Here is a 53,618-nt window from a genome sequence, read left to right on the forward strand (position 1 = left end):
CGATCTGGTTCATCCTGGCGGCCATGACCGCGGCGGCCGTGCTCGGCCTGCTCTGGCCGATGTCGCGCCGCGCCGCCGTGCCGACCGGTGAGGCGGGCGGGAGCGGGCTCGCCACCGAGACGGCGTTCTACGAGGATCAGATCGCCGAGATCGAGCGCGACCTCGAGCGCGGCTTGATCGCCCCCGACGAGGCCGAGACCGCCAAGGCCGAGGCGGGCCGCCGCCTGCTCCGGTCGAGCCGCGAGGCGCAGCGCGAGGCCGAGGATGCCGGCATCGCCGAGGCCGCGCGCCCGGCCGAGCCGCGCCTGCGCCGCCGGCGCGCCGCCTCGGCCTTCGCGCTCTCCACCATCCCCCTCGTGGCGCTGATCGCCTACGGGCTCTACGGCTCGCCCGAGGTGCCGGCACAGACCGAGGCCGACCGGCAGGCCGCCCGTGGCGGCGCCGACGAGCTGATGAAGGCGGTCAGCCAGATCGAGGCGCGCCTCGCCCGGGACCCGAACGACGCCCGCGGCTGGGCGGTGCTCGCCCCGGTCTACATGCGCACCGGCCGCTTCGACGACGCCGCCCGCGCCTACGCCAACATCGCGCGGATCAAGGGTGAGACCGCCGATCTGCTGGCCGACCAGGGCGAGGCCCTCACGGCGGCGGGCAACGGCACGGTCTCGCCCGAGGCCAGGGCGCTGTTCGAGAAGGCGCAGGCCAAGGAGCCGAACGCGCCCAAGCCCCGATTCTACCTGGCCCGCGCGGCCGAGCAGGCCGGCGACACCGGCGAGGCGATCCGCCAGCTCACCGAGCTCGAGGCGTCGAGCCCGCCGAATGCCCCCTGGCTCGGGATCGTCAAGCAGAGCCTCGCCCGGCTCAAGGGCGAGCCGCCGCCGCCCGCAGCTCCGCAGACCGCCCCGCAGATCCCCGCGGAGCAGCAGGCGGCGATCCGCGGCATGGTCGACGGGCTCGACGCCCGGCTCAAGACCGGCGGCGGCACCCCCGACGAGTGGCTGCGGCTGGTCCGGTCCCGGGCGGTCCTCGGCGAGCGCGAGCAGGCGGCCGACGCCCTGGCCCGGGCGCGCGCGGCCCTGGCGGGCGACCCGCAGGGGCTCGCCCAGGTCGAGCAGGGCGCCCGCGCCGTGGGGCTCGGCGCGGAGGGCGAGGCGCCCGCGCCGGCCGGATCCGGCCAGCCGGGATCGGGCGCCCAATCCGAGAAGGAGGCCGCGATGGCGGCCGTGCGCGCCATGCCGCAGGCTGAGCAGCAGGCGGCGATTCGCGGGATGGTCGAGGGGCTGGACCGGCGCCTCGCCGCGCGGGGCGGCACGCCGGACGAGTGGATGCGCCTCGTGCGCTCCTACAGCGCGCTGGGCGAGCGGGACCAAGCGGTGAAGGCCCTCGACCGCGCCCGGATGGCGCTGGCCGCCAACAGCGAGGCGGTGACGCGGCTCGACGGCCTCGCCCGGGAGCTGGACCTGCCCGCCAAGCCCAATCCCTGACTGGCCGGACTCCCCGCCAGGCCCAGCCCCGGCACCACGAAATCGCGAGGCCCCCTCCGCCGAGCGGTCCGTACGACAATCGGTCCCGACGCCCGCCCTTGACCCGCGGGCGCCTGGAGCCGACACCCTCAAGGCTAGAATGAGAACGGTTCCGGTCGGGGCGGGTCTCCGCGCGCCGGACCGCGGGGTGGAAGTATCGTGACGCGTAAGAAACGCCGCCTGATCCTGATCGCCGCCTGCGGCAGCGTCTTGGCGCTCGCCGTGGGGCTGATCCTGTACGCCATGAGCGGCTCGATCGTGTTCTTCCGCTCGCCCACCGACATCGCCAAGCAGGCCATCGCCCCGGGCACGCGCCTGCGGCTCGGCGGTCTGGTGAAGGACGGCTCGCTCAGGCGCGGTCCCGACCAGACGGTCGACTTCGCCGTCACCGACACGAACGAGACCGTCGAGGTCCACTACAAGGGGTTGCTGCCGGACCTGTTCCGCGAAGGGCAGGGCGTGGTCGCCGAGGGCGTGCTGGAGCCGGGCGGGCAGTTCCGCGCCGACACGGTGCTCGCCAAGCACGACGAATCCTACATGCCCCGCGAGGTGGCCGACGCGCTGAAGGCGCAGGGGCGCTGGCAGGAGGGCGGCCCGAACAGGGGCGGCCCGGCGCCGAAGCCCGCCACCGCGGCGGCGGACAGCACCCTCGGTCCCCGCAGCGAGCGGTGAGGGAACCCGCATGATCGTCGAGACCGGCCACTTCGCCCTCGCGCTCGCGCTGGCGATCTCCCTCGTCCAGGTGGTGATGCCGATCTGGGCCGCCCGCTCGGGCGATCCGGCGCTCCGCCAGATCGCCTCGCAGGCGGCGCTCGGCGCGTTCGCCTGCGTGCTGTTCGCCTTCGCGGCGCTGACCTACGCGCACGTCACCTCGGACTTCTCGGTCCAGAACGTCGTCGAGAACTCGCACACGCAGAAGCCGCTGATCTACAAGATCTCGGGCGTCTGGGGGAACCACGAGGGCTCGATGCTCCTCTGGGTGCTGATCCTCACCCTGTTCGGCGCCTGCGTGGCGGCCGCGAAGAACTCGGTGCCGCCGCGGCTGCGGGCCAGCACGCTGGGCGTGCAGGGGCTGATCACCTTCGTGTTCGTGCTGTTCATCATCACGACCTCGAACCCGTTCACCCGGGTGATCCCGGCGCCGCTCGAGGGCAACGACCTCAACCCGCTGTTGCAGGATCCCGGTCTCGCGATCCACCCGCCGCTCCTCTACGTCGGCTATGTCGGCTTCTCGATCAGCTTCGCCTTCGCGGTGGCCGCGCTGATCGACGGGCGGATCGACGCCGTCTGGGCGCGGGCGGTGCGGCCCTGGACGCTGGCCGCGTGGTGCTTCCTGACGCTCGGGATCGCGATGGGTTCCTACTGGGCCTATTACGAGCTCGGCTGGGGCGGCTGGTGGTTCTGGGACCCGGTGGAGAACGCCTCCCTGATGCCGTGGATCGCCGGCACGGCGCTGCTGCACTCCACCGTGGTGATGGAGAAGCGCGACGCCCTGAAGGTCTGGACGGTGCTGCTCGCCATCCTGACCTTCTCGCTGTCGCTGATCGGCACCTTCCTGGTCCGCTCGGGCGTGATCACCTCGGTCCATTCCTTCGCCACGGACCCGACCCGCGGCGTCTTCATCCTGGCGATCCTGGTGCTGTTCATCGGCGGCTCGCTGACGCTGTTCGCGTGGCGGGCGCCGCTGCTGCGGCAGGGCGGCCTGTTCGCGCCGATCTCTCGCGAGGGGTCGCTCGTCCTGAACAACCTGTTCCTGGTGGCCGCCTGCGCCACCGTGCTGGTCGGCACCCTGTACCCGCTCGTGCTGGAGATGCTGACGGGCGAGAAGATCACGGTCGGGCCGCCCTTCTTCAACTCCACCTTCGTCCCGCTGGCGATCCCGCTCCTGCTGATCGTGCCCATGGGGCAGTCGCTCGCCTGGAAGCGCGGCGACGTGCTCGCCGCCGCCCAGCGCCTGTTCGCCGCGCTGGCGGTCGCCCTCGTCGTCGGCTTCGGGGTGCTGGCGCTGACCTGGGGCGGGCCGGTCATGGCGCCGGTCGGGATCGGCCTCGGCGCCTACCTGCTGATCGGCTCCGCCCTGGAGATCGTCACCCGCGCCCGGGGCTACGGGGCGAGCCGCGCCCGCTCCCTCGGCCAGATCGGCCGCCGCGCCGTCGGCCTGCCGCGCTCGGCCTGGGGCACCGCCATCGCCCATGCCGGGGTCGGCGTCGTGGTGCTGGGCATCGCCGCGCAGGGCTGGGCGACCGAGGGGCTGGCGACCCTCAAGGCCGGCCAGAGCCTGGCGACGGGACCCTACGTGGCGACCCTCGATCGCGTCGCGCCGCGCAAGGGACCGAACTACGAGGAGGCCGCCGCCTACCTGACCATCCGCACCCGCGGCGGCGACGAGGTCGGGCAGGTCGAGACCGGCAAGCGGTTCTACCCGAGCCGCAAGATGGCGGTGACGGAATCGGGCCTGCTGACCGTCGGCGCCAGCCAGGTCTACGCGAGTCTCGGGGAGATCGGGCAGGACGGCGGCGTCGGCCTGCGCCTCTACTACAAGCCGCTGGTCCTGCTGATCTGGCTCGGGGCGGTGGTGATGGCCGTGGGCGGCGGCCTGTCGCTCACGGACCGGCGGATGCGCGTAGGCGTCCCCGCCAAGGCGAAGGCGCGGCCGCTCCCGGTCGCGGTGCCGGCCGAGTGATGGCGCGCCGCTCGCTCCGGCCCGCGCTGGCGGCGCTCGCCCTGCTGGCGTCGCTGCCGGCCCTCGCGGTGCAGCCCGACGAGGTGCTGAAGGATCCCGTCCTGGAGCATCGCGCGCGGGAGATCTCGGCCGAACTGCGCTGCCTCGTCTGCCAGAACCAGTCGATCGACGATTCCGACGCGCCGCTCGCCAAGGACCTGCGCCTGATCGTCCGCGAGCGGCTGGAGAAGGGCGACAGCGACACGGCGGTGCTCGACTACGTCGTGGCCCGCTACGGCGAGTTCGTGCTGCTGCGCCCGGTCTTCGCGCTGCACACCCTGCTGCTGTGGCTCACCCCGGTGCTCGCGGTCCTGCTCGGCGGGCTGGGAATCTGGCGCCTCGCCCGCCGCCGCCCGCCCGCGCCGGCCCGGAACCTGTCGGCGGCCGAGGAGGCGGAGGTCGCGGCGCTGCTGCGACGGGAGTAGAATCGCGGGCGGAAGCGATTCGCCCGCCCCGTTCGGCACGAGTCTTGGATCGGGCCTCGCAGACCGCACGATCGGCGACGCGCCCGGGGCAGGACGATGACGGCCGCTACGCTCACCATCTCGAGCCGCAACTACTCCTCGTGGTCCCTGCGGGGCTGGCTCATCTGCCGGATGGCGGGTCTCGATTTCGAGACCGAGGTCCTGTCCGGCGCCGACGCCACCACTCGGGCAGAGCTGCTTCACCTCTCGCCGTCCTTCCTGGTGCCGCGCCTGCGCCACGGCGACGTGGTCGTCTGGGACACCCTGGCCATCGCCGAGTACCTCGCCGAGACCTTCCCGGAGGCCGGCTTCCTGCCCGGCAACGTGGCGGAGCGCGCCCATTGCCGGTCCATCTCCGGCGAGATGCATTCCGGCTTCGTCAATCTGCGCTCGGCGCTGCCGATGAACCTGCGCGCCTTCCACCCCGACTTCCGGGTGTTCAACGGGGCGAAGGCCGATATCGAGCGCATCGTCACGATCTTCGACGATTGCCTGGACCGCTACGAGGGTCCGTACCTGTTCGGCGCGCGGCCGTGCCTGGCCGACGCCATGTACGCTCCGGTCTGCACGCGCTTCCGCACCTACGACGTCGCGCTGCCGCCCCGGGCCGCCGCCTACCGCGACACGATCCTGCACTGGCCGCTGATGGTCGAGTGGGCTGAGGCCGCCGCCGACGAGCCGGACGAGATCGAGGAGCTCGAGATGGAGTTCTGAGGCGGCCGAGGCTCCGGTCTCGGAGCCCGCCGCCGTCCTTGCGAGCGGAGCGAAGCGATCCAGTCGCGCCACGCTTGCCGAGGTCGCGCTGCCCTGGATCGCTTCGCTCCGCTCGCAAGGACGGAGGGCTCTGAGCCGACGTTCCGGACCCGACGTGACAGGATGCAGTTTCTTGCATGGCACAAATTTATGTTGCGATGCACGCGACACATTCTGACCGCGTACAGGATCTGAAAAATCGCGCTGTGGCAACAGGTTAACGAAGTGTCTCCGCTCGTCTGGCCTGCGCGTTACAGCTCGACAAACGTCCTTTGTCGCCCGACCGGACAGCGCGATTGATGCCATTCGGCATTTCTGTTCCTCTTCGCATTAGAACAGGAACAGACTGGGCTGGAAACCATGGCGCGTCACGAGCCCTGGAGCGCGGAGCGCGCGTCCGGGATCATCGCCGAGCACACCCATCTCGAAGGGGCCACGCTGCCGATCCTGCACGCGCTGCAGGAAACCTTCGGCTACGTGGATTCCGGCGCCGTGCCGCTGATCGCGGACGCGCTGAACCTGTCGCGCGCCGAGGTGCATGGCTGCATCACCTTCTACCACGACTTCCGCGCCCACCCCGCCGGCCGCCACGAGGTGAAGCTGTGCCGGGCCGAGGCCTGCCAGGCCATGGGCTCCGACAAGCTGCACCGCGAGATCCTCGGCCGCCTCGGCTGCGGCTGGCACGAGACCACCGCCGACGGCAGCGCCACGGTCGAGCCGGTCTACTGCCTCGGCCTCTGCGCCAACGGTCCCGCCGCGCTGGTGGACGGTGAGCCGGTCGCGCACCTGACCGCCGACGCCCTCGAAGCTGCCCTGACGGAGGTGCGCCAGTGAGCGTCACCCTCTACGTTCCGCGCGACGCCGTCGCCCTCGGCCTCGGCGCCAACAAGGTCGCCCGCGCCCTGTTCGCGGGCGCCGAGCGCCGCGGCCTCGACGTCACCGTCGTCCGCACCGGCTCCCGCGGCCTGTTCTGGCTGGAGCCGATGGTCGAAATCGGCACGCCCGAGGGGCGCGTCGCCTACGGACCGGTGACGGTCAAGGATGTCGACGCCCTGCTGGATGCCGGCCTGACCACGGGCGGCGACCACGCCCTGCGCCTCGGCGATCCTGAAAAAATCCCCTACCTCGCCCGGCAGCAGCGCCTGACCTTCCACCGCTGCGGCGTGATCGACCCGGTCTCCGTGGACGATTACCGGGCCCATGGCGGCTACCGCGGCCTCGAGGCCGCCCTGAAGCTCGATGCCGAGGGCATCGTCGCGGCGGTGCGCGAGTCCGGCCTGCGCGGCCGGGGCGGTGCCGGCTTCCCCGCCGGCATCAAGTGGAACACCGTGATGCTCGCCGAGGCGGACCAGAAATACGTGGTCTGCAACGCCGACGAGGGCGATTCCGGCACCTTCGCCGACCGGATGATGATGGAGGGCGATCCCTTCAACCTCATCGAGGGCATGACCATCGCGGGCGTCGCCACCGGCGCCACCCGCGGCTACATCTACCTGCGCTCCGAGTACCCGCAGGCCTTCGCGACCCTGAAGGAGGCGATCGCCAACGGCGTGACGGCGGGCGTGCTCGGCGACAACATCCTGGGCTCGGGCAAGAGCTTCCACCTGGACGTGCGCCTCGGCGCCGGGGCCTATATCTGCGGCGAGGAGACCTCGCTGCTGGAGAGCCTGGAGGGCAAGCGCGGCATCGTGCGGGCCAAGCCGCCGATCCCGGCGCTGAAGGGCTTCCTCGGCAAGCCGACGCTGGTCAACAACGTCATGACCTTCACGGCCGTGCCGTGGATCCTGGAGAACGGCGCCAGGGCCTACGCCGATTACGGCATGGGCCGCTCGCTCGGCACCCTGCCGATCCAGCTCGCCGGCAATATCAAGCACGGCGGCCTGATCGAGATGGCCTTCGGCATCACCCTCCGTCAGGTGATCGAGGATTTCGGCGGCGGCACCCGCTCCGGTCGGCCGGTCCGGGCCGTGCAGGTCGGCGGGCCGCTCGGGGCCTACTTCCCCGACCATCTCCTCGACACGCCCCTCGACTACGAGGCGATGGCGGCCAAGAAGGGCCTCGTCGGCCACGGCGGCATCGTGGTGTTCGACGATACGGTCGATATGGCCGCCCAGGCCCGCTTCGCCTTCGAGTTCTGCGCCACCGAGTCGTGCGGCAAGTGCACCCCCTGCCGCATCGGCGCGACCCGCGGCGTCGAGACCATGGACAAGGTGATCGCCGGCATCCGGCCGGACGCGAACCTGAAGCTGGTCGAGGACCTCTGCGAGGTCATGACCGACGGGTCGCTCTGCGCCATGGGCGGGCTCACCCCGATGCCCGTCATGAGCGCGATCACCCATTTCCCCGAAGATTTTCGCCGTGCGGGCTCGCTGCCTGCGGCGGCTGAGTGAGGCGGCGCGCATGGCCCTCATCAAAGAAATCGACTACGGCACGCCGATCCGCGTCAGCGCGCAGACGGTGACGCTGACGATCGACGGCATGTCGGTGACGGTGCCCGCCGGCACCTCGGTAATGGCGGCGGCGATGCAGGCCGGGACGCAGATCCCGAAGCTCTGCGCCACCGACTCGCTGGAGCCGTTCGGCTCCTGCCGCCTCTGCCTCGTTGAGATCGAGGGCCGGCGCGGCACGCCCGCCTCGTGCACGACGCCGGCCGAGAACGGCATGGTGGTCCACACCCAGAACGAGAAGCTCGCCAGGCTCCGCAAGGGCGTGATGGAGCTCTACATCTCCGACCACCCCCTCGACTGCCTGACCTGCGCGGCGAACGGCGACTGCGAGCTGCAGACCCAGGCGGGCGTCGTGGGCCTGCGCGACGTGCGCTACGGCTACGAGGGCGACAACCACGTCCGGCCGAGCTCCGAGAAGTACCTGCCGAAGGACGAGTCGAACCCGTACTTCACCTACGACCCGTCGAAGTGCATCGTCTGCAACCGCTGCGTCCGCGCCTGTGAGGAGGTGCAGGGCACCTTCGCGCTGACCATCGCGGGTCGCGGCTTCGACAGCCGCGTGGCGGCCGGCCCGACCAACTTCTTCGAGTCCGAGTGCGTGTCCTGCGGCGCCTGCGTGCAGGCCTGCCCGACCGCGACCCTGCAGGAGAAGTCGATCCACGAGTACGGCCAGCCGGAGCACGCCGAGGTCACGACCTGCGCGTATTGCGGCGTCGGCTGCTCGTTCAAGGCCGAGATGCAGGGCGAGCGCGTCGTCCGCATGGTCCCGTACAAGGGCGGCAAGGCCAACGAGGGCCATAGCTGCGTCAAGGGCCGCTTCGCCTACGGCTACGCCACCCATAAGGACCGCATCACCAAGCCGATGATCCGCGAGAAGATCACGGATCCGTGGCGCGAGGTCTCCTGGGAGGAGGCCATCGATCGGGCGGCCTCCGAGTTCAAGCGGATCCAGGCCCAGTACGGCAAGGATTCGGTCGGCGGCATCACGTCGTCGCGCTGCACCAACGAGGAAGCCTACCTCGTCCAGAAGCTGGTGCGCGCCGCCTTCGGCAACAACAACGTCGATACCTGCGCCCGCGTCTGCCACTCGCCGACCGGCTACGGCCTGATGTCGACGCTCGGCACCTCGGCCGGCACCCAGGACTTCAAGTCGGTCGAGCATTCCGACGTGATCCTGGTGATCGGCGCCAATCCGACCGACGGCCACCCGGTCTTCGGCTCGCGGATGAAGAAGCGCCTCCGGCAGGGCGCGAAACTGATCGTCGCCGATCCGCGCAGGATCGACCTCGTCAAGTCGCCCCACATCAAGGCCGACTATCACCTGCCGCTGAAGCCCGGCTCCAACGTCGCCTTCATCAACTCGCTGGCGCACGTGATCGTCACCGAGGGGCTGATCGACGAGGCCTATGTCCGCGAGCGCTGCGACCTCGCCGAGTTCGAGTCCTGGGCGCGGTTCATCGCCGACGAGCGACACTCCCCGGAGAACCAGCAGTCCTTCACCGGCCTCGACCCTGAGCAGGTCCGCGGAGCGGCCCGGCTCTACGCCAAGGGCGGCGCGGCCGGCATCTACTACGGGCTCGGCGTCACCGAGCACAGCCAGGGCTCGACCATGGTCATGGGCATGGCGAACATCGCCATGGCCACCGGCAATATCGGCAAGCTCGGCGCCGGCGTGAACCCGCTGCGCGGCCAGAACAACGTCCAGGGCTCCTGCGACATGGGCTCGTTCCCGCACGAGCTCACCGGCTACCGCCACGTCTCGGACGACGCCACCCGCGAGAGCTTCGAGGCCCTCTGGGGCGCCAAGCTCGACAACGCGCCGGGCCTGCGCATCACCAACATGCTGGACGAGGCCGTCGAGGGCTCGTTCAAGGGCATGTACATCCAGGGCGAGGACATCGCGCAGTCGGACCCGGACACGCACCACGTGACGTCGGGCCTGATGGCGATGGAGTGCATCGTCGTCCAGGACCTGTTCCTGAACGAGACCGCCAAATACGCCCACGTCTTCCTGCCGGGCGCCTCGTTCCTCGAGAAGGACGGGACCTTCACCAACGCCGAGCGCCGCATCTCGCGGGTCCGCAAGGTCATGGCCCCGATGGGCGGCTACGGCGACTGGGAGGGCACGGTGCTGCTCGCCAACGCGCTCGGCTACCCGATGACCTACAGCCACCCGTCCGAGATTATGGACGAGATCGCCTCGCTCACCCCGAGCTTCACCGGCGTGTCCTACGCCAAGCTCGACGAGCTCGGCTCGGTGCAGTGGCCCTGCAACGAGAAGGCGCCGCTCGGCACGCCGATGATGCACGTGGACCGGTTCGTCCGCGGCAAGGGCCGGTTCATGATCACCGAGTTCGTGGCCACCGAGGAGCGGACGGGGGCGAAGTTCCCGCTGATCCTCACCACGGGCCGGATCCTCTCCCAGTACAATGTCGGCGCGCAGACCCGGCGCACCGAGAACTCGCGCTGGCACGAGGAGGACGTGCTGGAGATCCACCCGTTCGACGCGGAACTGCGCGGCATCGTGGACGGCGACCTCGTCGCCCTGGAGAGCCGCTCCGGCGACATCGCCCTGAAGGCCAAGATCTCCGAGCGGATGCAGCCGGGCGTGGTCTACACGACGTTCCACCACGCCAAGACCGGCGCCAACGTCATCACCACCGACTACTCGGACTGGGCGACGAACTGCCCCGAGTACAAGGTGACGGCGGTGCAGGTCCGGCGGACCAACCGGCCCTCCGACTGGCAGGCGAAGTTCTACGAGGAGGACTTCTCCCTGACCCGGATCGCCCAGACCCTGGACGCGGCAGAGTAAGAGTACCCGATGAGCGCCGTGACGCAGGCGGACAAGCTCGTCCGCATGGCCAACCAGATCGCCACCTTCTTCCGGTCCTACCCGGAGGAGGAGGCGGTGGCCGGGATCCAGAAGCACATCAAGGCGTTCTGGACGCCCAAGATGATCGCCCATCTCGAGGCTGCCCTGCCGGAGCAGGGCGACCGGGTCGACGGCTACGTCCGGCGGGCGCTGCACGGCGCGGAGCCGGCGGCCGACAGCCCGGTGCGCCCGGCGACCCGGGACCCGCAGCTCGCGGGTGCGGGCGCCAGCGACGCGGGCTGACACGGCCGCGGCCGGACGGACTCACGGGACCGAGCCCCGCGGCCGGGCCTGCACTGACCGCGCGAAACACCTCCTATTCCGAACGTGGCAGGGGGTGTTTCGCGTCCGAGTCGAGGCGTGAGGGGCGCGTCGGCCGCGTCCGCGGGACCGTTCGACGATCGGTCGTCCGACCCCGGTAACGCGTCCCGCGACGGGCCCGGCGACGTCGGCCGCCGGGCCCAGGGGCGTCAGTTCTTCAGGACGACCGTGAAGTCGGCCTCGGTCTTCCCGCGGATCTCGTCCTCGGTGACGCCGTCGGCGAGCTCGATCAGCCTCATGCCGCCGTCGCCCTTCTTGTCGATCTCGAACACGCCGAGATCGGTGATCACCAGGTCGACCACGCGGGTGCCGGTCAGCGGCAGGTCGCAGGCCTTGAGCAGCTTCGGGCTCTCGGTGCCGTCCTTGTTCTTGGCAACGTGCTCCATCACCACGACGACGCGCTTCACGCCCGCCACGAGGTCCATGGCGCCGCCCATCCCCTTCACCATCTTGCCGGGGATCATCCAGTTCGCGAGGTCGCCGTTGCCGGCCACCTGCATGGCGCCGAGGATCGACAGGTTGATGTGCCCGCCGCGGATCATCCCGAAGGAATCGGCCGAGGAGAAGTAGCTGGTCGTCGGCAGCGCCGTGATCGTCTGCTTGCCGGCGTTGATCAGGTCCGGGTCCTCCTCGCCCTCGTACGGGAAGGGGCCCATGCCCAGCATGCCGTTCTCCGACTGGAGCTGCACCGACATGCCCTCGGGGATGTAGTTCGACACCAGCGTCGGGATGCCGATGCCGAGGTTCACGTAGAAGCCGTCCTCCAGCTCCTTGGCGGCGCGCGCCGCCATCTGCTCGCGGGTCCAGGCCATCGTTCTCGCTCCCTTCCCGTCCGATCAGTGCGTGCCGCCGCCGGCCGCCGCGGCCGGGGTGCTGTCGCCGCGCTTGCGCGTGGTGCGCTGCTCGATGCGCTTGTCGCGCTGCCCGACGTCGATGATCCGCTTCACGAAGATGCCGGGCGTGTGGATCGTGTCCGGGTCGATCTCGCCGGGCTTCACGAGGTGCTCGACCTGCGCCACCGTCATCTTGGCGGCGGTGGCCATCATCGGGTTGAAGTTGCGGGCGGTCATCCGGTAGCGCAGGTTCCCCTCGGTGTCGCCGGTGTGGGCGTGGACCAGGGCGAGGTCGGCGAACAGGCCGCGCTCCATCACGTACTGCTCGCCGTCGAACTCGCGGACTTCCTTGCCCTCGGCGACCTTGGTGCCGACGCCGGTCTTGGTGAAGAAGGCCGGGATGCCCGCGCCGCCGGCGCGGATCCGCTCCGCCAGCGTGCCCTGCGGGTTGAACTCGATCTCCAGCTCGCCGCCGAGATACTGGCGGGCGAACTCCTTGTTCTCGCCCACGTAGGACGAGATCATCTTGGCGACCTGGCGGGTATCCAGGAGCTTGCCGAGGCCGACCCCGTCGATGCCGGCATTGTTCGACACGACCGTGAGGCCCTTGACGCCCGAGAGGCGCACCGCCTCGATCAGCTCGTCGGGGATGCCGCAGAGGCCGAAGCCGCCGCACATCACCATCATGTCGTCGTGCAGGAGGCCGGCCAGGGCGGCGGCGGCATCCGTGTAGACCTTCTTCATCGAACCGTCCTTTTCCCGCCGGATCCGACCGGCCGAAACCTTGGGAAGCGCGTGTCCTCGCGCCTGCTCTCCCCGATTCCGCGCGCGAAATCCAGTGGTGCGCCGCACCGGTCCGTGCGGTCCCGGGCGATCCGTAACCGGCACTGCGTTGGGGAGGGCAGGGCGGCCCTGCGCGGGCGCGGCAGACAAAGCCGGCCGGGGACGCTAAGTTGCCCCCTCGACGTGCAGACCCTGCCGGGCCGTGGCAGCCCGAGGGGCCGGCGCGGCGCCCGGCTTCCGGCCACAGCCGCCGCCCCTTCGGAGCATGATGTCGCTGCGCCGCCCGATCTTCGTCCTCGCTCTCGGGAGCCTGATCGCTGCCGGCCTCGGCCTGCGCGACTGGCCCGTGGAGGACGGCCGGGTCACCGCGTTCGCCCGCCGCGCCTTCGATGCCTACGGCCTCGGTCTGACGCTGGAGGGGCCGGCGCGCCTCGCGGTGCTGCCCTGGCCGCGCCTGACCTTCGACCGCGTCCGGCTCGCCGCCGGTTCCGCCGGCCCGGTCCTGGCGGAGGAGGGCCGCCTGACCATCGACCTCGACCCGCTGAGCCTCCTCGGGGGGCGCGCGGCCGTCAGCGGCCTCCGCCTGGAGGGCGCGCGGCTGTCGGACGATCCCGTCGGCTGGGACGCAGCCCTCGCGCGCCTCGCCGAGCAGGCCCGGTCCGGCGAGACGGCCCGGCCGCGCCGGATCGTCCTGCGCGACGCGCGCCTCGCCGCCGGCGACGCGGCCCGGGATATCGACCTCGACATCGCGTGGCCGCTCTGGGGCAGGGCCGCCGAGGGCCGGGCCAGCCTGATCTGGCGGGGCGTACCGACCCGGATCGCCCTGACTCACCTGCGTCCGGCCGCGTTGGCCCAGCGCCGCGGCAGCCCCTTCACCGCGGAGATCACGTGGCCGAACGGCAGCCTCGCGGCGGACGGAACGCTGGCGCCGCCCGCGGAGGGGGGCGCGCTGCCCGTCATGTCCGGGCAGGTCCGGTTCGAGACGCGATCCCTGCCGGAGAGCCTGGCCTGGATCGGCCGTGACGTGCCGCTGGCGCCGCTCGCCGGGGCCTTCTCGGTCGACGGCCGGTTCGAGACGGCCGAGCGGTCCGTCTCGTGGCCGAGCCTGCGCATCGGCCTGGGCCAGAACGTGCTCGAGGGGGCCGGCGCCGTCGCACTCGGGCCCGGCAAGGCGCCGCGCCTCTCGGTGCAGGCGACCCTGGCGGCCGAGACACTCGATCTCACGCCGCTCGTCGCGGATCTGTCGCGACTCCTCGACCCCGCGCCCGTGTCGATCGCCCTGGCGCCCTTCACGCGGGGCGACCTCGACTTGCGCCTGTCGGCGGCCGAGGGACGCGCCGGCGCGGTCCGGGTGCAGGATCTGGCGGCGAGCGTCCTGGTGCGGGAGGCCGCCCTGGAAGTGGCGGTGAACCGGGCCCGGATCCAGGATGGCACGTTCAAGGGGCGCGTGAACCTGACGAGCGGCGCCGACCCGGCCGCGACCGAGTTGCGCACGCAGGGGAGCCTCGATCGCGTCGATCTCGGCGCGCTCCTCGGCGAGATCGGTGCGGCGCGGTGGGTCATCGGGCCCGTGCAGGGGCATTTCGCCCTCGATTCCAGGGCCCGCGACACGGCCGGGCTGCTGGCGCATCTGAATGGTCGGGCCACGCTCGCCATGGACGGCGGTGCCATCGCCGGCCTCGACCTCGCCGACGTCGTCCACCGCAACGGTGCGGTGGCGTCCGGAGCCCTGGCGCGCCGGAACGGCCGGACGGCCTTTGAGCGGGCCGTGGTGACGCTGCGCTTCGTCGACGGCGTGGGCGAGATCGCCGAATCGGGGCTCCTGGGGCCGAGCGTCGGGGCGACCCTGCACGGTCAGGTCTCGCTGCCGGAGCGGCGGCTCGATGCCAAGGGCGACCTCGTCCTGCGCCCGCCCGGCGACGCCTCCCGCGGGATCCTGTTCGCGGTCACGGGGCCCTGGAGCGCCCTGACGGCCCAGACGGTCGCCCACAGCGAGGCCTCCGATCCGGCCGGCCGGTACGGGGACGCGATGCTCCCCGATCCGCTCAAGCTGCCCGCGACGCTCGGACTGCCCGGCAACGCCCGCGCCTATGCCCCGTGACGGCCGCGCCATGGTGCCGGCCCCGGCCAAGCTCTAAGATCAGGCCTCGAACGCCTCCATGATCCCCATGCGCCGTCTGCTCATCGAGGAACCCGTCACCCGCGCGGGGCCGCTGGCCCGGCGGCTCGCCGTGTTCGCCGTCATCGCCACCGGGATCGCCCTCGTCCTCGTCCGGGATCCGCGCTCCGACACGAACGCCGCCCTCGTGGCCCTCCTGGCCGGACTCGGCGTCGCGATGCTGGCGGCCGCGGCCGCGATCTTCGCCTTCGTGCGGGTCTGGCGCGAGGGCGCCCGCGGCCTCGGGGCCGCCCTCGCCGGGCTGGTCCTCGCGCTGGCGGTGCTGGGCTACCCCGCCTTCCTGGGCCTGCGCGGCCTGCGGTTGCCGGCCCTGTCTGACATCACCACCGACATCGACAATCCGCCGGCCTTCTCGCGCTCGCGGGCGGCCTTCGCGGCCCGCGGCGGACGCTACCCGGCGGACCCGAGCCCGGCGGCACGCGAGAGCCAGCGCGGCGCCTATCCGCAGATCGCGCCGCTGACCCTCGATATCGGCGCCGACGAGGCGTTCGAACTCGCCCGGCAGGCGGCCCTGAAGCGGCACTGGCAGATCGTCGAGGCGATCCGGCCGGGCGGCCGGACCGGCAACGGCCGGATCGAGGCCGTGGCCCGGGGGCTGATCCTGAACCTGCCCGACGATGTCACCGTGCGCATCCGCCCCCGTGCCGACGGGGCGCGGATCGACGTGCGCTCGGCCTCGCGGCTCGGCGGCCGGGATTTCGGCAGCAACGCCGACCGGATCCGGGCCTATCTCGACGACGTCGCCAACCTCGCCCTCGCGGTGAAGTGAGCCGCCGCGCGCCTCAGGCCGGCGCGTAAGTGCCGTCGAGCCGGGGGGCGCCGTCGCAGGACGCGAGCCCGCGTCCGACCAGATCCTCCAGATGGGCGAAGACCGACAGGGCCGCCGCGCCGCGGAGCCGGGGGTCGAGCCCCTGGTAGATCGCCGCGACGATGTCGGCGATTCGCCCGTCGCCGGCTGCCAGCCGTGCGCGGATCGCCGCCTCGCGCTGGCGGCGGTGCCCGGCCAGTCCCCGGAGGAACCGGGCGGGCTCGCGCACCGGGCCGCCATGCCCCGGCCAGTAGACCGCCTCGTCGCGGCCGCGCAGCTTGTCGAGGGACTCCATGTAGGCCCGCATCGCGCCGTCCGGCGGGGCCACGATCGTCGTCGACCACGCCATGACGTGGTCGCCCGAGAACAGCGCCCGCGCCTCCGGCAGCGCGAAGGCGAGATGGTTCATCGTGTGACCGGGGGTCTCGACGGCCACGAGGGTCCAGCCCGGGCCGGACACGGCGTCGCCCTCCACCATGATCCGTTCCGGCGCGTGCGCCCGGTCGGCGCTCGCGTCGAGCATCGGGGTCTCCGCTTCCGACAGGACCCGCGCGGCCCTGTGCGGCGCGCATCCGACGATCGGCGCGCCGGTGCGCGCGGCGAGCAGCCTTGCTCCGGGCGAGTGATCCCGATGGGTGTGGGTGACCACGATGGCCTCGACCCGCTCGGTGCCGAGATCCTGAAGCAGCGCGTCGACATGGGCCGGATCGTCCGGGCCCGGATCGATCACCGCGACGCGCTCCTGGCCCACCACGTAGGTGCAGGTGCCGCTCGCCGTGAACGGGCCGCCGTTCGGCGCGACCCGTCGGCGGATCAGCGGCGCGACCCGGTCCAGCCGGCCGGCCGGAGGCATCGAGGGATCGAAGGTCAGGGTGGTCTCGTCGGTGTCCGCCATCGCGATCCCGTGCGATCGAAACGGCGGTTCCATGGACGCTCGGCGGCCGCGTGGCAATCACCCCGAAGGCTGTGCGGATCGGCGGCCACGGCAAAGGGAGTGTCGGTCGCCGTCAGGACCCGTCCGCGGTGCTGGCCATCGCGGCCGGGGTGGCGATCCCACCGCGCGCCGAGCCGGATGGACGCGGAGGGGGCCGCGTCCGATCCCGCGGGGCGCGCCCGCCGTGCGGTCAGTCCTGCCGGCGCGGCTGGCGCGCGCGCACGCGGACCGGTACGGGCGCCGGTGCCGGCACGAGTCCGAGCGCGGCCGCGCGCAGGGCATCGCCGGCCCTGTCGACGATCTCGGTCACGCGCGCCGCCATCGCGGCGGCCTTCGATCGAACGGCACTCTTGGCAGATTGCAGCATCGCAAATCCCGGATCGAGCCTGGAGACCTATCTTCGAACGCTAGCGCCCCTGTCTCGTTCCGTCACCCCGTGTCGCGGACGGCGCGCGCGGCCGTAGGGACTCACAGGACTTCGCAATAGGGGCGGAACCGGAGCTAAACCTTGGCGTTTTCGTGTTCAGAACGACGCGGCCCGCCCGCGTTGGTACTTTCTAAGGATACGAACCATGCTCGGTTGGGCCGTAACTTTTCTCGTCGTCGCCCTCGTGGCCGCTCTGCTTGGCTTCGGCGGCATCGCCGGCACCGCTATGGAAGCGGCCAAGCTGGTGTTCTTCGTGGCGATCGTCCTGTTCGCGATCTCCGCCGTCGTCGGCCTGATGCGGGGCCGTTCGCCGACCCTCTGACGACTGACCGGATATGCCGGCCCCGAACGCGGGCCGGCGCACGGGCACGCAGGAGAAGCCGTCGCCTCAGGGCGGCGGCTTCTTCCGTCGGGATGATGCCGCCGCGCGCGATGGTGATTGGCCGGGCCGGTCTCCACGATCGTGTGAGGACAGGTGGGGGCGGTCCGAGCGCTGCTCGCATGCAGGCCGATCAATGCGTCGGCGGCTCAGCCCTTGCGGTCGGCGCTGTCGAGCTGTGCGATCAGCTCGGCGAAGCGGTCGGGGACCGGCTGCTGCGTGACCGTGTCGTACATCGCGCGCAACTGCGCGGCGATGCGATTGCGGGTCTGATCGCTCAGGCCGTTCCTGCTCCGGGCGCGGTCGGGCTGGTCGGAAGCGGATGCGTCACCGGAGCTGTTCTCGGGCGCCGATGAGCGATCCGAAGCAGTCTCGGCGTGCGGGTCGCGCGCGCGAAGACCTGCCTCCTTCCCCTGGTCCACCATCAACACGCCCCTTGTTGCCGAAGTCGGCCCGGCCGCATTGTGCTGCGGCTCGACATACGCCATGGCTGCGCCGGCAACGCCTGCGCGCCGGCATCGGTTCCGCCGGGGGGTGGAACGGAGTGCGGGCCTCCGCGTTGGGCGGTAGGCTGCGCAGGACACAGAGCCGGCCCCGGCAGGCCCTCGGTAACGGATCGAGGCGCTCGCGGCCGGGCAACACGGCGAGGCACAGGGGATCGAATGTCGACATCGCAACTCGTGGTACAGCACCTGCCGTACCTGCGCCGCTACGCGCGCGCGCTCACGGGTAGCCAAGTGGCGGGTGACGCGTACGTCGCCGCCACCCTGGAGACCCTCGTCAACGAGCCGGACACGCTCGGTCGCAGCACCAACATCAAGGCCGACCTGTTCCGCGTCTTCACGCGGATCTGGAACTCGCTCTCGGTCAACGGCCGCAGCGAGCAGGTTCAGCACGACCTGCCTGCGGAGGTGCGCCTCGGTCAGATCACGCCGCTGCCGCGCCAGGCCTTCCTGCTCTCCTGCCTCGAGGGCTTCTCGGAGGAGGACGCGGCCATCATCCTCGGCGTGGACGTGTCCGAGGTTCGCGACCTCGTCGACGAGGCCGGCCGTGAGCTCGCCGCCGACATGGCGACCGAGATCCTCATCATCGAGGACGAGCCCCTGATCGCGATGGATCTGGAGGCTCTGGTCGAGGGTCTCGGCCACAACGTCATCGGCGTTGCCCGCACCCGTACCGAGGCGATCAAGATCGCCGGCGAGGGCAAGCGCCCCGGCCTGATCCTGGCCGACATTCAGCTCGCCGACGGCTCCTCCGGCCTCGACGCGGTGAACGACCTCCTGAAGTCCTTCGAGGTGCCGGTGATCTTCATCACCGCCTATCCGGAGCGCTTCCTCACCGGCGAGCGGCCCGAGCCGGCCTTCCTCATCGCCAAGCCGTTCCAGCCCGCCAACGTCTCGGCGGTGATCAGCCAGGCGCTGTTCTTCCAGCAGACCGCCCGTCGGCGCGAAGCCAAGACGGCCTGAGGCCGGCCTGTCGGGTCGCGCCCGGGGTTCGCCCGGGCCGCCCGCGACCGGGAACGGTGGCAACAAAAAAGCCCCGGCGCGAGCCGGGGTTTTTTGTTGCCTGGCCGCCGCCCATGTCCGGACGCGCGCAAAAAAACGGGCCGGAGAAGGCTCCAGCCCGTCGCGAAGGTTCCGGCCGATGCACAAGGGGAATGCGGGGAGGACCAGGTGGCCGGGTGCAGAGGGAACGGGTGCCGGCCCAGGAGGTTCCAGGGCGGGTGATTTTTCGTAGCGAGTGGTTTTTCGGCAACGGTTCGGGTCTGTGGATAGCGGGCGTGCGCCGCCGCACCAACGGCCGAGCTGCGTTCGAATACTCAGGATGCGTAGACGCGGCACAGTCTAGGAACCTGCGATTGCAGGGCGCGTTGTACGAACATCCTGTCAAGCTCTCGCGATGAGGTCGGGGCGATGCTGCGGTCTGGTTTCATTCTGGGCGTGAGTGCTCCTGCCGCTCTTCTCACCGTTCTGATCCAGCCGGTGGTTCGCGACACGGCGGATCGCTGGACGATGCCGGTTCCCACGGCTCAGACCGTTCAGGCCCCGCTGCCCGGAATGCGCCCGGTCTCCCTGTCGATCAGCCCGACGCGGGTGGCGGGCGTGCAGCGGCTCGAGAGCCGGAACGCGCCCGTCGCGGGTGAGGCCCAGGATCTCGAGATCAAGCCGATCCTGCGGCAGCCGCCGCGGCGGATGCGCGAGGGGTGCGAGGCGGCCCTGAGTTCACTGGTCGGCCCCGAGGCGCGGCGCATGACCCCCGGCCGCTGCATCTCCTGATCGGCGCCGACGGGAGCCGCACAGCAAAAGGCCCCGCCGTTTCGGCGGGGCCTTTTGCTGTGCGAACGACGCTGGCGCGACTCTCTCGGCCCGGGGCCGGAATCGAGAACGGCGCCGGTCCCGGGGGACGCGGCGCCGCTACGCGGTTCGGTTCGGCAGCGGCCTCACTCGGCCCGGCCGGTCCCCGTGGACTGGCCACCCTTGCGGCCGGCGGACGAGGCGAGCTCACGGTCCTGCGAGAAGGAGCGCTTCTCGGCCGGCACGCTGCGGCCGCCCTTGCTGGCGATCTCGCGCTGCCGCTCCAGATCCATCGAGGCAAAGCCCCGCTTCGAGGTCGAATTCCCGGATGCCATCAGTTCCTCCTCAGGCTTCGCTTCACCCCGCAACAACCTTCAGCAATAACCAAGGTTCCTATCCTGAGACCTGCTCAAGCTTCCGCCAGCTAAGCTTGGCAGCAACCCGGACTTGTGTCCCGCGTTGGTCGACATTCGACGCTGGTTGATGTCCGCGTTCGCTCCGGCTGCCCCGGAGGTTCGGCGGCTTGTTCCGGGTGGATGGCGCCGCCGCGCGGCGCGAGGGAAAGGTTTTCGCGTATGACGAACCGCAACATGGTCAAGGATGAGGCCTCGGCGCCGCGGCCGAACACGCCACCGCTGCCGCCGATGCCCGCGCCGGAAGATTCCGCCACGCCGACCACGCGCGAGGAGCCGACGGATTCGCCGCACCTGAATGCCAGTCTCAAGCGCGACGCGCCCCCTCCCGGCGGTCTGGGCCTCGCCACGAAGCGCTGAGTCGAACGGAGAGGTCTCAGGCCTGACGCCGGCGCGCGAGGCGCGTCAGGCCCGCGATCAGGAGGGCGATTGCCAGGATCGTGACGATCCCGGCTACCGTCAGGATTCGCTGGATCAGCGGCGTGTAGATACCGCGCGCGGCATCGTAGCCGTAGCAGAGCAGGGTGAGCCGGTCGGCGATGCTGCCGATCCGGCCTTCTCCGGCCTCGATCAGGGCGAGGCGGAGGTCGCGCCCGGTCAGCGCCAGGGGCGACAGGACCCGCGACAGCCGGCCGTCGGCGGCGAGGAGAAGCGCCGCCGCGGGATGCGCGAAGCTGTCGGTCCCGGCATCGTACACCGCCTTGTAGCCCAGCGCGCCGGTGAGGCGCGCCAGCGCGCCGTCCGACACGAGGAGCGCCCGGGGCCGGACGGTCTTCGCCCGGTCCCCGAGGGTCTCGGCCAGCATGCGGCGCGCGGCCGCGGCGTCGTCGCGCGGGTCGATCCCGACCAGCACGAGGGCGTAGTCGTCGATCGGGAGGCCCGTGGCCGCCAGGGCGTCCGCCGACATGGACAGCATCGGGTCGCAGACATTCCCGCAGGTGTAGTCCACCGGTAGCAGCAGGGCCGCGCGGCCCCCGACGGCCTGCCCCAGAGTGGTCGTACGATCGGTGCGCGCGTCGGTCGCGGCGAGGTCGAGCGGGGCCCGGGCACCCGGGGGCGGCGCGACCGCGACGCGGGCGAGATCGGCCTGGACGAGGCGTGCCGCGGCCGGGCCCGAGGCCAGGGCGAGGCCCACCGTCAGGACGGCGCCCAGACCACACCGACAGGTTGCGGCAGGCGCGGGGCTGGACAAGTGCCTGACGAACCGCATGGATAAGCGCGCCCGTCCGGCCCCGCCGTCCTGGGCGTGAGACCCGTCGCGGAGCCCCCGAATGACCCTCGACACCGAGGTTTCCTCCCTGAAGCAGGTGCCGCTCTTCCGCGAGGTGGAGCCGGCGCGCCTGAAGCTCCTCGCCTTCACCAGCGAGCGGGTCCATTTCGAGCCGGGGCAACGCTTCTTCGCCCGCGGCGACGTGGCGGATGCGGCCTACGTGATCCTCTCGGGCACGGCGGAGGTCAGCATCGACGGTCCCGCCGGGCCGGTGCGGCTGGCGCTCCTCGGCCAGGACGCCCTCGTCGGTGAGATGGGCATCCTGGCCGAGCAGCCCCGCTCCGCCACCGTGACGGCGCAATCCGCGGTGACCGCTCTGCGCATCGACCGCGGCGTGTTCCTGGAACTCCTGGCACAGTTTCCGCAGATCAGCATCGCCCTGATGCGCGTGCTGGCGCTGCGGCTGGAGCAGACCAATCAGGCGCTGGCCGAGAGCCGGGGCTGATCATCCCGCGTAGGTGATGAACTCCAGGAGCGAGCCGTCCGGATCCCGGAAGTAGACGCTGATCCCCGCACCCGCGGCGCCGTGCCGCTCCACCGGGCCGAGTTCCACCGGGACCCCGGCGGCCTCGAGATGCGCGATCGCGGTCTCGATCGCGCCCGACCAGCGGAAGCACAGGTCGCTGTTGCCCGGCTGGACGGGAGTCGCCGCCACCGGCACGGCCTCGACGCCCGGGCCGTGGCAATTGAGCTGGACGCCGCCGAACCGGTAGGCGAAGCCGGCGCCGCGCTCGACGATCTCGGCACCCACCACGTCCCGGTAGAAGGTGTTGGAGCGCGCCCAGTCGCTGACGTGGATCACGCAGTGATCGAGGTGAATCGCCGGTCTGAGCGGGACATCCGGGGCGACCGTCGCCTCGGTCGGAAGAGTTTCGGTCTCGGGCATCGCTCACCTCCGCGCCGGGCGCAATAGAGCGCCTCTGCGATTCAGAATTAGGGCGCAACCGTGGCCGCGGGAGCGGCCCGCGCGCGGCCGGCTGCGGCGGAAAAGCTACATCGTCACAGGCGCGGAGACGGTAGGCATGGCGCGACGACCGTATCCCGCACGACAGGACCTATGATCGCCACGCTTCCCTCGGCCTGGAGCCGCCTGCGCCGGATCGTTCTCTCGCGAGTCCTCCTCGCCGTCGTGGCGATCGCCCCCCTGGCGGCGTGCCAGACCCGTCCGGTCCAAGTTGCCCAGGACGACGAGTCGGCCTGGTACATCGGCAGCAAACCCGACAAGCCCTTCGATATTCCGCTGGTCGACACGCAGCGCCTCGATCCGAAGTATCGCCGGCAGCAGGTCAGCTACAACGGTCCCGAGCAGCCGGGGACGATCGTGGTCGACATCGACAAGCGTCAGCTCGTCCTCGTCCAGGCCGACGGCACGGCGATGCAGTACGGGGTCGGTGTGGGCAAGGCCGGCTTCTCCTGGAAGGGCGAGGCGCGGGTCGGGCGCAAGGGCGTCTGGCCGGACTGGAGCCCGACCGTCACGATGGTCTCGCTGCATCCCGACCTGCCGCGCACCCGGAAGGGCGGCCTGGACAACCCCCTCGGCGCCCGCGCCCTCTACCTCTACCAGGGCAACCGCGACATCCTGTTCCGCATCCACGGCACCAACGAGCCCTGGAGCATCGGCGAGCAGATGTCGTCGGGCTGCGTCCGGATGCTGAACGAGGATATCGCCGACCTGTACGAGCGCGTGCCGGTGGGCACCCGCGTTCTCATCAAGCGCAACGGCAAGTACCGGACCTGAGCGGCCGACGCCGATCGCCGGGCCGGTCAGCCGGCCGGCGCTGCCGCGGCGGACGCGTCGCGGACTTCTCCGGAGACGCGTCCGGCGAGGCGGGCCAGAGCTGCACGGTCCAGGCCGCCACCGTCCGCGGCGGGCCCGCCCGGCCGACCGTCCGGCGCCATGCCGTCGCTGGCCAGCACCGCGGCGGCGGTCAGGCCGGGTCCGGTCCTGCCGGTCGGCCGCTCCGGACCGATCGCGAAGCCGGCCCAGACCAGGAGAGCCGCGCACAGGGCCAGGCTGGCCAGCAGGGTCTTGAGGAAGGTCATGACTCATAACGAGCGGCTCCGGGCCGTCGTTCCGTTGCCAAGCTTCGCTCCGGCGGGCGGAACGCTTTGGCAACCATGACGGCCGAAACTCGGCGGCGCGCCTGCGAGGCCGATTCGGTCGCCCGGCAAATTCGCCACATTGGCCGGGCACCGTCTCGGGCTCGACGAACTCGTCACCAGATTCTCGCCACCCGCGTGGACATCCCCGTTATGATCAGACCGATGCTTGCCCTGCTCCTCCTCTGCGGCCCCGCGGCCGCGGCCGGGACGGTCAGCGGCCCGGCGACCGTCATCGACGGCGACACGATCGAGGTGCAGGGCACGCGCATCCATCTCTACGGCATCGACGCCCCCGAGACCGCGCAGAGCTGCGAGACCGCCAAGGGGCGGGAGTATCGCTGCGGCCGCGAGGCCGCGCAGGCCCTGCGCGCGCGGATCGGCGGCGGCGTGGTCACCTGCGAGCGGCGCGAGGGCACTGTCGCCGGCCGCGTCGCCGGGATCTGCCATGTCCAGGGCGAGGATCTGTCCGCCTGGATGGTGGGCCAGGGTCTGGCGCTGGCCAGCCGCCAGGTGACGGCCCCCTACATCCGCCAGGAGGGCCACGCCTGGGCGACCCGCCGGGGCATCTGGGCCGGCACCTTCGAGAAGCCGGCCGACTGGCGCCAGGATCGGCGCCGGGTCGAGGCCGCGGCCGGGACGAGCGCGGCCGACTAGCGGCTCGCGCGACTCAGGCCGTCGCGTCCTGTCCCTCGGTGAATTCTCGCCACAGCAAGACCAGGGCGGCCATCACGGCCGGCCCGACGAACAGGCCGAGCAGCCCGAAGGTCTCGACGCCGCCGAGGATGCCGAGGAGCACCCACAGGAAGGGCAGCTTGGTCGTGCCGCCGATCAGCGCCGGACGGATGAAGTGGTCGGCCACGAAGGTCACGACGAGGCCCGCCGCCGCCACCACCAGAGCGGCCGTCACCGACCCCGCCGCCACAAGGAGGAGCGCCGCGACGGCGATCGCCACGGCGGCGCCGAAGGGGATCATCGCCGCCACCGCCGTGAACGCGCCGAGCAGAACGGGGTGGGGCACGCCCGCGAAGTGGTAGACGATCCCCAGCACGAAGCCCTCGCCGAGGCCCACCAGCACCAGCCCGTCGACCGTGCCGTGCACCGAGGCCACCATCTGGCGGGCGACGCGCTCGCCGCGCGGTCCGAACAGGCGGTGGCAGGCGGTGAGCGACTGGTCCCGCACCGTCCGCCAGTCGCGGAACAGGAAGAACAGCGCCACGAGGCTGAAGCCGAACAGCACGATCCGGTGCACCACCTCGCGGCCGACATTGCGCGAGGCGCCGAGCACCGAGTGATTCTCGAAGCGGCGCAGCAGGTCGGAGCCCGCCTGCGCGTGGCCCAGATTGTCGTTCCACCACGCGGTCGCCTGCGCGGCGCCGTAGGGCAGGTGCTGCAGGAATTCCGGAGCCGGGATGCCGTTCGCCTCGGCGTTCCGGACGAACTCCGCCACGTCGTGGGCCTCGCGGGCGGCCTGGATGCCGAGGATCGCGAGCGGCGCCAGGAAGACCAGCGCCACGGCCGCGGTCATCAGCGTGGGCAACAGGATGTTGTGCTTGCCCGGCGGGAAGCGGTGCTCCAGCCGCTGGTAGATCGGCCAGAGGGCGATCGCCAGGACCACCGCCCAGGCGAGCGCCGGCAGGAACTCGTGCAGGATCCAGAGGCCCAGGGCCGTCAGGGCCAGGACCAGCAGGACGCGGGCCGCTCCCTGGGAGCGCGCGCGCTCCTGCGGCGGCAGCGGCGGCGTCTCGATCCGCGCCGGCGGCGCGGCGGGTTTGGTGATCGGTGGCATCCGTCTGGTCTCCTGAGGACGCGCCTCGTCTCGCCGTCAAGCTAGGGCCCGCGCGTCCGGAGCGTACGCGCGCCCCCGCACCGGGCAGCGCACGCCTGTGGACAGGCGCTGAAACGCCGGGGAAGCGCCGCGGTTGCCGCTTCTGACACCCTCGTGTAGAGGTCGCCGCCATTCGACCGGGCCGCGTTCCAGGGCCCGTCCACGCGTAGGGCGGCCGCGCGGGGCGCTTGCGCCGGGCTGCCCGGGCGGCGAGGGGGCTCCCGCACGACCGATCCGGAACTCGAACAGCCCGCGAGTAGACATGTCCGACGAGCCCGTCCACGGCAGCGCCACCTTCGAGCGCGTGGCCGACATCATAGCCGAGACCGCCGACATCCCGCGGGACAAGATCACGCCCGAGAGTCACGCCATCGACGACCTCGGCATCGACAGCCTCGCCTTCCTCGACATCGCCTTCGCGGTGGACAAGGCCTTCGGGATCAAGCTGCCGCTCGAGCGGTGGACCCAGGAGGTGAACGAGGGCAAGGTCCCGGCCGAGGAGTACTTCGTCCTCAAGAACCTGTGCGCGCGCATCGACGGCCTCGTGGCCGAGAAGGCCGCCAAGGTCTGAACCAAGGCCGATCCGACCCGTCATGCGCCTCGAATATTTCGAGATGATCGATTCCGTGCGGCTCCTCGACAGGGCCGCCGGCCGCATCGAGGCGCTCGCCCGGGTTCCGATGGCGAGCCCGGTCTTCGAGGGGCATTTCCCCGGCCATCCCCTCGTGCCGGGGGTGCTCCTGACCGAGACGATGGCCCAGGCCTCCGGGTACCTCGTGCTCGCCCATCTCGACTTCGCCCGGATGCCGTTCCTCACCGGGGTCGACAAGGCGCGCTTCCGGTCCTTCGTCGGGCCCGGCGCGGACCTCCTCGTCACGGCGACCCTGGAGCACGACGGCTCGGGCTACGCGGTGACCAGGGCGGCGATCAGCCACGACGGCAAGGCGCTGTGCGACGCGGAGCTCCGCTTCCGCACCATGCCGTTCCCGGACGGGCTCGACGCGCCGATGCGCGAGCGGGCGCGGACGATCGGCCTGTTTCCCGATTCGGCGCCGGCCGAACGCGAGCCCTGAGTCAGCCATGAGCCGCCCCGTCGTCGTCACCGGCCTCGGCCTCGTCTCCTGCGCGGGTGAGGGCGTCGACGCCCATCTGGCCGCCCTCGCCGGGGAGGCTGCCCCGCGCACCGACAGCGAGACCTTCGCGCCCTATCCGGTCCATCCGGCCCCGGCGATCGCGTGGGACGGCCAGATCCCCAAGCGCAGCGACCAGCGGCAGATGGAGGCGTGGCAGCGGCTCGGGGTCTACGCCGCCGGCCTCGCCCTCGACGAGGCGGGCGTGAAGGACGACGCCGCCTTCAAGCAGGCGCTTCACCTCGTCGTGGCCGCGGGCGGCGGCGAGCGCGACTACGCGGCGGACGGCGCGATCCTGACCGGTCTGCGCGACGCCGCAGATCCGGGCGCCTACCTGAACGAGCGCCTTCAGAACGATCTCCGTCCGACGCTGTTCCTCGCCCAGCTCTCGAACCTGCTCGCCGGCAACATCGCCATCGTGCACGGGGTGACGGGCGCCTCGCGCACGTTCATGGGCGAGGAATCCGCCGGCGTCGACGCCCTGCGGATCGCCCAGGCGCGGGTGGCTTCGGGCCAGATCGACGCGATCCTGGTCGGCGGCTCCTACAGCGCCGAGCGGCCGGACGTTCTGGTGATCCACGAGATGGGCGGCTATCTCGCCCGCGACGCCTACCGCCCGGTCTTCGCGCGGGGCGACGCGGGTGGCGAGGCGGGCGGGTTCATCCTCGGGAGCTGTGCGGCCTTCCTGATGCTCGAATCCGCCGCGCACGCCGCCGCCCGCGGCGCCCGCGCCCTGGCCCGGCTGGAGCCGGTGGCGAGTGACCGGACCCGGCGCGTGCCGGGCAGCGTCGCCGGCAGCCTCGAGACCCTCTGGCGGCGGGCTGGCCTCTCGGCTCCCGACCACGTCCTGTCCGGTGCCACCGGCGTCGCCCCGATCACCGCGGAGGAGCGCGCGGCGCTGGCGCAGCTCGCGCCGCGCGCGCGCCTGCGTGCCCTCGGGGACGTGATCGGGCACGGGCTCGAGGTGGCGGCGCCCTTCGGGGCGGCGCTCGCCGCCGCCCTCGTCGCCGACGGCCGCGCCCGCGAGGTCGCCGTGACCGCCGTCGGCCACCGGCGCGGCGAGGGTGTCCTGCGCCTCGTCCCGGCCTGAGCGAACCCGCCGCCCGGGTGCGCGCCGGCCGCGTCCGATCGTCCGGTCGGCAGCACAGATTTCGCGCGGCCGCGCCGCATCGAAATCCCTTATCCCGTTGTTCAAGCGACCGTTCTGGCGTTGCTCAACCGGAATTTGCGGAAAGAATTTCCCGCATCGCTGCGGCGCTGGCCGGGGGAAATATTTCCCCGCGCTTGCCAAAGAACCGCCGGCGGTCTACTTCTACCGCATCGGCACGTGTCCGGATATCTTGGACCGTTACGCCTTCGCAGGGCGGTTCTGACTTTCCTATCGCTATCGGTCGATGCCGGCGCCCGCTCCTTCGGGAGGGCGCCATCTCTCACTATGCCTGCGAAGATCAAGGACTTCCATGAGCACCGGAACCGTCAAGTGGTTCAACGAGACCAAGGGCTACGGCTTCATCCAGCCGGATGACGGCGGCAAGGACGTGTTCGTCCACATCTCGGCCGTCGAGCGCGCCGGCCTGCGCGGCCTGAACGAGGGCCAGAAGGTCTCCTACGAGCTGGAGACCGACCGTCGCAGCGGCAAGCAGTCCGCCGGTCAGCTCCAGACGGCCTGATCGCCGTCCTCAGCGTTTCTCCGGAAGCCGCTCCTCTGGGAGCGGCTTCTTCGTATCTGCCGTCGTGTTTCTACTTTCCCCTCTGCGGGTGACGGTCTTCGCCGCACCCGATCCAGGAGTGTCTGTGAGCTTTTTGAACAAGCAGGGTGTCGCCGATCGCCTCGAGACCGCCGCCAAGGCGCGCTCCGAGATGCTGGCCCGGTTCCGGGCGCGCCCGTCCGCCGATGACCCGGCCGTCCTCGCCCGCCAATCCGCCCGCCGCGCGGTGGTCGATGCCCGCGAGGCCCGCGCGGCCGAACGCGCTGCCCAGCGTCAGGCCGAGATCGAGCGCGCCGCCGCCTTGGCCGAGGCCGAACGCCTCGCCGAGATCGAGCGCAAGCACGCCGAGCAACTGGCCGCCCAGGAGCGCGCCAAGGCGCTGCAGGCCGAGCAGAAGGCCCAGCGCGACGCGCGCTATCTCGCCCGTAAGGCGAAGGCTCAGAAGAAGCGCTGAGGCGCGACCGCAGCCATACCTGTCCAGGAGCCCGGCATGTCCCACAAGTTCAAGATCGGCGAGCGCGTCTGCCGACCCCGACTGGGCATCCCGGGCGAGACGGGCGAGGGCGAGGTGTTCGAGATCCTGCGGCTCATGCCGGAGGATCAGACCGGCGAGCCGAGCTACCGGATCCGCACGAAGACCGGCGAGCGGGCGATCCGCGAGGGCGACCTCGTCGCGGCCCCGCGGCCCTGATCCGGGCGCCTCAGAGCGTCCGGAACATCACCAGCGCGTCGACCGGCCCGAGGTCCGGGTGCCGGAAGGCGCCCGGTAACCGGCCGACCACATCGAAGCCGAAGCTCTCCCACAGGCGAACGGCCCGGACGTTCGTGCTCACCACGAAGTTGAACTGCATCGCCGTGAAGCCCCGCGCCCGCGCCCGATCGAGGGCGTGCGCGCACATGGCCCGGGCGACGCCGCGGCCGATAGCGGCCGCGCCGGTCATGAAGCCGCAATTGGCGACATGGGCGCCCCCGCCCGCCTGGTTCGCGCGCAGATAATACGTGCCGAGCACCGTGCCCGCCTCCTCGGCCACGAAGGTCTCGCGGTCGGGGCCGGTCCAGTACGCGAGGGCCTCGGCCTCGCCGAGGTCGCGGTCCAGCGCGTAGGTCTCGCCGGCCCGGATGGTCGGCACGATGATGCCGGTGATGGCCGCGCGGTCGGCCGCCCGCGCGGCCCGGATGTGCAGACTCACCCGAATTGCTCCCGCAGGATGCGCTCGTCGAGGCTGTGGCCGGGATCGTGCAGCAGCACGAGCTCGGTGGCCCGGTCGAGGGACGTCTCCACCGTGCAGACCCGGCGGAACTCCGTGTGGTCGGCGACCGCCGCGACCGGGCGGTGGGGCGCGTCGAGGACGTCGATCCGGATCCGGGCGTAGTCCGGCAGGAGCGCGCCGCGCCAGCGTCGGGGGCGGAAGGCCGAGATCGGTGTCAGCGCCAGCAGCTTGGCGTCGAGCGGCAGGATCGGGCCCCCGACCGACAGGTTGTAGGCCGTCGAGCCCGCCGCGGTGGCGACGAGCACGCCGTCGGCGATCAGCAGATCGAGCCGGACATTGCCGTCGACGGCGATCTTCAGCTTGGCGGTCTGGTGGGTCTGGCGCAGCAGGTAGACCTCGTTGATCGCCCGCGCCCGGTGGGATCGGCCCTCCGTATCGAGCACGTCCATCACGAGCGGGTGGATGACGCTGCGCTGGGCATTCTCCAGATGCTCCAGGAGATCGTCGTCGCGGAACTCGTTCATCAGGAAGCCGACCGTGCCGCGGTTCATCCCGTAGATCGGCTTCGGGTGGTCCATGAAGCGGTGCAGCACCTGGAGCATCAGGCCGTCACCGCCGAGGGCCACGACGACGTCGGCCTCCTCGGGCGGGACGTGGTCGTAGCGCCGCATCAGCGCGGCCGCGGCCTCGCGGGCGTAGCCGGTCGGGCTCGCCACGAAGGCGATCTTCTGGAAGCGCGGCATGGATCAGGCGCAGCCGCGCAGGCGCGTCGGGATCGCCTCAGGGTTCACGTCACGGCTCCAGTCTGGCGAGCGAACCGCCCGGTTGACGTCCTTACCCGGCATGCGCCTCACTCCGCGAGCACACGCGCCGACGGAGGCATAGCATGGAGCGTCCGCTCCTCGTCTACACCACCTTCCCCGACCTCGCCTCGGCGATGAACATCGGCGAGGCCCTGGTCCGCGAGCGTCTCATCGCCTGCATCAACGTGTTCCCGGGCATGCAGTCCGTCTACAGCTGGAAGGGCGCGGTGGAGCGTGGCGCCGAGGTCGCGGCCATCCTCAAGAGCCGTGAGGGGCTGGCCGACGCGCTGGCGGTCGCGCTGAAGGCGCGCCACCCCTACGATACGCCGATCATCCTGCATCTGCCGGTCGCCGGGGCGGACGCCGACACCGCCGCCTGGATCCTGGCGGAAACGCGGCCCTGCGGGCCGGCCGGCGCCGGGCCTCAGGCGGACTGACCCACCCGACCGAGCCGCGTCGCTTCCGCCCCGGCCGGTCCTGGCAAGGCCCCGGACCGGCGGGCAGACGGCTGTGGACAAGCGCGCCGCGCCGCCGGTACGGTCGCCTCGACGGCCCATCGGAGAGCAGTACCGACGCCGCGCCCGTGAATCCCGATATGTGTGAACAAACCCTGTTCATCCGCCAGTATAGTATCCAGAATAGATTTATGATCATAAGCAATCTTTCCAGGCAAGCTGGGTGTTAGATTGCGTTATGTGGATCTGACGACCTAGAAAATCTTCGCGCGTTCGCCGTGCGCGAGACGGCGCGGAGGGGAAATCATGGGATGGTTCAGGAATGCTGGGCGGGTCGAGCTGGCCCTGCTCGCGTCGGCCGTAAGTGTCTTGCACGGGCACGCGGCCGGGGCGCCGAAGAGCGAGCCGCTGATGACCATCGCGCCGGCGCCGTCCGGTCCGGCCGGCCTCGCATCGGCCGACCCGCCCGCCTTGCGGTACGGGGTGCTCTATGCCGACGACAAGGGCCACAGTCATGTCCAGTATTGCGACCTGAAGAACTTCATCTTCAAGAGCTACGCGCCTCCGGCAGCGCCGCAATATGTCGGCTTTCCGCCGGGTGAGGTGACGTCGATCAAGTACGCGGTCCTGCCGGTCGGCTATGTCGGCACGTGGCACACGGCGCCGGGTCCCCAATGGGTGATCACCCTGTCGGGCCGCTGGTCCGTGGAGGCCACGGACGGGGCTGTGCTGGAGCAGGGCCCCGGGGAGGTGGAGTTCAACGCCGACATGGGATCGACGCCGCAGGGGCCCGAGGGCCACGTCGGACACCTGACCCGGCAGGTCGGCGACGTGCCGAACGTCCAGCTCATCGTCTCCCTGAAACCGCAGGCCGGGAAGGCCCGCTCCACCGATCCGTGCCAGCCGTCCCAGCCGTGAGGCCCGGGCGCGGGCCGGCACCCTCCGGTCCGCCGGCCCGCGCGGGTCAGCCGCCGCTCACCGGATAGCTGCGGCCCTTCCAGGTCGCCGCGCCGGCCCGCTCCCGGCGCAGAAGCACGTTCCACTGGATCGCCAGGGCCACCGCGACCGCCGCCGGATGGAGCGGGATCGTCGCCCACGGCGCCCGGACCGCCACGGTGACGGCCGTCCGGGTCGCCAGGGACAGGCCGAGGGCCAGCGCGGCCGGGGCCAGGGCGGAGGCCGGCAGCAGCCCGAGCAGCCCGGCCAGGACGAGGATCGGCGGAAGAACCTGGCCGCAGCCAAGGAGGAGGGTCCAGATCGGAAGGGCGCGGGGCGTGGCCATGCCCTCGTGGGCGTTCTTGGAGAAGCCGGCCCAGGCCTGGGCGAAGCCCTCGTACATCCGGCAGGTGGCCAGCGCGGCGGCGGCCACGAGATCCGTCCGGTAGCCCGCGGCCCGGAGCAGCCGGGGTAGCCGGACCCCGTCGTGCAGGGAGGTGCGGATCGCGCCGTGGCCGCCGGTGGCCGCGTAGGCAGCCCGCTCGATCAGGATCAACTGACCGCAGGCCGCGCCGAGCGACGGGTCCGACAGGCGGCGCATCAGCGGCACGGGCAGGAAGCCGAGGAGCAGGAAGTCGATCATCGGCACCGTCAGCATCTCGCCGACCGTGTCGGTCCGCTGCCGGGGCACGCCGCTGACGAGAGCCGCGCCGGTGTGGTGGGCTTGCGCCGCGAGGGCGGCGGCCGCCCCGGCCTCGAGCCGCACATCGGCGTCGATGAACAGCAGGTGGTCGCCGCGGGCGATCCCGGCCATGTGACTGCAGGCGTGGTTCTTGCCCGTCCATCCCTCGGGCAGGGGCGGCACCGAGACGAGACGCAGGCGCGGGTCTCCGACGGCGCGCACGATCTCGGCGGTCGCGTCGGTGGAATGGTCGTCGCCGACGATCACCTCCACCGGAACCGCGACGCTGGCGAGCGCCGCCCGCACGGTGGCGTCGATGTTGCCGGCCTCGTTGCGCGCCGGGATCAGGATCGAGACGAGGCCCGCGCCGCTCTCCGCCGCGGGCCGGCGCAGGACCGAGAGATTTACCGCCGCCAGCGCGGCCGGCAGGAGGGCCGCGATCAGGCAGAGCAGGGCCAGGACCGTGAGGATCGAGTCGGTCATCATCCCCGCCGGGAAGGTGTCGCGCCGCGATGAGGCATCGCACGGGGCCGGACGCGAGCGGAAGGTTTCATCCGGCGCGATCCTGTCCACCCGCCGCGCGGTGCGCCGGATCGAACCGTCGGCCGGAGAGCCGGGCCGCGAGGCGCCGCCACAGATCGTAGAGGCCGCCGACGCCTTTCCGGCCGGAGACCAGGGTGCGGAAGCGGGCCGGGTCCCGGCTGATCACGTCGGCGCTCAGGCGATCGAGGGTCTGGGTCAGGTCGGTTTCCAGGCGCGCGAGGCGCTGGTCGCGCGGGAGCGCGGCGAGCTCGGATCCGGCGATCCCCGGCCCGAAGGCCGCGAAGGCCCCCGCGCCGCGCTCGTCCCAGAAGGTGTACTCGACGGCGAGGGGGACGAAGAGCGCGTCGGGGGCGATCTCGGCGAGCCGCGCCACGCCGGGACGCAGGGCCAGCGGACGCGCGCGGGCATCGGCGAAGCGGCCCTGCGCGGTGATCCAGAGCATGCCGTCGGGCGCCCCCAGGATCGACCGGGCGGCGGCCAGGAACTGCGCCGCCCCACGCGGGCTGTCGAGGTCGACGCCGAAGGCGCCGATCCGCTCGAAGATGCGGTAGCGCGCCAGCATCGCGGCGTCGAACGGCGCGCGGCTCGCCCGCTCCGGATAGAGGCGACCGGCCAGCACGATGATCAGCGCGGCGTCCCACCACGCCGGATGGTTGCAGTAGACCACGATCGCGCCGGGATGGCTCGCGACGGGCGGCGCGCTCCACAGGGGCAGCCGCAGGGCGTCGAGGTGGCGGTGCAGGTAGCGCTCGAACCACGCCACCATGAAGGCGCGGATCCGGGGCGAGACCGGGGGCAGCGGGGCGCCGCGCGTGCCTCTCCCGCTCCCCGCACCGGGGGGCGGAGGTGGCGGCGTCGCCGTCACGCCGAGGCGCGCAGGGCGCCGCGGGCGTCCTGGTCGTGCGCGTCGGCGGCGATCCAGCCCGACATCATCACCATCGGCATGCCGGGTCCCGGATGGGCGGCGCCGCCCGCGAGGTAGAGGCCGCGCACCTGCCGCGACCGGTTGCCGGGCTTGAACGCGCCCATCACGCGCCCGTGCGAGGCGAGGCCGTAGATCGCGCCGTTGAGGACCTTGTAGCGCTCGTGGATGTCCTGCGGCGTGAGGTGGCGCTCGACGACGATGCGCTCCTCGAGGTCCGGCATGCCGGCGGTGCGCTTGAGCTTGTCGAGGATCGTCCGGCGGTAGTTCTGGAACAGCGGCCCGTCCGGGCGCCAGTCGTGGTGCGGCCGCAGATACGGCGTGTGCACGAGGACGTAGAGCGCCTCGCCGCCCTCGGGCGCCACGCTCGGGTCGGTCGAGGAGGGGGCGGCCAGGTAGGCGGTCGGGTCCGGGGCCGGTTCGCCCTTGTTGTAGATGTAGTCGAACTCCTCCTCCGGGTCGCGAGAGAAGACGAAATCGTGGTGGTTCAGGTGCTCGTAGCGCTTGTTCAGGCCCAGATAGAGCACCACGCCCGAGCAGGCCGGCTCGGGATTCTTCTTGGCGTAGGCCTTGGCGGCCTCGCCGCCCACGAGCTCGCGGTAGGTGCGCACCGAGTCCATGTTGGAGATCACCGCGTCGTAGGGCGTGACCCCCGCGGCCGTCCGCACGCCCCGGACCGCGCCGTTGGCGGTCTCGATCCCGGTCACCTCGGTGTCGGTCTTGCAGGTGGCGCCGAGTTCCTGGGCGAGCTTCGCCAAGCCCTCCGCGACCGCGCGCGTGCCGCCCATCGGGTACCAGACGCCGTCGGCCGTCTGCATGTGGGCGATGGCGCAGAGCACTGCCGGCGCGCCGTAGGGCGAGGAGCCGACATACTGGACGAAGTGGTCGAGCATCTGCGCGAGCCGGGCGTCCTTGACCTTGCCGCGGATCGTCGAGGCCACCGAGGCGTGCATGCGCAGGGACAGCACGTCGCGCAGCGTGCCCGGGTTCATGTTGGCGCGGATGTTGATCGTGTCGAACAGGTCCTCGACGGGCTTCCAGAAGAAGAATTTTTCCGAGACGCCGTGGAGATGCTCGGAGATCGAGAGGAATTTCTTGTAGCCCTCGCCGGTGCCGGGAGCGAAGCGCTCCATGTCGCCGGCCATCCGCTCGACGTCCTGCATCAGGTCGATGTGGGTTCCGTCGTCGAAGAAGCAGCGCCACTGCGGGTCGAGGCGGCGCAGGTCCATGTAGTCGTGGACCGAGCGGCCGGCCTCCGCGAAGATCCGCTCCAGCACCCGCGGAACGGTCAGGATGGTCGGGCCCATGTCGAAGCGGAAGCCGCCCTCGTGCAGCACCGCCGCCTTGCCGCCGAGCCAGCCGTTCTTGTCGTAGACCGTCACGCGGTGGCCCCGCGCGGCGGCGACGCACGCGGCGGCGAGTCCGCCGAGCCCGCTGCCGATGACGGCGACCGTGGAATCCTGGCTCATCCTGCTGGCTGGCTCCCCGGGCCGAAGAAGGCGTGGCCCGCAGGTCGAAGCTAGACTTGAGGCCGGGCGGGTCAACGCGCCACCCGGTCGCGGCAGCCTACCGGCGGCGCTCGCCTGTGGACAGGCGCGCCAGGAAGTTGCCGATCTCCCGGCGACGGAGGCCGGCCTCCATCACCTCCGGCCCGATGCCGTGACGCCAGGCGAGGCGGCGCGCGGCTTCCGGGTCGCGTCCCTGGAGCGTCGCGATCTCGTCGGCGTAGGCCGCCACGGCCCGCGGGTTCTCGGCGAGCCCCGCCGCGACGATGGCGGTGTCGCAGAGGCGCAGCATCGCGGCCAGTTCGTCGAGGTCGAGTTCGGGATGATACTGGGTGCCCCAGAACCAGCCGCGCTCCCGGCGGATCTCGATGGCCTGAATGCCGAGCACGCGATTGCCGGCGAGAACGCGGGCGCCGGGGGGCGGCTCCAGGACGGCGTCGGAGTGGATCGCCGGGGCATCCCAGGTCGCCGGACGGCCGGCCAGCAGGGCGTGTGTCCGACCCTCCTCGGTCGGGGTGATCGCCCGGGCGAAGCCGTATTCCGGCCCGCGTGGGTTGGCGGCGGCATGGCCACCCGCCACCGTAGCCGCGACCTGCACGCCCCAGCACGAGCCGAAGACCGCGCGCCCGGCCTCGAAGGCCGCGCGCATCAGGTCGAGCTGCCGGATCACGGCCGGCGTACCCTCCGAGACCTTGAGGGTCGACCCGGTGAAGATCAGCCCGTCGAAATCCGTGAGGTCTGCCGGCAGCGTCGCGTCGGCGTCGGCGGCGTTGACGTGCCGGCAGACGGAGCCCGGCGCGAGGTCCCGCACCACCGCCGCGTAGGACTCGGCCGAGGTTCGTCCGGTGGCCGCGACGTGGCGGTCGCGGGCAGCGCGATCGTTGCCGTCGGCGATGAGCAGGCGGAGCATGCGGGATTTCCGGGGAGCGCGGCCGTAGCGGAAGCGCCTCTATGTCGGTGCGCACCGCGTCGCAGGAACGGCGCGGATCGTCGCGGGAGGCGGGCGTCGAAATCGAGCCCGGCTCCTTCAAACGGGTGATGCGCGCCCCCGCGCCGGGTTTACCTCTGCCGCGTCGGACTTCGAGGAGCGATCATCGCGGAGGACAGGATGCCGGATCTCGCCGAGGTGGAGCTCTACTGCGCGGAAGCTCGGGACCTCCTCGCCCACGCGGAGGCCATCGTTCACGACCTGGGCCGGAGCGGTGCCTGCGAGGGGCACCGCATGATGGCGAGCCAGGGCCTCGCGGCGCTGCGGAACCTCGAGCGCATCATCGAGCGGCATCGCAGGCGCCTGACGTTCCAGTCCCTGCCCAACGCGGTCGGCCCGACCCCGGGCCCACCCCCGCCGCAGAGGCGGAACTGGCTGATCTTCCTCCGGCCGCGCGGCGGGCACCCCGGCCATGGCATCGAGGCGCACTCCTAGGGCCGTCGCGGCGGGGCGTCCGATCCCGCGCATGCCGGTCAGCGCGCTCGCGATCGGCCGGATCTCGCGCGGGGAGCCCTGTCGCGCGCGACGGGGAGATCCGGTGGGGCCGGCGGCGCGGTGGTACGCCGGCCTGGCGAGAGCCCTGCTGATCTGGGTCCTGCTGCTCGTCCCGGACGCGGCCATTCCGGCCGACGCCCGACGAACGCCCCCGCCGCTGCACCGGGCGGCCGAGATCGAAGCCCTCGTCAACAGGGCGGCCGACGTGCTGGAGAGTGAGGGCGCGCGGGCGTTCGACGCGTTCCGGCGTCGGGGAGGCGTCTGGCGATACGGGGACGTCTACCTGTTCGTCGTCGACCTGCGGGGGATCGTTCTCTTCAACGCCGCCCACCCGAACCGCGAGGGGCACGACCTGCTCCACGAGCGCGACGCCGACGGGAAGCAGTTCCACCAGGACTTCATCGACGCCGTCACGCGGTTCGGGTCCGGCTGGGTCGACTACATGTTCCCGAAGCCCGGCCAGGCGGCGCCGAGCGTGAAGTGGAGCTACGTCTGCGCGACGCGCGTGGCGGGCGTCGAGGCGCTCGTCGGTGCCGGCGTCTACGTGGAGTAGCGCCGTCGGGGTCGGGACGGCGCCGGGTCCTAGGCCGTCCGCCGCGCCGCCAGCGCCAGGGCGAAGCCGAGACCGGCCAGGGTCAGCGCCGCCAGGACCCCCAGGGCGGGGGCCGCGGCGGAGAACCCCTCGCCCAGGGCGCTCTGGTACGCCTCGATCGCCCAGGCGTTGGGGGTGAGCCATCCGGCCTGCTGCAGCCAGGGCGGCATGAGGAACCGCGGGACCATGGAGCCACCGACGGCCGAGAGCAGCAGCACGCCGAAAGTCGACGCGAGATGCGCCTGCTGGCGCGAGGCCGCGAGCGCGCAGGCCGCGAGCGCCAGGCCGGCCGCCATCGCGGAGACCAGCAGGCAGGCGGCCAGGAAGGCCGGCCAGTGCGGCCCGATCTCGACGCCGTAGAGGAGGGCGGCGGCCAGGAAGATCAGCCCGGCCTGGACGAGTCCCTGCAGCGTCAGGAAGGCGAACTTTCCGAGCACCACGACGGGCAAACCGCCCGGCCCGGCCATCAGACGCTCGGTGAGGCCCGTCTCGCGCTCCTCGACCAGCGACATCGCGCCCTGCATGGCGGCGAAGAGCAGGAACACCGCGGTGATCGCGCCGGCGTAGTAGCTCACCCGGGCATTGGCGGTCCCGGACGCCGTGCTGCGGCGTTCCACCAGGGAGGCGAAGCTGAACGGCTCCTTCTTGGCGCGCTGCTCGGCGAAGGCCTCGTCGAGGAAGCGGCGCTCGTCGGGACCGATCTTGCCCGTGCGCTCGACGTCGGCGACGACCCGCGACAGGACCACGTCGGGCAGCGCCTCGTTCAGGACCCTCTGGAGCTGTCCGAGGGCGATCGGCGTCGCCAGTGCCTTGGCGGGGTTCTCGACCAGCACCACCGGCTGATCCGCGGCGCCGGACGCCGCCTCCGCAGGTGCGGCGATCAGGTCCCCGCGCAGGACAAGCGCCACGTCGACCTCGCCGCCCCGCACCGCCTGCGCCACGGCGTCGATGTCGGTCGCGGGCAACCGCGTCACGCGGAGGGAGGGATCGGCCGCGAGCGCGTCGGCGAGGCGCCCCGTCGCCGCGGTGTGGGCTAGGTCGGCCAGACCGAGATGGATGCGGATCCGGTCGCCGATCGCTCCCGAGAAGATCGCCGCGAAGATCGAGAAGATCACGGTCGGCAGCACGAAGGCCATCACCAGCGCGGCCCGGTCGCGCAGGAGGGTCAGGAGCATGACGCGGAAGGCGGCGCCGATCATCCGGCGGTCCCGGCCCGGAGCGGGGCGGCCTCGGGATCCGTCAGTTCCCGCAGGCGGAGGGCGTCCAGATAGAGCGTCTCCAGCCGCGGCGCCCGCACCCGGATCTCGGCCACCGGAACGTTCTGGGCGCGCAGGGCGCCGAGCAAGGCCGCGCCGTCGAGGCCGGACCGTTCGACCGACCGCCAGACGAGGCCCCCCGCCTCGGCGGGCACGAAACCGGCCCGGCGCAGCACGCCCTCGGCCGGTCCCGACGCCGGACCGGCGAGGCTCAGCTCCCGCTCGGGCGCGCCGGTCCGCAGCTGCGCGAGCAGCTCGGCGAGACGGCCGGCGCGCACGACCCGCCCCTGGGCCAGGAACGCCACCCGGGATGCGAGGCGCTCCGCCTCGGCGAAATCGTGTGTGGCGATCAGGATCGCGGTGCCGGCGGCCTTCAGGCGGTCGAGCACCGCGTGGATCGCGGCCCGCGCGGCGAGGTCGACGCCGCTGGTCGGCTCGTCGAGGAGCACGAGCCGGGGCCGGTTCATCAGGCTCGCGGCGATGTTCACCCGGCGCCGGTACCCCCCCGACAGGACGCCGACCGGGCGCCGGGCCACGTCGGCGATGTCGGCCATGGCCAGGGCGGACTCCACGGCCGCCTTCCGCTCGCGCCGGGAGACCCCCGCCAATTGCCCGAACACGCCGAGATTCTCCGAGACGGTCAGCCGCGGGTAGAGGGCGATCTCCTGCGGCACCCACCCGATGGCGCGGCGGGCCTGTCCCGCCCGGTACGGATCCGCTTTGGCCACGCGCACCGACCCCGCACTCGGGGCGAGACGCCCCGCCACGAGGCGCATCAGCGAGGACTTGCCGGCTCCGTTCGGTCCGAGCAGCGCCAGGGTCTCGCCGGCCCCGAGGTCGAGATCGACATGATCCAGCACCCGTCGGCCGCGGAGGTCGAGGCCGACGTCCGCGAGCCGGACGAGGGGATCGTCCATCGGTTCACCGGCTCGGCAGGGCACGGCCGAGGCGCACCCGCACGGCGGCGCCGGGCTCCCGGAGGGCGAAGGCCGCCTCGGCGAAATCGGGGCGCGCCCGCCGCCCGACCGTACCCGAGAAGCCGTAGGGCTCCAGCGGCAGCCCGAGACCGGTGCGGTCGAGGCGCCCGTTGCCGTTGGCGTCCTGGTAGGCCGCGACCGCGTAGGTGCCCGGCGGGACATCCCGGAAGGTGAACCGCGCCCGGTCGGCGGTGGCCGGCGCGTCGTCGCCGCGCAGGCACGACGACTCCGAGAGACCGCCCTGGCAGAGGGCGACCCGCACCTGGCCGCCGCCGGGCTCGATCCCGTCGACCTCGACCTGCACGGCGGCGGCCCAGGCCGGCACGGTCGCGGCGCTGAGCCAGACCGCGGAGGCAACCGTCGCGCGGCCTGCCAGCCTCCGGAGATACCTCCGGCCGGACGCGGCGCTCACGAGGCCTCGCCGGAGGTCGCCAGCGGGGCGGTATCGGGGATGCCGGCCGCGGCGGCGGCGCGGGCGCCCGCCAGTTCCTCGATCAGCAGCCGGGCGGAGATGCGGGCGCCCTCGTAGATCACCGGCAGGCCGGAGCCCGGATGGGTGCCGCCGCCGACGATGTAGAGGCCCGGTCCGAAGCGGTTGTGCGGCCGGAAATACAGCATCTGCAGGAGGTCGTGGGCGAGGTTGAAGGTGGCGCCCTCGTGGACGGCGAAATCCTCTTCCCACTGGGTCGGGTCGATGATCCGCTCGTAGCGGATGCGGGACTCGAGATCGTCGATCCCGAGGAGCTTCAGCCGGTCCAGGATCAGGGCGCGGTAGGTCTCGCGCATCGCCGCCCAGTCGATCCCCGCCTTCAGGTTGGGCACCGGCACCAGCACGTAGAGGGCCGTGTGTCCGGGCGGCGCCATGCCGCCATCGGTGTAGCCCGCGTGCTGCACGTACAGGGACGGCTGCATCGGCAGCGTGCCCTCGGTGATCTCGCGGATGTTCTTCTCGTAGCCGTCGGCCAGGAGGATCGTGTGGTGCCCGAGGCTGTCGGGCATTTTCCCCTCGAGGCCGAGATACAGCATGAAGGTCGAGCAGGAGAGCCGGGCCTTCCGGATCTTGGCATCGCGCCAGCGCGGCCGGTGCCGCTCCGGGACGAGGGCGCGGACGACCTTCGCGAAGTCGCCGTTGATCAGCACCGCGTCGGCGTTGAAGGTCTCACCGTCCGCCACGAGACCGCTGGCGCGCTTGCCGTCGAACAGCACTTCCTCGACGTTGCTGTTGAGCCGGAGATCGACGCCCATGCGGCCGGCCAGGCCCGCCATCGCCTCGGAGACGGCGCCGCAGCCGCCCACCGGGTGGTAGACGCCGTGCTCGTATTCGAGGAACGACAGGATGGTGAACAGGCTCGGGCACCGGAACGGCGACATCCCGAGGTATTTGGTCTGGAACGAGAAGGCGAGGCGCACCCGCGGGTCGGCGAAGTGTCGCTTCAGGTCGCGGTCGACGCTCCGACCCGGATGCAGGTAGGGCAGGGCGGCCAGCATGGCCGGACTCGCCATGCTGCGCAGGGTGTGGAAGGCCTGCTCGAGGACCGGCTTGAAGTAGTTCAGCTTGGTCCGGTTCTCGGCGAAGAAGTCTTTGACGTTCTTGGCGTCGTCCGGCGCGAGGCGGGCGATCTCGCGCTCCAGGCGCTCGACGTCACCGGTGGCGCTGATCGTCCCCGTGATGCCCTCCGCGCCCTCGAACACGAGGTGGTACTGCGGGTCGAGCCGCTCGAGCTTGACGTGCTCCTCCAGCCGCTCGCCGCAGCTCGCGAAGATGTCCGCGAGAATCTGTGGATAGAGGAAGAAGGTCGGGCCGATATCGAACCGGTAGCCGCCGGGCGCCTCGACGGTCTTCGTCCGACCCCCGACCTGCGGGTCCTTCTCGAAGATGGTGACGTGGATCCCGGCCCGCGCGAGCAGCAGGGCGGCGGCCAGTCCGCCCGGCCCAGCCCCGACCACGGCCACCCGGCGTCCGGTCAGCGCCCGCAACCCGTCCCCAGACTGAAGCAACGTCCTCGACTCCTCACAGAATCCCGATACCCCATGCGGCCAAGCTAGCTTCGCATCATCGGGCGGCAATTGCAGCCGTTTGTCGCGCGCAGAACGCTGTACACGATCATACCGTGGAGACGCATCCGTAAGGTTTGTGAGGGCCGGATGCGGCGCCTGCCGTCGTGGGCTCCGAGCGGCAGCCTGGCGAGCGCAGGATCCGGTGTCCTGTTCGTCCTGGCCCGCGGAGGCGTTTCAGCGCTGGCCCAGGCTCTCGTACCACGCGTGGGCCCGGGCCGGCGTCCGCTCGAAGGTCCGGACGCCGTGGGCTCCCCGCGTCCGGCGCCATGCCCGCGGCGATTCCCCGAACCGGGCGCGGAATGCGCGGCTCAGATGGGCGGGATCCTTGAAGCCGTGCTCGCTCGCCAAGCGCGCGAGCGCCCGGGTCTCCAGCGGATCCTCCAAGGCGAGCCGGATCGCCTCCAGCCGCTTCTCCCAGACGCGGTGCATGACGCCCCCGGTGCTCCGGAAGGCGCGGTACAGCACCGTCCGCGAGACGCCCGCAGCGTCGGCGAGCCAGTCCGGCGAGAGGTCGGGTGAGGCCAGATGGAGGTCCATCAGGCGCTCGGCCAGGGCGACGAAGCCGACGTCGAATTCCGGGCCCCGCAGGACGTCCGAGGCCGCCGATGGATCGAACAGGCGGCGGACGAAACCGGCCAGCTCGCCCGCGATCGCCGGCTCCTCCTCGGCCGTGGTCGTCGGCAGCCGCCGGTACAGGGCGTGCAGCCGCGCGACGAGCAGACGGTTCCGTTCCCTGTCGAGGAAGATCGGTATCCGCTCGATCGTGCAGTCTGGCAGCAGACGACGCGGTACAGTCAGTCCGATCGCGCTGGAGCGCACCCCGCGGGCATCCAGTTCCCGGCCCATGTTGGCGGCCATGATCCGGTTGCGCTGCTGCACCACCGGGCTGCCCGCGACGTCGCCGGACAGGCCGCCGGACACGTAGAGCATGAACGTGAAGTGATCCGGTGTCGCCGCGGCGTGGCGGCGATCGCGGACCATGTGCTGGGCGGAGAAGACCATCCGGCTGGCGAGGATATCCCCCAGGACCGTGCAGGACAGGTTCCCGCGGGGCACCGGCGCCCCCGCGATCCGCTCGACCCGGACGATCGGCGCCATCAGGTCGCGCCAGGCCGCGAAGGCGTGCGCGGGGTCGAGATGATCGGTGTTGAAGTGAAGCGTCGGGATATTCGACATGCGATCCGGCGCGGCGTCGGGACGGTCGTCGGATCTCAGATTGCGCGCGCCCGCGCGCGGCGTCGAGATGTCAATGTGTTCCAGCTGGAGGCGCGTTCTCCGGCCCTGTTCCGCAGCGTCTACGCGGGGAATACTGACTTCAAGAACCTGCCGGCCCCGGGTCGAAGGGTTCGCCGCCGCGGCGCGCTCGCGGTTCGCCGAGGCGCCCCTGGCCGCGGGCGATGGTGTAGAGGGCGATGCCCGCCGCGGTAGCGACGTTCAGCGAGTCGAAGCCGGCGGCCATCGGGATCCGGATCGGCCGCGCCCGGGCCAGCGTCGCCGCGTCGAGGCCGGGGCCCTCGGTGCCGAGAATCAGGAGCGCCCGCGGCGGGGCGGCGCGCGCGTCCAGGGTCTCGCTCGCCCCCGGACTGAAGGCGAGCGGCCGGAGGTCGAGGGTCTCGGCCAGCCGCAGCCAGTCCTGCCCGTCCGGGAGCCGCGCGAAGGGCTGGATCAGGGCGGCCCCGGCCGAGACGCGGATGCTCTTGCGGTAGAGCGGGTCGCAAGTCGCCCCGTCGAGGAGAACGGCGTCGGCCCCGAAGGCCGCCGCGTTGCGGAAGGCGGCGCCGACATTGTCGTGATTGGTCAGGCCGGCCAGGCCGACCACCAGGGCAGGCGCGGGCGGCGGCGGCACGAGGGCGGCCGCGTCGAGCCCCGGCCCGCGCAGGCCGACCGCGAGGACGCCGCGGTGGATCGGGAAACCCGTCACGGCGCTCATCACCGCCTTGGAGGCGCTGTAGATCGGCGGCGGCTCCGGGCAGGCGGCGACGTCGGCGGCGAGGCCCGGCCAGCGCTCGGGCGCGAGGAGGATCGATTCGGCGCGGAACCGGCTGCGGCGGCCGAGCAGCAGCCGCAGGGTCACCTCGCCCTCGACGATGAAGCGCCCGGCGCGGCCCACGAGGTCGCGCTCGCGCACCCGGGTGTAGGGCTCGAGGCGGGGGTCGTCCGGGTCGGTGAGGGGCTCCGGGGCCGGGGCCACCTCAGCCCTGTGACCGGTCGGAGCGGTTCGCCAGCGGGTCGGCCTCGGCCTTGGTCGGCACCTTCACCAGCGCCTCGCCGTCGAGAACCGTCTCGCCGCCCACCGAGCACCGGCAGGCGAGGCGCGCGCGCCGCCGCTCGGGCATGAGTTCGGCCACCGTCACGGTGACGTCGACGACGTCGCCGATCCGCACCGGGGCGCGGAAGTTCAGGGTCTGGGAGATGTAGACGGCGCCGGGCCCCGGAAGGCGGGTGCCGAGCACCGCCGAGATCAGCCCGGCCGTGTAGAGGCCGTGGGCGATGCGGGTGCCGAACGGCGTGCGCGCGGCGAAGTGCTCGGACAGGTGGATCGGGTTGCGGTCGCCGGTGATCTCGGCGAAGCCCACCACGTCGGAGGAGGCGATGGTCTTCGACAGGGTCTCCGACAGGCCGACCTCGAGATCCTCGAAATAGAGCACGCGCAGTTCGGGCAGCATGACGCGGCAGACCTCCGGTTCCGGCCGGTCATGCGTCTCGTGTTGCCGGCTCCGGCAACGGCGTCGCACGATCGCGGCGCCGAATCCACCCGGACAAAGGCGTAACGGCCTCGAACTTTCTTGAGCCGCGGACAGGCTTTTCTCAACAGCCGCTCGACAGGGCCGCGCGCGTCGGCGAAGAGGCGTCCCGTGATCGCCGATGATGCGCCCCGGCCCGCGCCGCCCGCCCTCCGCCCGGTCGTCGCCCGCGTGGCGGCGCTCAACCTCGGCTATTTCGGCATCGAGATCGCGGTGGCGCTCGCCATCGGCTCGGTGGCGCTGATCGCCGACAGTCTCGACTTCCTCGAGGACGCGGCGATCAACCTGCTGATCTTCGCGGGCCTCGGCTGGAGCGCGCGCAACCGCGCCCGCCTCGGCACCGCCATGGCGGGGATCCTGCTCCTGCCGGCGCTGGCGGGGGCCTGGGCGGCCTACGGCAAGATCGCCGACTTCACCGCTCCGGCGGCCCTGCCCCTGACTCTCGCGGGCCTCGGGGCGCTCGCCGTGAACCTCACCTGCGCGCTCATGCTCGCCCGGCACCGCTCCGGCTCGGGCAGCCTGACCCGGGCGGCCTACCTCTCGGCGCGCAACGACGCCGTCGCCAACCTGGCGATCATCGCCGCCGGTCTGGTGACGGCTCTCCACCCGTCCCCCTGGCCCGACCTCGTCGTGGCGGCCGGGATCGCGATCCTCAACGCCGACTCGGCCGCCGACATCCTCAAGGCGGCCGCGGCCGAGCGCAGAGCCGCGGGCTAGCGGCCCCGAGCGGCGACACGGCAGCGACCATCATGCGCATCTTCCCCATCTCGGACCTGCACCTGGAGCGGCGGCGCCTCGACCTGATCGCGCCGCCCGCGGAACCGTTCGACCTGCTCGCCTGCCCGGGGGACCTCCACGAGGGGCATCCTGAGCGGGGGCTCGCGGCGCTGCTGCATCTCGCGCAGGGGCGGCCGGTCGTGCTGGTGCCGGGCAACCACGAGCGCTACGCGCCGACCGGGGATCGGCGCACCGCGCCGGAGCTGCTCGCCGCCCTCGAGGCCGAGGTCGGCCGCCTCAACGGGCTCGGCGCGCGGATCCACCTGCTCCAGCGCGCGCGGAGCTGCGTCATCGACGGCGTCCGCTTCGTCGGTACCACCCTCTGGAGCGACTGGGCGCTCGCCGGGCGCTGGCTCGGACCGGACGCGCCGAACCGGCCCGACGATCCGGTGGGCTACGCGGCGTCCCGCATGACCGACCCCGTGACGGGCTCGCGGGAGTATCTCGGCTCGATCCGCAAGGCCGACGGCAGCCCGTGGCAGCCGGCGGACGCGATGGCGGAGCACCGGATCGAGCGGGCGGCCCTGCACGCGGCGCTCCGGACCCCGCACGACGGGCCGACCGTGGTGGTGACCCATCACCCCGCGAGCCCGCTCGCGGCCGATCGCTTCCGGGACGCGCCCGGCGTCCCCTGGTGGGTGCCGGCCTTCTACGCCAGCACGGCCCTCGACGACCTCGCGGAGACCGAGCGGCCGGGGCTGTGGATTTCCGGGCATTTCCACGCCGGCCACGATGTACGGGTCGGCCGCTGCCGCTGGATCTCGAACCCGGTGGAGGGCACGACCTATCGCGGCGACTTCGTCGTCGAAGTCGAAGATCAGTGATTTAGTCCCCCGCCGAGAGATCGGTCTGTCGAAGCGGTGCGATCGCGCACAGCTCGGCCGTAACGGCGGGATGCTGTCGGAGTGAGCGCCCGTCAAACCCTGATCGGCCCCGGATGACGGGGCTCGGGTTCAGGGTTCCCATGGCCGGTTTTAGCCTGACGTCACGTTGGATCACGGTGGCGGCTCTTGCCGTCTCGGCTCCGATCACCGCCGCGTCGACGGCGACGACCGCGCGGGCGGCGTCCGCGGCGCAGCCGGGACAGACGGTCGGCCTGCCGGTGGGCGACCAGCTGCCGGTCGGCCTGTATTTCGTGAACCTGTCCAGCTTCGGCGTGCGCGGTACCCTCCCGCGCGACTCGTCGACCAACGTCAACCTGCCGACCTTCGCGTGGGCGACGCCCTGGAACGTCGCGGGCGCGCGCCTCCAGTTCTTCTTCACCCAGCCGATCGCGGCGGCGAGCAGCCGGGGCGCCCCATACCAGAGCGGCGTCGGGCAGCAGCTGCTGGCCGCCCAGCTCGCCTGGGACCTCGGCGGCGATGTCGGCTTCAGCTACCTGTTCGGCGGCTACCTGCCGATCCAGACGCGGTTCCTGACGCAGTCAGCCTCTCTGACCCACCGCTTCGCGCTGAGCTACACCGGTCAGGGCTGGAACCTGACGGCGAACCTGCTCTACGGCGTCTTCCTCGACACGCGCTCGCCCAGCGGCACCCTCTACCCGGACTACATGAACCTCGACCTGACCATGACGAAGAAATTCGGCTCCTGGCAGATCGGCGCGGTGGCCTTCGGCTCGACGGACCTTCCCACCGGGGTGGCGAGCTACCGGCCGCAGGGCCAGATCGCGGTGGGCGGGCTCGTCGGCTACAATTTCGGGCCGGTGAACCTGCAGGCCTACCTCACCCACGACGTGGTCGAGCGGAATTACGGCGGCCGCGAGGTCCGCGGCTGGCTGCGCGCGATCGTGCCGCTGTACCAGGACAAGAACGAGGTCGAGCCGGGCCGGACCCTCGTGACGCGGCGTCAGGCCGAGTAGCCGAACCATCGACGCGCCGCGATCGCTCGCGGCCCGCGGTGTCCGTGCTTCCGCGGCGCGGGGCCGAGGGGAGGCATCGCCCGGTCCGGCACAGCCCCGCCGTCGGGCCGTGACCCATCGCGGCGGGGCAGGGGCGACCCGGTCACGGCCGGCGCGGATCTCGGACTTGCCCGACATCCGCGCCGCCGACAGCGGCCCGCGCCTGCTCGGCGCGGAGGCTCAGCCGTGCACCAGCACGTTGCGGAACTGCCACGGATCGCTGGTGTCGATGTCCTCCGGGAACAGGCCCGGACGGTCGGTGAGCGGCGTCCAGTCCGTGTACACGCCCACGACCGGGCCGAGATACGGGGTCTGGACCTCCAGGCAGCGGCGGAAGTCCATCTCGTCGGCCTCGACGATGCCGGCCTCCGGGTTCTCCAGGGCCCAGACCATGCCGGCGAGCACCGCCGAGGTCACCTGCAGGCCGGTGGCGTTCTGGTAGGGGGCGACCCGGCGGGTCTCCTCGATGGAGAGCTGCGAGCCGTACCAGTAGGCGTTCTTCTCGTGGCCGTAGACGAGCACGCCGAGCTCGTCGATGCCGTCGACGATCTCGGTCTCGTCGAGGATGTGGTGCTGCTCCTGCACCTGGGCCGCCTTGCCGAACATCTCGTGGAGCGACAGCACGGCGTCGTCGGCCGGGTGATAGGCGTAGTGGCAGGTGGGCCGGAAGACCGGCTTATCGCCCTCGCGCACCGTGTAGTAGTCGGAGATCGAGATCGCCTCGTTGTGGGTCACGAGGAAGCCGAACTGCGAGCCGGCGGTCGGCACCCAGGTGCGCACCCGCGTGTCGGCCCCCGGCTGCAGCAGGTAGATCGCGCAGCGCGAGCCCTTCTCCTGCTCACGGGCGTTGGCGGGCTTCCAGGTCTCGTGCGTGCCCCAGCCGAGCTCGGCCGGCTGATTGCCCTCGGAGACGAAGCCCTCGACCGACCACGTGTTGACGAAGACCCCCCGCGGCTTCGGGGTCTTGGCGCGCTGGGTGTCCCGCTCGGCGATGTGGACGCCCTTGACGCCCAGGTCCTTCATCAGGGCGGCCCACTCGGCCTTGGTCTTCGGCTCCGGCCGCTGGAGGCCGGTATCCTGGGCGATGTTCAGGAGCGCCTGCTTGACGAACCACGAGACCATGCCGGGATTGGCGCCGCAGCAGGAGACCGCGGTGGTGCCGCCGGGCTTCTGCGCGCGCGCGTCGAGGATGTTCTCGCGGAGCGCGTAGTTGGTGCGGTCGCCCTGGCTCTTGGTCTTGTCGAAGTAGAAGCCCGGCCAGGGCTCGGCCACGGTGTCGATGTAGAGGGCGCCGAGCTCGCGGCAGAGCTCCATGATGGCGCGCGAGGAGGTATCGACCGACAGGTTGACGCAGAAGCCCTGGCCGCCACCTTCGGTGAGGAGCGGCGTGAGCACGGCGCGGTAGTTCTCCGGCGTCAGGGCGACCTTCTCGAACCGGAGGCCGTGCTTCTCGGCGAGAGGCCGATGCGTGTCGACCGGGTCGATCACCGTGAAGCGCGCGCGGTCGTACTCGAAATGGCGCTCGATGAGCGGCAGGGTGCCCCGGCCGATCGAGCCGAAGCCGATCATCACGATGGGGCCGGTGATGCGGCCATGGATCGGGTGACGGGTCGGCTGATCGGTCATGCGGGACATCCTCGTCTGGCGGGCGCCGGGCGCGTCCGCTCATCTGGCTCGCGGGCGGGTTATGGCGCGCGTGTGACAGTGCGGCGACAGGCCCGCGCCGCCGGGGCGGGGCCGGGGCGGTCCAGGGTCCGAGTCGCCGGAAACGCGCTCAATGGCGGCTCGCCCGTCGCCGGTCAACCGCGCCCGCCCGACCGTTCGTTAACGCGTCCTTTCCCGGACGCGGCGCGAACTATGAGTTCGATGCATGCGTCCCCCAGCGTCTGCTCAGTGGCAGGCTCGGGATGCAGGTCTCATATTGCGGTGCAGCAAGGTCGCACAGAGGACCGCAGGAACTGGGGAACTCCGAAACGCCCGGCACCTCGCATCTGGAGTCCGCCATGCTCGCGCTCATCACATCCCGGATCCCCGGCCCGGCCGTCGAGACCGCCGATCGCGATCCCGGCTTCCTGACCCTCGTCTTCGCGGTCGCCCGCACGGTGCGCAGCGGCGCAGAGAGTGCCTTCGCGCGCCGCTGCGCGCTCGCCCGCTCCATCGGCGGCCCGAATCCTCTCTGAGAAGCGCGCAACCCACCGGCGCTGTCCCTGGCGATTGCGTCGCCCCGGCTTGAGCATTAGGCGGCACTGCCGCCCAATGGCTCTCCGGGGGATCGTGATTCCATGCCGACATTTCGTGCGCTTCTGCGTCTCAGCCTGATCGCGACGTCGCTCACGGCGGTCCCGATCCTGGCGGCGCGCGCGCAGGATGCCGAGCCCGCGGCCGCGCCGGCCGCCGAAGCGCCCGCGAAGCCCAAGCCCAAACCGCGGCCGAAGCCGGCTCCCCACAAGGCGGCCAAGCCAGCCGAGGCGGCGAAGCCCGAGGAGGCCGCCGCGCCTGCGGCCGCGCACGCCGCGTGGCCCACCGGCGCCAGCACCGTCAGCGAGAGCTACGGCGACTGGACGATGACCTGCACGCGCCCGAGCGACAAGGTCACCTGCATCGTGGCCCAGGCGCAGGGCGATTCGCGGACCGGCCGGCGCAAGTTCGGCTTCGAGCTGCAGACGCCCGCGAACGGCCGGGCCGAGGGGATCGTGCTGATGCCCTTCGGGCTCGCCATCGAGCCGGGCGTGACCTTCAAGCTCGACGAGCAGACCCTCGGCAAGGGCGCCCCCTACACGACCTGCAGCGCCGAGGGCTGCATCGTGGCGATCAGCTTCCCGACGCTCGCCCTCGACGGCATGCGCACCGCCAAGGCGCTGACCGTGACCGGCGAGAAGGCCGGCGGCACCGAGCCGGCCACCATCACGGTGCCGCTGACAGGCTTCCCGCAGGCCTTCGACCGCGCCGTCGCCCTGAGCGGCTGAGCCCGCCGCGGCCCGCGGCCTTTTCCGGTTACGGTTAAGCCAGTGTTAGCCGCGGTCGATCACGATGCCGCCGAGATGTGGCGCCGCGCGCCGCGAGCCCCTCAGGGGCCGCGCGCCGGGTTCGGATCGGCGAGGCGATGGGATCGGTTGGCGGGCGACCCCGGGTCGGTCGAGGACGTGGCGCGCGGCTGCTGACCGCGTCGCTGGCGCTGCTCGCCCTCCTGGCCGGGCTCGCTCCGGCGCTGGCCGCGCGGCTCGTCAGCATGAAGGGCAGCGAGGCCGGCACCGGGGCCGGCGGCTACGGCCGGATCGTGCTCACCTTCGACAAGCCGGTCACGGTCAAGGCGAAGCTCGCCGGCGGCGTGCTGCTCGTCAGCTACGGCGAGCGGGTCGCGCCCGGACCCGAGCATCTCGTGGACGAGATGCCGGCCTTCATCGCCAGCGTCCGCCGCGATCCCGACGGCACGGGTCTCCGCCTCGCCCTGCAGCGTCCCTTCCGGGTCAACGTCCAGTCGGCCGGCGAGCGCGTGTTCGTGGATCTGCTTCCGGAAGGGTGGTCCGGACTCATGCCGCCGCTGCCGCCCGAGGTGGTTGCCGAGCTCGCCCGTCGGGCCCGGGTTGCCGAGGAGGCGCTCAGGGCGCGCACCCCGGAACCGGTGCGCCGGACGCTGTCGCTCGAGCTGGCGCTGCTCCCGACCCTGACGCGGCTGTCGCTGCGTCTGCCCGCGGAGGCCGTCTCCGCGGTGACCGCCGAGGGGCCCGCGACGCGCGTGCGGGTGATCGGCGCCTGGACCATCGATCCGAGCGGAACCCGCGGCCGTCCGCGGCCCGGGATCGCCAAGCTGGCGACGGAGACCGACGCGAACTCGGCGAGCCTCCTGATCACGCCCGAGGACGGGTTCACGATCGGCACGGAGCGGGAGGACGGCGCCATGTTGGTGGACGTGGTCCGCCGCAAGCCGCTGGAGCCGGCCACGGCCGCCGTCGAGGTGCCGGGGCCCGCCGCCGCGAAGCCGGCCCCGTCGCCCCCGGTCGCGCCGCGTCCGGCCCCCGCCCCGGCGCCGTCACTCGCGTCTCGCCCGCCCGAACCGCCGCCGACGCGCCGGGCCGGCGGCGGCCTGCTCTTCCCGTTCAAGACCCTCCCGCCGGCGGTCCTGTTCGAGCGCGGCGGCATCGCGACGCTGGCCTTCGAGACCGCCGAGCCGGTGGTCGTCCCGCCGTCGAGCCAGGGTCTCGCACCGACGGGCGCGCCCACCCGGACCGGTCCGCTCACGGTCGTGCGGTTCCCGGTCCCGCCCGGCCGCCTCGTCGATCTCAACGCCGTCACCACCGGGACCGGCGTGGCCTGGGAACTCTCGGCGGGGGATACGCTGAGTCCGAGCGACACGATCGATCCCGTCCGCAAGCCCGACCCGTCGGGCCGCATCGCCGTCACCCTGACTCTGCCGCATCCCGGATCGACGACGTGGCTCGCCCTCGACGACGAGCGAATCGCGGTGGTCACGTCGGCCGCGCAGCGCCCCGTCGGCAATCCCAAGAACCGTCGCTTCGTCGATTTCGAGATCCTGCCGAGCCGGCACGGCCTCGCGGTGCTCGCCGGCGCCGACGACTTGGCGGTGCGGCCCGAGTTCGAGGGCGTCTCGATCGGCCGCGAGGGCGGCCTCGCCGCCTCGATGGCGGCGCGCAAGCCGGACACGGTGCTCACCGACGCGGGAACCCTCGCGATCGCGCGGGAGCCCTGGGAGCGCGCCCGGATGGGGAATGTCCGCGAGACCCTGCGCGGCCTCTTCGACGCGGCTGTGGCGGCGCCGCCGTCGGAGCGCGGCCCGGCCCGCCTCGCGCTGGCACGCGCGGACCTCGCCAACGGCCTCGACTACGAGGGCCTGATCGCCCTCGAGATCGCGGCCGCCGACGATCCGCTCCTGGCCACGCAGCGCGAGACCGCCCTCCTGCGGGGCATCGCCCTGGTGCGGATCGGCCGGAACGCCGAGGCGCTGAAGGCCCTCAGCGTCCCGCCCCTGGTCGACGACCGCGAGGCCGCTCTGTGGCGGGCGATGGCCTCGGCCGGGGCGGGCGACTGGAAGACGGCGGAGTTGGGCTTCCTCAAGGTGCTGCCGCTGGCCAACGGCTATCCCGCGGACGTCGCGCAGCTGATCCGGGCCCGCGCCGCCGAATCGGCGATCGAGAACGGCGATGCCGAGACCGCCGCCGCGCGCGCCGAGGCGGAGCGTGCCCTGCCGCCCTGGATCCGTGATCGGCTGGCCCTGGTTCGCGCCCGCGTGGCCGAGGCCACCGGCCAGACCGAGGCGGCCCTGGACGCCTATGCCCGGCTCGACGATTCGGCCGTGCGCCCGGTCTCGGTCGAGGCCGCCCTGCGCGGCGCGCTCCTGGCTCAGGCTTCCGGCAAGCTGGCCCCCGAGGCCGCCATCGAGAAGCTGGAGCGGCTCGGCCTGACTTGGCACGGCGGCCCGACCGAGGATGGCATCACCGCGGGCCTCGCCCGCCTCTACCTCGCCGCCGGCCGGTGGCGCGACGCCTTCGCGGCGGTGCGCCGGGCCAACGTCTCCGCCCCCAACGCCCCCGGGACGGCGGCCCTGACGCGGGAGGCGCAGACGGCCTTCGAGAACCTCTACCTCACCGACAAGGGCAACACGCTGCCCGGGGTCGAGGCCGTGGCGCTCTTCCTCGATTTCCGCGAGCTGAGCCCGATCGGGCGGCGCGGCGACGAGGTGGTGCGCCGGCTGGCCGACCGCCTCGTGACCCTCGACCTCCTCGATCCGGCCGCCGACCTGCTGCAGTACCAGATCGACAATCGCCTCACCGGCCCGGCGCGATCCGCGGTAGCGGCGCGGCTCGCGACGATCCGGTTGATGGACGACAAGCCGATGGAGGCCCTGAAGGTCCTCGACGCCACCGAGCTCCCCGAGCTTCCGGGCGAGCTGAGGCGCGCCCGCGGGCTCGTCCGCGCCAGGGCCCTGTCGGACCTCACCCGCACCGATCTGGCGCTGGAAACGATCGAGGACGAGAGCGGCCCGGACATCGACCGTCTCCGCGCCGACATCTACTGGGGCGCGCGCCGCTGGCGCGAGGCCGGGGAGGCCCACGAGGCGCTGCTCGGCGACGCGTGGCAGTCCGGCCAGCCGCTGGACGAGCAGGCGCGCGCCGATGTCGTGCGCGCCGCGATCGCCTACGATCTCGCGCACGAGGCCATGGGCCTGGAGCGGCTCAAGGCGAAGTTCTCGGAAGGGATGGCTGCGAGTCCGGACGCCCGCACCTTCGCGCTGCTGACCGGCACCGACCCGACCCGGGCACCGGGCTTCCGGGACATCGCGGCGCGTGCCACGAAAGTCCAGACGCTGTCGGCCTTCCTCGCCGAGTATCGCAAGCGCTATCCGGATGCCGCCGCCCCCGATCGCGGCCGCCCCGACGCGCCGGGGGCGGGCGGCGAGGCGGCGGCCGACGGTGCGCAGGGCGGCCAGCAGCAGAGCAGCGCCGAGACACCCGGTACGCCCCCCGGGTGAGCGCGGCGGTCGTCATCGACCCGGACGCCTTCCTCGAGACCGAGCGCGGCCGCGTCTGGACGCCCGAACGGAACGCCGAGGCGTGGCGGCTGGCCCTCGCG

General features: G+C 72.1%; 59 protein-coding genes (2 of these 59 running past the window's edge). 35 read left to right on the forward strand and 24 right to left on the reverse strand.

Annotated features, from left to right (window positions below; genetic code table 11):
* The 9 genes from ccmI to ACTJK8_RS05310 all read left to right on the forward strand — a co-directional run.
* A protein-coding gene (gene ccmI, locus ACTJK8_RS05270) for a c-type cytochrome biogenesis protein CcmI (RefSeq protein WP_059408828.1) crosses the window boundary here: on the forward strand, window positions 1–1,481 show its 3' portion. It extends 7 nt beyond the left edge of the window; 1,481 of the gene's 1,488 nt are visible here — the last part of the coding sequence; its start codon lies beyond the left edge, outside the window; it ends in the stop codon at window positions 1,479–1,481.
* Between the two features lie 198 nt (window positions 1,482–1,679).
* Complete coding sequence (gene ccmE / locus ACTJK8_RS05275) at window positions 1,680–2,192, forward strand: cytochrome c maturation protein CcmE (protein WP_012321901.1); 513 nt, start codon at window positions 1,680–1,682, stop codon at window positions 2,190–2,192.
* A gap of 10 nt (window positions 2,193–2,202) precedes the next feature.
* The gene (locus ACTJK8_RS05280) at window positions 2,203–4,203 is read left to right on the forward strand and encodes a heme lyase CcmF/NrfE family subunit (RefSeq protein WP_012321902.1); all 2,001 of its coding nucleotides are present in this window, start codon (window positions 2,203–2,205) and stop codon (window positions 4,201–4,203) included.
* Window positions 4,203–4,667 (forward strand): cytochrome c-type biogenesis protein, encoded by a 465-nt coding sequence (locus ACTJK8_RS05285; protein ID WP_012321903.1) that lies wholly within the window; start codon window positions 4,203–4,205, stop codon window positions 4,665–4,667. The genes ACTJK8_RS05280 and ACTJK8_RS05285 overlap by 1 nt, the downstream gene beginning before the upstream one ends.
* Before the next feature lie 96 nt (window positions 4,668–4,763).
* Entirely contained in the window at window positions 4,764–5,420 is a 657-nt protein-coding gene (locus ACTJK8_RS05290; protein ID WP_029361201.1) for a glutathione S-transferase family protein, read from the forward strand.
* Window positions 5,421–5,819: 399 nt separating this feature from the next.
* Window positions 5,820–6,293, forward strand: a complete 474-nt coding sequence (locus ACTJK8_RS05295; RefSeq protein ID WP_010684574.1) for a formate dehydrogenase subunit gamma — start codon at window positions 5,820–5,822, stop codon at window positions 6,291–6,293.
* Window positions 6,290–7,849: a formate dehydrogenase beta subunit gene (locus ACTJK8_RS05300; protein ID WP_029361200.1), complete on the forward strand. Its 1,560-nt coding sequence runs from the start codon at window positions 6,290–6,292 to the stop codon at window positions 7,847–7,849. Before ACTJK8_RS05295 ends, ACTJK8_RS05300 begins: the two co-directional genes overlap by 4 nt.
* Before the next feature lie 10 nt (window positions 7,850–7,859).
* Window positions 7,860–10,721, forward strand: coding sequence for a formate dehydrogenase subunit alpha (gene fdhF / locus ACTJK8_RS05305; protein ID WP_012321906.1), 2,862 nt, complete (start codon window positions 7,860–7,862; stop codon window positions 10,719–10,721).
* A gap of 9 nt (window positions 10,722–10,730) precedes the next feature.
* Entirely contained in the window at window positions 10,731–11,024 is a 294-nt protein-coding gene (locus ACTJK8_RS05310) for a formate dehydrogenase subunit delta (protein ID WP_029361198.1), read from the forward strand.
* 227 nt (window positions 11,025–11,251) lie between these two features.
* Here the strand turns inward: ACTJK8_RS05310 and ACTJK8_RS05315 are convergent, their stop codons facing one another.
* Both ACTJK8_RS05315 and ACTJK8_RS05320 read right to left on the reverse strand, forming a co-directional pair.
* Complete coding sequence (locus ACTJK8_RS05315; RefSeq protein ID WP_012321908.1) at window positions 11,252–11,914, reverse strand: 3-oxoacid CoA-transferase subunit B; 663 nt, start codon at window positions 11,912–11,914, stop codon at window positions 11,252–11,254.
* A gap of 24 nt (window positions 11,915–11,938) precedes the next feature.
* The gene (locus tag ACTJK8_RS05320) at window positions 11,939–12,679 is read right to left on the reverse strand and encodes a CoA transferase subunit A (protein WP_012321909.1); all 741 of its coding nucleotides are present in this window, start codon (window positions 12,677–12,679) and stop codon (window positions 11,939–11,941) included.
* 307 nt (window positions 12,680–12,986) lie between these two features.
* Between ACTJK8_RS05320 and ACTJK8_RS05325 the strand changes: the two genes are divergently transcribed.
* Together ACTJK8_RS05325 and ACTJK8_RS05330 are read left to right on the forward strand one after the other, a co-directional pair.
* On the forward strand, window positions 12,987–14,819 hold the full coding sequence (locus ACTJK8_RS05325; RefSeq protein WP_053622358.1) for an AsmA family protein: 1,833 nt from the start codon (window positions 12,987–12,989) through the stop codon (window positions 14,817–14,819).
* A gap of 67 nt (window positions 14,820–14,886) precedes the next feature.
* Window positions 14,887–15,666, forward strand: a complete 780-nt coding sequence (locus ACTJK8_RS05330) for a DUF1499 domain-containing protein (RefSeq protein WP_024828341.1) — start codon at window positions 14,887–14,889, stop codon at window positions 15,664–15,666.
* A 13-nt stretch (window positions 15,667–15,679) separates the two neighbouring features.
* Here the strand turns inward: ACTJK8_RS05330 and ACTJK8_RS05335 are convergent, their stop codons facing one another.
* Complete coding sequence (locus tag ACTJK8_RS05335) at window positions 15,680–16,558, reverse strand: MBL fold metallo-hydrolase (RefSeq protein WP_440761649.1); 879 nt, start codon at window positions 16,556–16,558, stop codon at window positions 15,680–15,682.
* Between the two features lie 271 nt (window positions 16,559–16,829).
* On the reverse strand, window positions 16,830–17,006 hold the full coding sequence (locus tag ACTJK8_RS05340) for a hypothetical protein (protein ID WP_012321913.1): 177 nt from the start codon (window positions 17,004–17,006) through the stop codon (window positions 16,830–16,832).
* 205 nt (window positions 17,007–17,211) lie between these two features.
* On the opposite strand from ACTJK8_RS05340, the gene ACTJK8_RS05345 reads away from it, so the two are divergent.
* Window positions 17,212–17,388 carry a DUF1328 domain-containing protein gene (locus ACTJK8_RS05345; protein WP_007568853.1) on the forward strand — a complete coding sequence of 59 codons (177 nt, stop codon included), beginning with the start codon at window positions 17,212–17,214 and terminating at the stop codon, window positions 17,386–17,388.
* 206 nt (window positions 17,389–17,594) lie between these two features.
* Here ACTJK8_RS05345 and ACTJK8_RS05350 read toward each other — a convergent pair whose 3' ends face one another.
* Window positions 17,595–17,933 carry a NepR family anti-sigma factor gene (locus tag ACTJK8_RS05350; RefSeq protein WP_234741054.1) on the reverse strand — a complete coding sequence of 113 codons (339 nt, stop codon included), beginning with the start codon at window positions 17,931–17,933 and terminating at the stop codon, window positions 17,595–17,597.
* Between the two features lie 174 nt (window positions 17,934–18,107).
* On the opposite strand from ACTJK8_RS05350, the gene ACTJK8_RS05355 reads away from it, so the two are divergent.
* On the forward strand, window positions 18,108–18,911 hold the full coding sequence (locus tag ACTJK8_RS05355) for a response regulator (RefSeq protein ID WP_012321915.1): 804 nt from the start codon (window positions 18,108–18,110) through the stop codon (window positions 18,909–18,911).
* Between the two features lie 546 nt (window positions 18,912–19,457).
* Window positions 19,458–19,721 (forward strand): hypothetical protein, encoded by a 264-nt coding sequence (locus ACTJK8_RS05360; protein ID WP_234741055.1) that lies wholly within the window; start codon window positions 19,458–19,460, stop codon window positions 19,719–19,721.
* 164 nt (window positions 19,722–19,885) lie between these two features.
* On the opposite strand, the gene ACTJK8_RS05365 is transcribed toward ACTJK8_RS05360, so the two are convergent.
* Window positions 19,886–20,074, reverse strand: coding sequence for a general stress protein (locus tag ACTJK8_RS05365; protein ID WP_010683678.1), 189 nt, complete (start codon window positions 20,072–20,074; stop codon window positions 19,886–19,888).
* A 240-nt stretch (window positions 20,075–20,314) separates the two neighbouring features.
* On the opposite strand from ACTJK8_RS05365, the gene ACTJK8_RS05370 reads away from it, so the two are divergent.
* Window positions 20,315–20,512 (forward strand): hypothetical protein, encoded by a 198-nt coding sequence (locus ACTJK8_RS05370; RefSeq protein WP_012321917.1) that lies wholly within the window; start codon window positions 20,315–20,317, stop codon window positions 20,510–20,512.
* A gap of 16 nt (window positions 20,513–20,528) precedes the next feature.
* Here ACTJK8_RS05370 and ACTJK8_RS05375 read toward each other — a convergent pair whose 3' ends face one another.
* Window positions 20,529–21,362, reverse strand: a complete 834-nt coding sequence (locus ACTJK8_RS05375) for an electron transporter (RefSeq protein WP_052516977.1) — start codon at window positions 21,360–21,362, stop codon at window positions 20,529–20,531.
* A 61-nt stretch (window positions 21,363–21,423) separates the two neighbouring features.
* Here ACTJK8_RS05375 and ACTJK8_RS05380 point away from each other — a divergent pair, with 61 nt between their 5' ends.
* On the forward strand, window positions 21,424–21,867 hold the full coding sequence (locus ACTJK8_RS05380) for a cyclic nucleotide-binding domain-containing protein (RefSeq protein WP_012321919.1): 444 nt from the start codon (window positions 21,424–21,426) through the stop codon (window positions 21,865–21,867).
* On the opposite strand, the gene ACTJK8_RS05385 is transcribed toward ACTJK8_RS05380, so the two are convergent.
* Window positions 21,868–22,308: a VOC family protein gene (locus ACTJK8_RS05385; RefSeq protein ID WP_012321920.1), complete on the reverse strand. Its 441-nt coding sequence runs from the start codon at window positions 22,306–22,308 to the stop codon at window positions 21,868–21,870.
* 171 nt (window positions 22,309–22,479) lie between these two features.
* On the opposite strand from ACTJK8_RS05385, the gene ACTJK8_RS05390 reads away from it, so the two are divergent.
* A complete protein-coding gene (locus tag ACTJK8_RS05390) occupies window positions 22,480–23,160 on the forward strand; it encodes a L,D-transpeptidase (protein ID WP_012321921.1) in 681 nt (226 codons plus the stop codon).
* A gap of 26 nt (window positions 23,161–23,186) precedes the next feature.
* Here ACTJK8_RS05390 and ACTJK8_RS05395 read toward each other — a convergent pair whose 3' ends face one another.
* Complete coding sequence (locus ACTJK8_RS05395) at window positions 23,187–23,465, reverse strand: hypothetical protein (RefSeq protein WP_012321922.1); 279 nt, start codon at window positions 23,463–23,465, stop codon at window positions 23,187–23,189.
* Between the two features lie 222 nt (window positions 23,466–23,687).
* On the opposite strand from ACTJK8_RS05395, the gene ACTJK8_RS05400 reads away from it, so the two are divergent.
* Entirely contained in the window at window positions 23,688–24,179 is a 492-nt protein-coding gene (locus ACTJK8_RS05400; protein ID WP_234741058.1) for a thermonuclease family protein, read from the forward strand.
* A gap of 13 nt (window positions 24,180–24,192) precedes the next feature.
* On the opposite strand, the gene ACTJK8_RS05405 is transcribed toward ACTJK8_RS05400, so the two are convergent.
* Window positions 24,193–25,311 carry an AI-2E family transporter gene (locus ACTJK8_RS05405; protein ID WP_012321924.1) on the reverse strand — a complete coding sequence of 373 codons (1,119 nt, stop codon included), beginning with the start codon at window positions 25,309–25,311 and terminating at the stop codon, window positions 24,193–24,195.
* Between the two features lie 301 nt (window positions 25,312–25,612).
* Between ACTJK8_RS05405 and ACTJK8_RS05410 the strand changes: the two genes are divergently transcribed.
* The 6 genes from ACTJK8_RS05410 (at window position 25,613) to ACTJK8_RS05435 (ending at window position 28,880) form a co-directional block, all read left to right on the forward strand.
* Window positions 25,613–25,921, forward strand: a complete 309-nt coding sequence (locus ACTJK8_RS05410) for an acyl carrier protein (RefSeq protein ID WP_012321925.1) — start codon at window positions 25,613–25,615, stop codon at window positions 25,919–25,921.
* A gap of 22 nt (window positions 25,922–25,943) precedes the next feature.
* Window positions 25,944–26,423, forward strand: coding sequence for a 3-hydroxyacyl-ACP dehydratase FabZ family protein (locus ACTJK8_RS05415; RefSeq protein ID WP_063110358.1), 480 nt, complete (start codon window positions 25,944–25,946; stop codon window positions 26,421–26,423).
* Window positions 26,424–26,430: 7 nt separating this feature from the next.
* A complete protein-coding gene (locus ACTJK8_RS05420) occupies window positions 26,431–27,570 on the forward strand; it encodes a beta-ketoacyl-ACP synthase (RefSeq protein WP_012321927.1) in 1,140 nt (379 codons plus the stop codon).
* Window positions 27,571–27,940: 370 nt separating this feature from the next.
* Complete coding sequence (locus ACTJK8_RS05425) at window positions 27,941–28,150, forward strand: cold-shock protein (protein ID WP_012321928.1); 210 nt, start codon at window positions 27,941–27,943, stop codon at window positions 28,148–28,150.
* Window positions 28,151–28,274: 124 nt separating this feature from the next.
* Window positions 28,275–28,643: a DUF6481 family protein gene (locus ACTJK8_RS05430; protein WP_012321929.1), complete on the forward strand. Its 369-nt coding sequence runs from the start codon at window positions 28,275–28,277 to the stop codon at window positions 28,641–28,643.
* Window positions 28,644–28,679: 36 nt separating this feature from the next.
* Window positions 28,680–28,880, forward strand: a complete 201-nt coding sequence (locus ACTJK8_RS05435; RefSeq protein ID WP_012321930.1) for a hypothetical protein — start codon at window positions 28,680–28,682, stop codon at window positions 28,878–28,880.
* 10 nt (window positions 28,881–28,890) lie between these two features.
* Here ACTJK8_RS05435 and ACTJK8_RS05440 read toward each other — a convergent pair whose 3' ends face one another.
* Together ACTJK8_RS05440 and ACTJK8_RS05445 are read right to left on the reverse strand one after the other, a co-directional pair.
* Window positions 28,891–29,373 (reverse strand): N-acetyltransferase family protein, encoded by a 483-nt coding sequence (locus tag ACTJK8_RS05440; RefSeq protein ID WP_440761650.1) that lies wholly within the window; start codon window positions 29,371–29,373, stop codon window positions 28,891–28,893.
* 2 nt (window positions 29,374–29,375) lie between these two features.
* The gene (locus tag ACTJK8_RS05445; protein WP_020090865.1) at window positions 29,376–30,143 is read right to left on the reverse strand and encodes an NAD kinase; all 768 of its coding nucleotides are present in this window, start codon (window positions 30,141–30,143) and stop codon (window positions 29,376–29,378) included.
* A gap of 143 nt (window positions 30,144–30,286) precedes the next feature.
* On the opposite strand from ACTJK8_RS05445, the gene cutA reads away from it, so the two are divergent.
* Window positions 30,287–30,640, forward strand: a complete 354-nt coding sequence (gene cutA / locus ACTJK8_RS05450; RefSeq protein WP_012321933.1) for a divalent-cation tolerance protein CutA — start codon at window positions 30,287–30,289, stop codon at window positions 30,638–30,640.
* Window positions 30,641–30,964: 324 nt separating this feature from the next.
* Window positions 30,965–31,576, forward strand: coding sequence for a hypothetical protein (locus ACTJK8_RS05455; RefSeq protein WP_012321934.1), 612 nt, complete (start codon window positions 30,965–30,967; stop codon window positions 31,574–31,576).
* Window positions 31,577–31,622: 46 nt separating this feature from the next.
* Here the strand turns inward: ACTJK8_RS05455 and ACTJK8_RS05460 are convergent, their stop codons facing one another.
* The 4 genes from ACTJK8_RS05460 to ACTJK8_RS05475 all read right to left on the reverse strand — a co-directional run bounded on the left by ACTJK8_RS05460 (window position 31,623) and on the right by ACTJK8_RS05475 (window position 36,156).
* Window positions 31,623–32,759, reverse strand: a complete 1,137-nt coding sequence (locus ACTJK8_RS05460; RefSeq protein ID WP_012321935.1) for a glycosyltransferase — start codon at window positions 32,757–32,759, stop codon at window positions 31,623–31,625.
* Window positions 32,760–32,826: 67 nt separating this feature from the next.
* Entirely contained in the window at window positions 32,827–33,585 is a 759-nt protein-coding gene (locus tag ACTJK8_RS05465) for a lysophospholipid acyltransferase family protein (protein ID WP_440761625.1), read from the reverse strand.
* Window positions 33,586–33,680: 95 nt separating this feature from the next.
* Window positions 33,681–35,210: a phytoene desaturase family protein gene (locus ACTJK8_RS05470; RefSeq protein WP_012321937.1), complete on the reverse strand. Its 1,530-nt coding sequence runs from the start codon at window positions 35,208–35,210 to the stop codon at window positions 33,681–33,683.
* A gap of 97 nt (window positions 35,211–35,307) precedes the next feature.
* Window positions 35,308–36,156 carry a type 1 glutamine amidotransferase gene (locus ACTJK8_RS05475; protein ID WP_012321938.1) on the reverse strand — a complete coding sequence of 283 codons (849 nt, stop codon included), beginning with the start codon at window positions 36,154–36,156 and terminating at the stop codon, window positions 35,308–35,310.
* Window positions 36,157–36,354: 198 nt separating this feature from the next.
* Here ACTJK8_RS05475 and ACTJK8_RS05480 point away from each other — a divergent pair, with 198 nt between their 5' ends.
* Window positions 36,355–36,669, forward strand: coding sequence for a hypothetical protein (locus ACTJK8_RS05480; RefSeq protein ID WP_012321939.1), 315 nt, complete (start codon window positions 36,355–36,357; stop codon window positions 36,667–36,669).
* 103 nt (window positions 36,670–36,772) lie between these two features.
* Window positions 36,773–37,282, forward strand: a complete 510-nt coding sequence (locus ACTJK8_RS05485; RefSeq protein ID WP_012321940.1) for a cache domain-containing protein — start codon at window positions 36,773–36,775, stop codon at window positions 37,280–37,282.
* Between the two features lie 29 nt (window positions 37,283–37,311).
* Here the strand turns inward: ACTJK8_RS05485 and ACTJK8_RS05490 are convergent, their stop codons facing one another.
* The 7 genes from ACTJK8_RS05490 to croR form a co-directional block, all read right to left on the reverse strand.
* Window positions 37,312–38,520, reverse strand: a complete 1,209-nt coding sequence (locus ACTJK8_RS05490) for an ABC transporter permease (RefSeq protein ID WP_012321941.1) — start codon at window positions 38,518–38,520, stop codon at window positions 37,312–37,314.
* Entirely contained in the window at window positions 38,517–39,494 is a 978-nt protein-coding gene (locus ACTJK8_RS05495) for an ABC transporter ATP-binding protein (RefSeq protein ID WP_024828330.1), read from the reverse strand. The genes ACTJK8_RS05490 and ACTJK8_RS05495 overlap by 4 nt, the downstream gene beginning before the upstream one ends.
* A gap of 4 nt (window positions 39,495–39,498) precedes the next feature.
* A complete protein-coding gene (locus ACTJK8_RS05500; protein ID WP_024828329.1) occupies window positions 39,499–39,966 on the reverse strand; it encodes a DUF2141 domain-containing protein in 468 nt (155 codons plus the stop codon).
* The gene (gene crtI / locus ACTJK8_RS05505) at window positions 39,963–41,552 is read right to left on the reverse strand and encodes a phytoene desaturase family protein (protein WP_058607694.1); all 1,590 of its coding nucleotides are present in this window, start codon (window positions 41,550–41,552) and stop codon (window positions 39,963–39,965) included. The genes ACTJK8_RS05500 and crtI overlap by 4 nt, the downstream gene beginning before the upstream one ends.
* Before the next feature lie 234 nt (window positions 41,553–41,786).
* Window positions 41,787–42,788, reverse strand: a complete 1,002-nt coding sequence (locus ACTJK8_RS05510; protein WP_287082855.1) for a helix-turn-helix domain-containing protein — start codon at window positions 42,786–42,788, stop codon at window positions 41,787–41,789.
* A 139-nt stretch (window positions 42,789–42,927) separates the two neighbouring features.
* Window positions 42,928–43,803: a TrmH family RNA methyltransferase gene (locus ACTJK8_RS05515; RefSeq protein ID WP_440761626.1), complete on the reverse strand. Its 876-nt coding sequence runs from the start codon at window positions 43,801–43,803 to the stop codon at window positions 42,928–42,930.
* 1 nt (window position 43,804) lies between these two features.
* On the reverse strand, window positions 43,805–44,278 hold the full coding sequence (croR, locus tag ACTJK8_RS05520; RefSeq protein WP_012321947.1) for a 3-hydroxybutyryl-CoA dehydratase: 474 nt from the start codon (window positions 44,276–44,278) through the stop codon (window positions 43,805–43,807).
* A 189-nt stretch (window positions 44,279–44,467) separates the two neighbouring features.
* Between croR and ACTJK8_RS05525 the strand changes: the two genes are divergently transcribed.
* From ACTJK8_RS05525 to ACTJK8_RS05535, 3 genes are all read left to right on the forward strand, one after another.
* Window positions 44,468–45,073 (forward strand): cation transporter, encoded by a 606-nt coding sequence (locus tag ACTJK8_RS05525; RefSeq protein WP_012321948.1) that lies wholly within the window; start codon window positions 44,468–44,470, stop codon window positions 45,071–45,073.
* Window positions 45,074–45,105: 32 nt separating this feature from the next.
* The gene (locus ACTJK8_RS05530) at window positions 45,106–45,957 is read left to right on the forward strand and encodes a metallophosphoesterase (protein WP_440761627.1); all 852 of its coding nucleotides are present in this window, start codon (window positions 45,106–45,108) and stop codon (window positions 45,955–45,957) included.
* 140 nt (window positions 45,958–46,097) lie between these two features.
* Window positions 46,098–46,991 carry a transporter gene (locus ACTJK8_RS05535; RefSeq protein WP_440761628.1) on the forward strand — a complete coding sequence of 298 codons (894 nt, stop codon included), beginning with the start codon at window positions 46,098–46,100 and terminating at the stop codon, window positions 46,989–46,991.
* 219 nt (window positions 46,992–47,210) lie between these two features.
* Here ACTJK8_RS05535 and ACTJK8_RS05540 read toward each other — a convergent pair whose 3' ends face one another.
* Window positions 47,211–48,656: a homospermidine synthase gene (locus ACTJK8_RS05540; RefSeq protein ID WP_012321951.1), complete on the reverse strand. Its 1,446-nt coding sequence runs from the start codon at window positions 48,654–48,656 to the stop codon at window positions 47,211–47,213.
* A gap of 377 nt (window positions 48,657–49,033) precedes the next feature.
* Here ACTJK8_RS05540 and ACTJK8_RS05545 point away from each other — a divergent pair, with 377 nt between their 5' ends.
* The 4 genes from ACTJK8_RS05545 to ACTJK8_RS05560 all read left to right on the forward strand — a co-directional run.
* On the forward strand, window positions 49,034–49,210 hold the full coding sequence (locus tag ACTJK8_RS05545) for a hypothetical protein (protein WP_012321952.1): 177 nt from the start codon (window positions 49,034–49,036) through the stop codon (window positions 49,208–49,210).
* A 102-nt stretch (window positions 49,211–49,312) separates the two neighbouring features.
* A complete protein-coding gene (locus tag ACTJK8_RS05550; RefSeq protein WP_012321953.1) occupies window positions 49,313–49,996 on the forward strand; it encodes an invasion associated locus B family protein in 684 nt (227 codons plus the stop codon).
* Window positions 49,997–50,133: 137 nt separating this feature from the next.
* Complete coding sequence (locus tag ACTJK8_RS05555) at window positions 50,134–53,517, forward strand: hypothetical protein (protein ID WP_012321954.1); 3,384 nt, start codon at window positions 50,134–50,136, stop codon at window positions 53,515–53,517.
* A protein-coding gene (locus tag ACTJK8_RS05560) for an AAA family ATPase (protein WP_012321955.1) crosses the window boundary here: on the forward strand, window positions 53,514–53,618 show its 5' end (the start). It continues 375 nt past the right edge of the window; the window shows 105 of its 480 coding nt (coding positions 1–105); its start codon is at window positions 53,514–53,516; the stop codon falls past the right edge of the window. Before ACTJK8_RS05555 ends, ACTJK8_RS05560 begins: the two co-directional genes overlap by 4 nt.

The organism is Methylobacterium sp. 22177, assembly GCF_052045615.1.
GTDB lineage: Bacteria > Pseudomonadota > Alphaproteobacteria > Rhizobiales > Beijerinckiaceae > Methylobacterium > Methylobacterium radiotolerans.

Excerpts from the sequence above, each read along its gene's own strand:
- ACTJK8_RS05315 (WP_012321908.1), bottom strand. The coding sequence starts at position 11,914 with ATGGCCTGGACCCGCGAGCAGATGGCGGCGCGCGCCGCCAAGGAGCTG.
- ACTJK8_RS05345 (WP_007568853.1), top strand. The coding sequence starts at position 17,212 with ATGCTCGGTTGGGCCGTAACTTTTCTCGTCGTCGCCCTCGTGGCCGCT.
- ACTJK8_RS05385 (WP_012321920.1), bottom strand. The coding sequence starts at position 22,308 with ATGCCCGAGACCGAAACTCTTCCGACCGAGGCGACGGTCGCCCCGGAT.
- ACTJK8_RS05375 (WP_052516977.1), bottom strand. The coding sequence starts at position 21,362 with ATGCGGTTCGTCAGGCACTTGTCCAGCCCCGCGCCTGCCGCAACCTGT.
- ACTJK8_RS05545 (WP_012321952.1), top strand. The coding sequence starts at position 49,034 with ATGCTCGCGCTCATCACATCCCGGATCCCCGGCCCGGCCGTCGAGACC.
- ACTJK8_RS05425 (WP_012321928.1), top strand. The coding sequence starts at position 27,941 with ATGAGCACCGGAACCGTCAAGTGGTTCAACGAGACCAAGGGCTACGGC.
- ACTJK8_RS05350 (WP_234741054.1), bottom strand. The coding sequence starts at position 17,933 with ATGGCGTATGTCGAGCCGCAGCACAATGCGGCCGGGCCGACTTCGGCA.
- ACTJK8_RS05285 (WP_012321903.1), top strand. The coding sequence starts at position 4,203 with ATGGCGCGCCGCTCGCTCCGGCCCGCGCTGGCGGCGCTCGCCCTGCTG.
- cutA (WP_012321933.1), top strand. The coding sequence starts at position 30,287 with ATGGAGCGTCCGCTCCTCGTCTACACCACCTTCCCCGACCTCGCCTCG.
- ACTJK8_RS05410 (WP_012321925.1), top strand. The coding sequence starts at position 25,613 with ATGTCCGACGAGCCCGTCCACGGCAGCGCCACCTTCGAGCGCGTGGCC.
- ACTJK8_RS05325 (WP_053622358.1), top strand. The coding sequence starts at position 12,987 with ATGTCGCTGCGCCGCCCGATCTTCGTCCTCGCTCTCGGGAGCCTGATC.
- ACTJK8_RS05360 (WP_234741055.1), top strand. The coding sequence starts at position 19,458 with ATGCCGGTTCCCACGGCTCAGACCGTTCAGGCCCCGCTGCCCGGAATG.
- croR (WP_012321947.1), bottom strand. The coding sequence starts at position 44,278 with ATGCTGCCCGAACTGCGCGTGCTCTATTTCGAGGATCTCGAGGTCGGC.
- ACTJK8_RS05435 (WP_012321930.1), top strand. The coding sequence starts at position 28,680 with ATGTCCCACAAGTTCAAGATCGGCGAGCGCGTCTGCCGACCCCGACTG.
- ACTJK8_RS05370 (WP_012321917.1), top strand. The coding sequence starts at position 20,315 with ATGACGAACCGCAACATGGTCAAGGATGAGGCCTCGGCGCCGCGGCCG.
- ACTJK8_RS05460 (WP_012321935.1), bottom strand. The coding sequence starts at position 32,759 with ATGACCGACTCGATCCTCACGGTCCTGGCCCTGCTCTGCCTGATCGCG.
- ACTJK8_RS05455 (WP_012321934.1), top strand. The coding sequence starts at position 30,965 with ATGGGATGGTTCAGGAATGCTGGGCGGGTCGAGCTGGCCCTGCTCGCG.
- ACTJK8_RS05540 (WP_012321951.1), bottom strand. The coding sequence starts at position 48,656 with ATGACCGATCAGCCGACCCGTCACCCGATCCATGGCCGCATCACCGGC.
- ACTJK8_RS05465 (WP_440761625.1), bottom strand. The coding sequence starts at position 33,585 with ATGGTGGCGTGGTTCGAGCGCTACCTGCACCGCCACCTCGACGCCCTG.
- ACTJK8_RS05510 (WP_287082855.1), bottom strand. The coding sequence starts at position 42,788 with ATGTCGAATATCCCGACGCTTCACTTCAACACCGATCATCTCGACCCC.
- ACTJK8_RS05420 (WP_012321927.1), top strand. The coding sequence starts at position 26,431 with ATGAGCCGCCCCGTCGTCGTCACCGGCCTCGGCCTCGTCTCCTGCGCG.
- ACTJK8_RS05330 (WP_024828341.1), top strand. The coding sequence starts at position 14,887 with ATGCGCCGTCTGCTCATCGAGGAACCCGTCACCCGCGCGGGGCCGCTG.
- ACTJK8_RS05530 (WP_440761627.1), top strand. The coding sequence starts at position 45,106 with ATGCGCATCTTCCCCATCTCGGACCTGCACCTGGAGCGGCGGCGCCTC.
- ACTJK8_RS05335 (WP_440761649.1), bottom strand. The coding sequence starts at position 16,558 with ATGCCTCCGGCCGGCCGGCTGGACCGGGTCGCGCCGCTGATCCGCCGA.
- ACTJK8_RS05390 (WP_012321921.1), top strand. The coding sequence starts at position 22,480 with ATGATCGCCACGCTTCCCTCGGCCTGGAGCCGCCTGCGCCGGATCGTT.
- ACTJK8_RS05310 (WP_029361198.1), top strand. The coding sequence starts at position 10,731 with ATGAGCGCCGTGACGCAGGCGGACAAGCTCGTCCGCATGGCCAACCAG.
- ACTJK8_RS05295 (WP_010684574.1), top strand. The coding sequence starts at position 5,820 with ATGGCGCGTCACGAGCCCTGGAGCGCGGAGCGCGCGTCCGGGATCATC.
- ACTJK8_RS05340 (WP_012321913.1), bottom strand. The coding sequence starts at position 17,006 with ATGCTGCAATCTGCCAAGAGTGCCGTTCGATCGAAGGCCGCCGCGATG.
- ACTJK8_RS05395 (WP_012321922.1), bottom strand. The coding sequence starts at position 23,465 with ATGACCTTCCTCAAGACCCTGCTGGCCAGCCTGGCCCTGTGCGCGGCT.
- ACTJK8_RS05320 (WP_012321909.1), bottom strand. The coding sequence starts at position 12,679 with ATGAAGAAGGTCTACACGGATGCCGCCGCCGCCCTGGCCGGCCTCCTG.
- ACTJK8_RS05415 (WP_063110358.1), top strand. The coding sequence starts at position 25,944 with ATGCGCCTCGAATATTTCGAGATGATCGATTCCGTGCGGCTCCTCGAC.
- ACTJK8_RS05480 (WP_012321939.1), top strand. The coding sequence starts at position 36,355 with ATGCCGGATCTCGCCGAGGTGGAGCTCTACTGCGCGGAAGCTCGGGAC.
- ACTJK8_RS05535 (WP_440761628.1), top strand. The coding sequence starts at position 46,098 with ATGGCCGGTTTTAGCCTGACGTCACGTTGGATCACGGTGGCGGCTCTT.
- ACTJK8_RS05400 (WP_234741058.1), top strand. The coding sequence starts at position 23,688 with ATGCTTGCCCTGCTCCTCCTCTGCGGCCCCGCGGCCGCGGCCGGGACG.
- ACTJK8_RS05555 (WP_012321954.1), top strand. The coding sequence starts at position 50,134 with ATGGGATCGGTTGGCGGGCGACCCCGGGTCGGTCGAGGACGTGGCGCG.
- ACTJK8_RS05365 (WP_010683678.1), bottom strand. The coding sequence starts at position 20,074 with ATGGCATCCGGGAATTCGACCTCGAAGCGGGGCTTTGCCTCGATGGAT.
- ACTJK8_RS05475 (WP_012321938.1), bottom strand. The coding sequence starts at position 36,156 with ATGCTCCGCCTGCTCATCGCCGACGGCAACGATCGCGCTGCCCGCGAC.
- ACTJK8_RS05550 (WP_012321953.1), top strand. The coding sequence starts at position 49,313 with ATGCCGACATTTCGTGCGCTTCTGCGTCTCAGCCTGATCGCGACGTCG.
- fdhF (WP_012321906.1), top strand. The coding sequence starts at position 7,860 with ATGGCCCTCATCAAAGAAATCGACTACGGCACGCCGATCCGCGTCAGC.
- ACTJK8_RS05405 (WP_012321924.1), bottom strand. The coding sequence starts at position 25,311 with ATGCCACCGATCACCAAACCCGCCGCGCCGCCGGCGCGGATCGAGACG.
- ACTJK8_RS05290 (WP_029361201.1), top strand. The coding sequence starts at position 4,764 with ATGACGGCCGCTACGCTCACCATCTCGAGCCGCAACTACTCCTCGTGG.
- ACTJK8_RS05495 (WP_024828330.1), bottom strand. The coding sequence starts at position 39,494 with ATGGACGATCCCCTCGTCCGGCTCGCGGACGTCGGCCTCGACCTCCGC.
- ACTJK8_RS05380 (WP_012321919.1), top strand. The coding sequence starts at position 21,424 with ATGACCCTCGACACCGAGGTTTCCTCCCTGAAGCAGGTGCCGCTCTTC.
- ACTJK8_RS05490 (WP_012321941.1), bottom strand. The coding sequence starts at position 38,520 with ATGATCGGCGCCGCCTTCCGCGTCATGCTCCTGACCCTCCTGCGCGAC.
- ACTJK8_RS05355 (WP_012321915.1), top strand. The coding sequence starts at position 18,108 with ATGTCGACATCGCAACTCGTGGTACAGCACCTGCCGTACCTGCGCCGC.
- ACTJK8_RS05470 (WP_012321937.1), bottom strand. The coding sequence starts at position 35,210 with ATGAGCCAGGATTCCACGGTCGCCGTCATCGGCAGCGGGCTCGGCGGA.
- ACTJK8_RS05280 (WP_012321902.1), top strand. The coding sequence starts at position 2,203 with ATGATCGTCGAGACCGGCCACTTCGCCCTCGCGCTCGCGCTGGCGATC.
- ACTJK8_RS05445 (WP_020090865.1), bottom strand. The coding sequence starts at position 30,143 with ATGCCGCGCTTCCAGAAGATCGCCTTCGTGGCGAGCCCGACCGGCTAC.